The organism is Haloarcula sp. KBTZ06, from assembly GCF_048595605.1.
Classification (GTDB): Archaea; Halobacteriota; Halobacteria; order Halobacteriales; family Haloarculaceae; genus Haloarcula; species Haloarcula hispanica.
Genome location: NZ_CP184340.1, coordinates 57,672 through 115,342 on the forward strand (window position 1 = coordinate 57,672; position 57,671 = coordinate 115,342).

General features: G+C 57.0%; 39 protein-coding genes, 3 rRNA genes and 15 pseudogenes. 32 read left to right on the plus strand and 25 right to left on the minus strand.

Annotated elements, in window-relative coordinates; genetic code table 11:
- The first annotated feature begins 1,005 nt into the window (after window positions 1-1,005).
- Window positions 1,006-2,105 (plus strand): annotated as a pseudogene (locus ACNO8S_RS18700) (SOSS complex subunit B family protein).
- Here ACNO8S_RS18700 and ACNO8S_RS18705 read toward each other — a convergent pair.
- Entirely contained in the window at window positions 2,102-2,239 is a 138-nt protein-coding gene (locus ACNO8S_RS18705; RefSeq protein WP_420183100.1) for a hypothetical protein, read from the minus strand. The pseudogene ACNO8S_RS18700 and the gene ACNO8S_RS18705 overlap by 4 nt on opposite strands.
- 192 nt (window positions 2,240-2,431) lie before the next feature.
- A complete protein-coding gene (locus ACNO8S_RS18710; RefSeq protein ID WP_255355532.1) occupies window positions 2,432-2,557 on the minus strand; it encodes a hypothetical protein in 126 nt (41 codons plus the stop codon).
- A gap of 140 nt (window positions 2,558-2,697) precedes the next feature.
- On the opposite strand from ACNO8S_RS18710, the gene ACNO8S_RS18715 reads away from it, so the two are divergent.
- Window positions 2,698-3,297, plus strand: coding sequence for a DUF7437 domain-containing protein (locus ACNO8S_RS18715; RefSeq protein ID WP_420183101.1), 600 nt, complete (start codon window positions 2,698-2,700; stop codon window positions 3,295-3,297).
- Window positions 3,294-3,803 (plus strand): hypothetical protein, encoded by a 510-nt coding sequence (locus tag ACNO8S_RS18720; RefSeq protein WP_050036649.1) that lies wholly within the window; start codon window positions 3,294-3,296, stop codon window positions 3,801-3,803. The genes ACNO8S_RS18715 and ACNO8S_RS18720 overlap by 4 nt, the downstream gene beginning before the upstream one ends.
- 164 nt (window positions 3,804-3,967) lie before the next feature.
- Here ACNO8S_RS18720 and ACNO8S_RS18725 read toward each other — a convergent pair.
- From ACNO8S_RS18725 to ACNO8S_RS18770, 10 genes and pseudogenes are all read right to left on the minus strand, one after another.
- Window positions 3,968-4,791: pseudogene (locus ACNO8S_RS18725) on the minus strand (IS5 family transposase).
- Window positions 4,792-5,599: 808 nt separating this feature from the next.
- Window positions 5,600-6,104, minus strand: a pseudogene (locus ACNO8S_RS18730) (twitching motility protein PilT).
- Window positions 6,101-6,238 (minus strand): annotated as a pseudogene (locus tag ACNO8S_RS18735) (UPF0175 family protein); the annotation flags it as partial. The pseudogenes ACNO8S_RS18735 and ACNO8S_RS18730, both read right to left, overlap by 4 nt.
- A gap of 283 nt (window positions 6,239-6,521) precedes the next feature.
- Window positions 6,522-7,028, minus strand: coding sequence for a twitching motility protein PilT (locus ACNO8S_RS18740; RefSeq protein WP_014030575.1), 507 nt, complete (start codon window positions 7,026-7,028; stop codon window positions 6,522-6,524).
- Window positions 7,025-7,351 carry a UPF0175 family protein gene (locus ACNO8S_RS18745; RefSeq protein ID WP_014030574.1) on the minus strand — a complete coding sequence of 109 codons (327 nt, stop codon included), beginning with the start codon at window positions 7,349-7,351 and terminating at the stop codon, window positions 7,025-7,027. The genes ACNO8S_RS18740 and ACNO8S_RS18745 overlap by 4 nt, the downstream gene beginning before the upstream one ends.
- A 408-nt stretch (window positions 7,352-7,759) precedes the next feature.
- Complete coding sequence (locus tag ACNO8S_RS18750; RefSeq protein WP_014030573.1) at window positions 7,760-8,344, minus strand: DUF7437 domain-containing protein; 585 nt, start codon at window positions 8,342-8,344, stop codon at window positions 7,760-7,762.
- 207 nt (window positions 8,345-8,551) lie between these two features.
- Window positions 8,552-8,674, minus strand: a 5S ribosomal RNA gene (gene rrf / locus ACNO8S_RS18755).
- Window positions 8,675-8,807: 133 nt separating this feature from the next.
- Window positions 8,808-11,737: ribosomal RNA gene (locus ACNO8S_RS18760) — 23S ribosomal RNA — on the minus strand.
- Window positions 11,738-12,106: 369 nt separating this feature from the next.
- Window positions 12,107-13,578 (minus strand): 16S ribosomal RNA (locus ACNO8S_RS18765).
- The 16S, 23S and 5S rRNA genes sit together here, the layout of an rRNA operon.
- Window positions 13,579-14,331: 753 nt before the next feature.
- Window positions 14,332-14,553 (minus strand): annotated as a pseudogene (locus tag ACNO8S_RS18770) (cell division control protein Cdc6); the annotation flags it as partial.
- Here ACNO8S_RS18770 and ACNO8S_RS18775 point away from each other — a divergent pair.
- A pseudogene (locus ACNO8S_RS18775) lies at window positions 14,551-14,646 on the plus strand (IS1595 family transposase); the annotation flags it as partial. The pseudogenes ACNO8S_RS18770 and ACNO8S_RS18775 sit on opposite strands and share 3 nt — an antisense overlap.
- Before the next feature lie 190 nt (window positions 14,647-14,836).
- On the opposite strand, the gene ACNO8S_RS18780 reads toward ACNO8S_RS18775, so the two are convergent.
- From ACNO8S_RS18780 to ACNO8S_RS18790, 3 genes are all read right to left on the minus strand, one after another.
- On the minus strand, window positions 14,837-15,067 hold the full coding sequence (locus ACNO8S_RS18780; RefSeq protein ID WP_014030570.1) for a hypothetical protein: 231 nt from the start codon (window positions 15,065-15,067) through the stop codon (window positions 14,837-14,839).
- A 184-nt stretch (window positions 15,068-15,251) separates the two neighbouring features.
- Window positions 15,252-15,542 carry an ArsR/SmtB family transcription factor gene (locus ACNO8S_RS18785; RefSeq protein ID WP_008308706.1) on the minus strand — a complete coding sequence of 97 codons (291 nt, stop codon included), beginning with the start codon at window positions 15,540-15,542 and terminating at the stop codon, window positions 15,252-15,254.
- A 67-nt stretch (window positions 15,543-15,609) separates the two neighbouring features.
- The gene (locus ACNO8S_RS18790) at window positions 15,610-15,918 is read right to left on the minus strand and encodes a hypothetical protein (protein ID WP_225306838.1); all 309 of its coding nucleotides are present in this window, start codon (window positions 15,916-15,918) and stop codon (window positions 15,610-15,612) included.
- 1,774 nt (window positions 15,919-17,692) lie between these two features.
- Here ACNO8S_RS18790 and ACNO8S_RS18795 point away from each other — a divergent pair.
- The 3 genes and pseudogenes from ACNO8S_RS18795 to ACNO8S_RS18805 all read left to right on the plus strand — a co-directional run.
- A pseudogene (locus ACNO8S_RS18795) lies at window positions 17,693-17,857 on the plus strand (FAD:protein FMN transferase); the annotation flags it as partial.
- 452 nt (window positions 17,858-18,309) lie between these two features.
- Entirely contained in the window at window positions 18,310-18,738 is a 429-nt protein-coding gene (locus ACNO8S_RS18800) for a universal stress protein (RefSeq protein ID WP_050036494.1), read from the plus strand.
- A 124-nt stretch (window positions 18,739-18,862) separates the two neighbouring features.
- Window positions 18,863-21,043, plus strand: coding sequence for a heavy metal translocating P-type ATPase (locus ACNO8S_RS18805; RefSeq protein ID WP_420183102.1), 2,181 nt, complete (start codon window positions 18,863-18,865; stop codon window positions 21,041-21,043).
- A 157-nt stretch (window positions 21,044-21,200) separates the two neighbouring features.
- Here ACNO8S_RS18805 and ACNO8S_RS18810 read toward each other — a convergent pair whose 3' ends face one another.
- Window positions 21,201-22,481: a Cdc6/Cdc18 family protein gene (locus tag ACNO8S_RS18810; RefSeq protein ID WP_151104275.1), complete on the minus strand. Its 1,281-nt coding sequence runs from the start codon at window positions 22,479-22,481 to the stop codon at window positions 21,201-21,203.
- Window positions 22,482-23,449: 968 nt separating this feature from the next.
- Between ACNO8S_RS18810 and ACNO8S_RS18815 the strand changes: the two genes are divergently transcribed.
- The 9 genes from ACNO8S_RS18815 (at window position 23,450) to ACNO8S_RS18855 (ending at window position 33,451) form a co-directional block, all read left to right on the plus strand.
- Window positions 23,450-23,602, plus strand: a complete 153-nt coding sequence (locus ACNO8S_RS18815) for a hypothetical protein (RefSeq protein WP_154020777.1) — start codon at window positions 23,450-23,452, stop codon at window positions 23,600-23,602.
- A gap of 57 nt (window positions 23,603-23,659) precedes the next feature.
- Window positions 23,660-24,484 (plus strand): hypothetical protein, encoded by an 825-nt coding sequence (locus tag ACNO8S_RS18820; RefSeq protein ID WP_420183103.1) that lies wholly within the window; start codon window positions 23,660-23,662, stop codon window positions 24,482-24,484.
- 663 nt (window positions 24,485-25,147) lie between these two features.
- Complete coding sequence (locus ACNO8S_RS18825) at window positions 25,148-26,458, plus strand: ABC transporter substrate-binding protein (RefSeq protein WP_225308230.1); 1,311 nt, start codon at window positions 25,148-25,150, stop codon at window positions 26,456-26,458.
- Window positions 26,459-26,623: 165 nt separating this feature from the next.
- A complete protein-coding gene (locus ACNO8S_RS18830; protein ID WP_420183104.1) occupies window positions 26,624-28,156 on the plus strand; it encodes an ABC transporter substrate-binding protein in 1,533 nt (510 codons plus the stop codon).
- Complete coding sequence (gene nikB, locus ACNO8S_RS18835) at window positions 28,153-29,103, plus strand: nickel ABC transporter permease (RefSeq protein ID WP_129754838.1); 951 nt, start codon at window positions 28,153-28,155, stop codon at window positions 29,101-29,103. The genes ACNO8S_RS18830 and nikB overlap by 4 nt, the downstream gene beginning before the upstream one ends.
- A complete protein-coding gene (nikC, locus tag ACNO8S_RS18840) occupies window positions 29,100-29,993 on the plus strand; it encodes a nickel transporter permease (RefSeq protein WP_129754837.1) in 894 nt (297 codons plus the stop codon). The genes nikB and nikC overlap by 4 nt, the downstream gene beginning before the upstream one ends.
- A gap of 2 nt (window positions 29,994-29,995) precedes the next feature.
- Window positions 29,996-31,087 carry an ABC transporter ATP-binding protein gene (locus ACNO8S_RS18845; RefSeq protein ID WP_050036499.1) on the plus strand — a complete coding sequence of 364 codons (1,092 nt, stop codon included), beginning with the start codon at window positions 29,996-29,998 and terminating at the stop codon, window positions 31,085-31,087.
- The gene (locus tag ACNO8S_RS18850) at window positions 31,074-32,147 is read left to right on the plus strand and encodes an oligopeptide/dipeptide ABC transporter ATP-binding protein (protein ID WP_191907528.1); all 1,074 of its coding nucleotides are present in this window, start codon (window positions 31,074-31,076) and stop codon (window positions 32,145-32,147) included. Before ACNO8S_RS18845 ends, ACNO8S_RS18850 begins: the two co-directional genes overlap by 14 nt.
- 284 nt (window positions 32,148-32,431) lie before the next feature.
- Window positions 32,432-33,451, plus strand: coding sequence for a hypothetical protein (locus ACNO8S_RS18855; protein WP_420183105.1), 1,020 nt, complete (start codon window positions 32,432-32,434; stop codon window positions 33,449-33,451).
- Here the strand turns inward: ACNO8S_RS18855 and ACNO8S_RS18860 are convergent, their stop codons facing one another.
- Complete coding sequence (locus ACNO8S_RS18860; RefSeq protein WP_050036502.1) at window positions 33,452-33,943, minus strand: DUF3368 domain-containing protein; 492 nt, start codon at window positions 33,941-33,943, stop codon at window positions 33,452-33,454.
- On the minus strand, window positions 33,933-34,178 hold the full coding sequence (locus ACNO8S_RS18865; RefSeq protein ID WP_050036503.1) for a UPF0175 family protein: 246 nt from the start codon (window positions 34,176-34,178) through the stop codon (window positions 33,933-33,935). Before ACNO8S_RS18865 ends, ACNO8S_RS18860 begins: the two co-directional genes overlap by 11 nt.
- Window positions 34,179-34,379: 201 nt before the next feature.
- Between ACNO8S_RS18865 and ACNO8S_RS18870 the strand changes: the two genes are divergently transcribed.
- Window positions 34,380-34,616, plus strand: coding sequence for a hypothetical protein (locus ACNO8S_RS18870; RefSeq protein ID WP_014030986.1), 237 nt, complete (start codon window positions 34,380-34,382; stop codon window positions 34,614-34,616).
- A gap of 66 nt (window positions 34,617-34,682) precedes the next feature.
- Here ACNO8S_RS18870 and ACNO8S_RS18875 read toward each other — a convergent pair whose 3' ends face one another.
- Window positions 34,683-35,165 (minus strand): hypothetical protein, encoded by a 483-nt coding sequence (locus ACNO8S_RS18875; protein ID WP_014030985.1) that lies wholly within the window; start codon window positions 35,163-35,165, stop codon window positions 34,683-34,685.
- Window positions 35,166-35,220: 55 nt separating this feature from the next.
- Between ACNO8S_RS18875 and ACNO8S_RS18880 the strand changes: the two are divergent.
- Window positions 35,221-36,125, plus strand: a pseudogene (locus ACNO8S_RS18880) (HAD-IC family P-type ATPase); the annotation flags it as partial.
- Window positions 36,126-36,192: 67 nt separating this feature from the next.
- Here ACNO8S_RS18880 and ACNO8S_RS18885 read toward each other — a convergent pair.
- Window positions 36,193-36,390 (minus strand): annotated as a pseudogene (locus ACNO8S_RS18885) (helix-turn-helix transcriptional regulator); the annotation flags it as partial.
- A 41-nt stretch (window positions 36,391-36,431) separates the two neighbouring features.
- Here ACNO8S_RS18885 and ACNO8S_RS18890 point away from each other — a divergent pair.
- The 5 genes from ACNO8S_RS18890 to ACNO8S_RS18910 all read left to right on the plus strand — a co-directional run bounded on the left by ACNO8S_RS18890 (window position 36,432) and on the right by ACNO8S_RS18910 (window position 42,574).
- Window positions 36,432-36,953 (plus strand): Lrp/AsnC family transcriptional regulator, encoded by a 522-nt coding sequence (locus tag ACNO8S_RS18890; RefSeq protein WP_023842947.1) that lies wholly within the window; start codon window positions 36,432-36,434, stop codon window positions 36,951-36,953.
- Window positions 36,954-37,215: 262 nt separating this feature from the next.
- Entirely contained in the window at window positions 37,216-38,034 is an 819-nt protein-coding gene (locus ACNO8S_RS18895) for a TrmB family transcriptional regulator (protein ID WP_420183106.1), read from the plus strand.
- Window positions 38,035-38,950: 916 nt separating this feature from the next.
- Window positions 38,951-40,417, plus strand: a complete 1,467-nt coding sequence (locus tag ACNO8S_RS18900; protein WP_014030981.1) for a HEAT repeat domain-containing protein — start codon at window positions 38,951-38,953, stop codon at window positions 40,415-40,417.
- Window positions 40,418-41,000: 583 nt separating this feature from the next.
- On the plus strand, window positions 41,001-41,930 hold the full coding sequence (locus ACNO8S_RS18905; protein ID WP_014030980.1) for a CBS domain-containing protein: 930 nt from the start codon (window positions 41,001-41,003) through the stop codon (window positions 41,928-41,930).
- A 176-nt stretch (window positions 41,931-42,106) separates the two neighbouring features.
- Window positions 42,107-42,574: a pyridoxamine 5'-phosphate oxidase family protein gene (locus tag ACNO8S_RS18910; protein ID WP_014030979.1), complete on the plus strand. Its 468-nt coding sequence runs from the start codon at window positions 42,107-42,109 to the stop codon at window positions 42,572-42,574.
- 155 nt (window positions 42,575-42,729) lie between these two features.
- Here ACNO8S_RS18910 and ACNO8S_RS18915 read toward each other — a convergent pair whose 3' ends face one another.
- Window positions 42,730-45,474: a cation-translocating P-type ATPase gene (locus tag ACNO8S_RS18915; RefSeq protein ID WP_129756365.1), complete on the minus strand. Its 2,745-nt coding sequence runs from the start codon at window positions 45,472-45,474 to the stop codon at window positions 42,730-42,732.
- Window positions 45,475-45,631: 157 nt separating this feature from the next.
- Between ACNO8S_RS18915 and ACNO8S_RS18920 the strand changes: the two are divergent.
- A pseudogene (locus ACNO8S_RS18920) lies at window positions 45,632-45,727 on the plus strand (hypothetical protein); the annotation flags it as partial.
- 478 nt (window positions 45,728-46,205) lie between these two features.
- Here ACNO8S_RS18920 and ACNO8S_RS18925 read toward each other — a convergent pair.
- Window positions 46,206-46,673, minus strand: a pseudogene (locus ACNO8S_RS18925) (hypothetical protein); the annotation flags it as partial.
- A gap of 111 nt (window positions 46,674-46,784) precedes the next feature.
- Between ACNO8S_RS18925 and ACNO8S_RS18930 the strand changes: the two are divergent.
- Both ACNO8S_RS18930 and ACNO8S_RS18935 read left to right on the plus strand, forming a co-directional pair.
- Window positions 46,785-47,315, plus strand: a pseudogene (locus ACNO8S_RS18930) (hypothetical protein).
- Between the two features lie 156 nt (window positions 47,316-47,471).
- A pseudogene (locus ACNO8S_RS18935) lies at window positions 47,472-48,151 on the plus strand (IS6 family transposase).
- Window positions 48,152-48,246: 95 nt separating this feature from the next.
- Here the strand turns inward: ACNO8S_RS18935 and ACNO8S_RS18940 are convergent.
- Window positions 48,247-48,432, minus strand: a pseudogene (locus tag ACNO8S_RS18940) (hypothetical protein); the annotation flags it as partial.
- A 171-nt stretch (window positions 48,433-48,603) separates the two neighbouring features.
- On the opposite strand from ACNO8S_RS18940, the gene ACNO8S_RS18945 reads away from it, so the two are divergent.
- Window positions 48,604-49,431, plus strand: a complete 828-nt coding sequence (locus ACNO8S_RS18945; protein WP_050038214.1) for a sulfite exporter TauE/SafE family protein — start codon at window positions 48,604-48,606, stop codon at window positions 49,429-49,431.
- A gap of 1 nt (window position 49,432) precedes the next feature.
- Window positions 49,433-51,868: a heavy metal translocating P-type ATPase gene (locus ACNO8S_RS18950; RefSeq protein WP_014030973.1), complete on the plus strand. Its 2,436-nt coding sequence runs from the start codon at window positions 49,433-49,435 to the stop codon at window positions 51,866-51,868.
- A 129-nt stretch (window positions 51,869-51,997) separates the two neighbouring features.
- On the opposite strand, the gene ACNO8S_RS18955 is transcribed toward ACNO8S_RS18950, so the two are convergent.
- Together ACNO8S_RS18955 and ACNO8S_RS18960 are read right to left on the minus strand one after the other, a co-directional pair.
- Window positions 51,998-52,996, minus strand: coding sequence for a cytochrome d ubiquinol oxidase subunit II (locus ACNO8S_RS18955; protein ID WP_023842943.1), 999 nt, complete (start codon window positions 52,994-52,996; stop codon window positions 51,998-52,000).
- On the minus strand, window positions 52,989-54,437 hold the full coding sequence (locus tag ACNO8S_RS18960; RefSeq protein ID WP_050036509.1) for a cytochrome ubiquinol oxidase subunit I: 1,449 nt from the start codon (window positions 54,435-54,437) through the stop codon (window positions 52,989-52,991). The genes ACNO8S_RS18955 and ACNO8S_RS18960 overlap by 8 nt, the downstream gene beginning before the upstream one ends.
- Before the next feature lie 381 nt (window positions 54,438-54,818).
- Between ACNO8S_RS18960 and ACNO8S_RS18965 the strand changes: the two are divergent.
- The 4 genes and pseudogenes from ACNO8S_RS18965 to ACNO8S_RS18980 form a co-directional block, all read left to right on the plus strand.
- Window positions 54,819-55,013 (plus strand): annotated as a pseudogene (locus ACNO8S_RS18965) (IS6 family transposase); the annotation flags it as partial.
- 103 nt (window positions 55,014-55,116) lie between these two features.
- On the plus strand, window positions 55,117-55,959 hold the full coding sequence (locus ACNO8S_RS18970; RefSeq protein ID WP_151148286.1) for a phosphoenolpyruvate hydrolase family protein: 843 nt from the start codon (window positions 55,117-55,119) through the stop codon (window positions 55,957-55,959).
- Complete coding sequence (locus ACNO8S_RS18975; RefSeq protein WP_014030968.1) at window positions 55,952-56,377, plus strand: cupin domain-containing protein; 426 nt, start codon at window positions 55,952-55,954, stop codon at window positions 56,375-56,377. The genes ACNO8S_RS18970 and ACNO8S_RS18975 overlap by 8 nt, the downstream gene beginning before the upstream one ends.
- A 2-nt stretch (window positions 56,378-56,379) precedes the next feature.
- Window positions 56,380-57,606: a Tm-1-like ATP-binding domain-containing protein gene (locus tag ACNO8S_RS18980; protein ID WP_151148288.1), complete on the plus strand. Its 1,227-nt coding sequence runs from the start codon at window positions 56,380-56,382 to the stop codon at window positions 57,604-57,606.
- The last annotated feature ends 65 nt before the right edge of the window (window positions 57,607-57,671 follow it).

Below are 57,671 nucleotides of genomic sequence, written 5' to 3' on the forward strand. Positions count from 1 at the left end.
GGGACACGACTGCACTCGCGCTGGCAGTCGGTCCCTCTCAGCGTGGGACTGACGGCCGGGCAGATACAGGTGGTTGGCTGGTGTGTCGTCTGACCGCCGGGCAGCCGCCGCTGGGCGGCACGCTCGCTCTTGGCGGAGCCGGTGCGTGGACCGATGGCCGGCGGAGAGGGTAGGAGTGGCGTGTGTCTCGTGTGTGGCCGGCAGGGGATTCTGGTGTTGCTGGCCCTGGAGTCGAGTCCTGTGGCACTCGTGACGGTGTCGAGGGAGGCGGCGGTTCGGATGGCAGGACTCGTGGGACTGCTGGCGGGACTACTGACACTGACTGCGACGGGACTGCTGGCTTCGACGGTACTACTCCGAGCGACATCGCGACGGCGGACTCGGTGTCGGACCAGCACATCTTGAAAGCCCCACGCCGCTGGCGGTCGCTCAGCGACATATCCTCACTCCGTTCGGATAGGGGCCGCTGACGCGACCACGGCAAGCGCCAGCGGCGTGCCCCTTTCAGTCCCACCCGACTGCTACGGCACAGCACAGCTGAATCGAACGCACGCGTCGGAGTCGCGCGCGATCCGGCTGAGGAACCCGCGCGGCCAAGCGAGTGCCGGATGGGTGAAAGCCCGGCAGCGCAACGAAGTGAGCAGCCCGGAACACAGCGACTGCAAGGAGCGTCCTCGTTCCGGCGAGGGAGCGCCGGCCGCGCGGGATGCTGGCTCACCGCAACCGCACACGATGGGGCCGCCTGCCGGGGTGTCAACCACCTACGGTTTTATATACTATTCTCCCTCGAAACGCGAAACACAAGACGCCACTTAGAAACCACTCAGACGCCCGAAGATTGCACTTGAAACAATCCAAATGGTCCGTTACCTTTAAGTATTCGGCACCCATGCCATTAAGTACGGAAAGACACGACGCACGCGGCGCTGGCAGGGCAGTTTCACGCCGCAGAAATCGGGTGTTAGAGCACCCGACAAGTGTCTTTCCGTTGGAACACGAAAGACAATGTACGCTAGCAATTCCAGCGGTAAGAAAGCATCGGCAAGCAACAAGACGGTTTCCCTTTCGGCCCACGTCGAGGGTGGCCCCGAACAGCTTCTAGAGGCGGTCGCAGAGACGGAGAACGGCGACGAACTCGATTTCAGGATGAATCGGGGTAGCGATAGCCGTGGCAACTTCTACGCTCGGCAGGAGGAGGCATACGACTGGACGCGCTCGACCGAGGTTGGTCCGGACCGGCGGTTTGGCGAAACGCTGGAACAGCAGGAGGAACGTCACGGACGCGAAGCCGAGCAAGCCCGCCACTCCGAGGTCGCACGCGCTCACGTCGACGGTGCCGACCGCGAGGCGTCGGCTCGCCAGCTCACCGACGCGGAAACCGAACGCGCTGACGGGTTCCGTTCCCCGGCTGACCCTCGGCAGTGGATGGACCGCGACACGCTGGCGCGAGTCAACCAGCAAGCCGCCGACTCGCGGCCCTTGTGTCCGGGCAGATGGGCGACTGTAACAGCCTGTACGACGCTTCCTTTACCGTCTTGGACGAGGCCCAGAACGAACTGCAAGTCCCCACGCCCATCGCCGAGGTGAGTCCCTACGGTTACGAGTGTACGGTCGAGGGCGAAGTGACCCACATCATCGCGGAGCCAGACGCGCGGAACCAGTACCAAGTCCTCTACATCGAGGACGACGAGGGAACGAGCGCGAAGGTCACGGTCTGGGGCAAGTCCATGCACGGCGGCGAGATGGTTCGCACGCTCCGCGAGGGCGACAGAGTTCGGATTTCCGGGGGCAAGCCCGACGACTACAACGGTATCAAGACGGTGGCGGTCACGAGCGACACGCTCATGTGTGTCATCGAGCGCGGCGACGGTCCCGCGCCTACCGGACACGGGGGCGGTTCGTTCGGTTCGTCCGGCGATAGTCGAACGGCGGCGTCATGGGAAGCCGAGTCAGACACCCATCAGTGGGCCAACGAGCGGGATTCTGACCGCGCGGTCGCCGTGACGCTCGGGAAGGCCCGCTGTCCCGAGTCCGGGTGTTCGGACCTGTTCGACACTGAGCATGGAGCCGCCACCCATCAGGGCATGGTCCACTCCGCAGACTAACGCCCGGTAGCGAGGGCGTCACCCATCGAGCGGGGGGCTTCCTCGGGCGGTGCGACGGTGCTCGCGCACGCAGCCTCGCCGCCGTCTCCGGCACAGCGGACGGCGGCGAGACAACCGCGCGCACGGACTGGCACGCCACCGCATCAGCGCGTCAACGTGGGTCAGTCTGGTGGCGGCTGTGAGAGAGCTGGTGTCCTGGTGTGTGCGTGAGCGTGGGCCAGCCGGCCCGGGAGGAACTAAGGGTGGGTGGCTGGTGGGTCGCGACAGCGCGCGACGCCACCGACAGACTCCCGCTGGTCGTCTGTCAAGCCCTCGTTCGCTCCCGCTCACGAGGACGACGGGGCGCTGCGCTCGGCGCTATCGCGCGCCTCGCGGCGGTCCATCGTGCCTGCGGTAGCGGGCGCGATCCCGGCCTGCAGCTGGAAGCAGAGACTGGAATCGTTTTTACTCATAGTTGGTCGACCGTCGATCAAGAGAGTCCCAGTGGACCAGCTACTGGATGCACTACCTCAAAGAGAAGCTTATCGCGATACCGTGATAGTGACCAGAACACTCTTTACTGTTTCTCTGTAAACTGTAATTAACGTACACTATGTCACGCACCTCAGACCAAACCGACGGCGACATTGTCCGCGACTTCCTCTCGGTCGCGGATCTCCTCGAAGAGCCTCAACTGGCACAGCTGTACGCATACCTCGCTCGCAAAGACGAGGCGACTGTCCAAGACGTAATGCACGAACTCAGCCTCGCGCAGGGAACTGCCTACAGCTACGTTAACCGGCTCGTTGACGCCGACGTCGTTGAGGTCACTCACGACGAGCAGCCCCGTCGATATGCAGCCCGCGAGATCAATCTGACTGTGACAACAGTCGCGGGCGACCGCGAGTACACGATCACGCCAGCGCTCATTGACGCGGTCGGTCGCCGTGAGTCCAACGATGACATCGACACCTACATCGACCGCCACAGCGTCGCCGGCCTCGCAACGGCGCTCACCTACGCGGTCGCCCGCGAACGTGGGGAAACGACCCACCGGCTGATGGCTGAGGATCTCGATGTCTCGCCGCTAGCTGCGGAGATGATCCTGCAGGCGCTCCGGCCCGTCGTCCACGAGCACTACGACATCGAAGCGTCGGGCGCGTCGCTTGACGAGTTGGACAGCGACGACAGCGACGCGGCTGATGACATGTGAGCAGCCTCCATATCGTCGACACCGGCCTGTTCGTCGCGATGGGGCAGCTGTCGAACAGGCGGTACAAGGCCGTCCGTCGATTTGCCCGCCAGAACGACATCACCTTCGTCCTTCCAGAGCGAGTGTACGAGGAGCTAACAGTCGACGACTCCGACGTTGAAGCGCCACCTGTCGATGCTGCGATCAACGAGGAGTGGGCTGATGTCGCAGCGCCACTTGATTTTTCCAAACCCATCGTCTCGAGGGCGATGGATGGCGTCCAGAGATACATTGCGAGCGCCGATGACCGACCCGCAGACGAGGTCGAGCGAGCCGACGCCGCGCTTGCGGCCCTAGCTGCTCAGCATCTCAGTTCGGGGACAGTACGCCAAGTGTACATCTATACAACCGATATCGCCGCCGGCGAAGGGGCTGAAACTGTGCTCACCAGTGAGGGATACGGTGACTCGGTGACGTTCGTGAACGGCTTCCGGTTCCTCGAAGATTTACTCCCGGGCGATAGCTAGTCGATTCTCAATACTCTGTCGAGATCTCCCTACTTTATCTTCGACATTTTGTATTCCAATTGCGGTACGATTGTTTCCACGGAAGCGATTCAGGATCTATTCGCCTAGCTCATCCGTTTTTGTCTTAACTGCCGTGGTGAATCGCCATACGGCGTTGGATTTCCCTAGCTCACAGCACGGTTGATGTTGTAGACGGCACACGTCAGGGTGATTTCACGAAGCACACGGTACCAGCTTCGCGCACGCACGGCGTCACCGAGCGTGCGCTTGATCACCGAGAAAACGGTCTCAGACAACACTCTCTGGCCGTAGAGAGTCCCATCGATCACGCGCATAACGCGCGGATCGATGGGACGGAACTCCCGATACTTGATCAGCGGTCTTACGTCCTCTTCCCGGAGTTTATCACGTAACCGTTGCCAGTCGTAGCCTTTGTCTGCGGCGAAGCTGTGCAACTCGCCTGCGTTGCGACGGGCGAGTTGCCAGCCGATCTGCGTGTCGTGACGTTTCTCAGTTGTACAGTGAACATCGAGAATAGCTTGTGACTCAGAATCGACGAGTGCGGTGGTTTTGAGCGTTTGAACACGATAATTCGTCTGTCGTCAGTAGTGTTTGCTGGCGTTTTCGCGGTCGAAAAACGTCGCATCAATCGCTGCATGACCAGATAGCTCGTGGAGCTGCGCCGACAGGCGCAGCATCACTCGCCAGACCGCCGTCTTGATCCTGTTAAACACCTTCACTAGCGTCAAGTGATCAGGGGGATCGGCCTTCTGAAGGCCGATCTCCGCCAGTATTTGTGGCATCTCGCTCAGAAGAGCAAGCGCTTCGCGATAGACTTCTCTAAGTAAATCCGCAGACAATGCAGCGAAACGACGGCGTAGTCGGCGAATCCGCCGCCACCCTGTGGGGCGGCGGATTCGCCTCGACCACCAACAGCACTTTTAGCCAACGTCACTACCTTTCCAGTGTAGCGGGATATTTTAGACATGAAGCATCCGCCGTTCCCGCTTCAACTCTCTAGTTGTGACGGACCAAGTCGTTGCAGTCTTGCAATTCACCAGAGCTAATGGAAGTAATACAGATATTCAGACGGAACAACGAGCCTGAACTGCTTCGAATCACGTCTCACGCACCACTTCCTGTTGGTCTCGAAACCCAGATCAACACACAGTTCCGGACGACGCTCTATATACGCGAGGAGTATGGTTTCGTAATCTCATCGCGACATGCCTTCAGAACGATTGCCCGAAAGAGCGTCTGTATCTCGTAGCAGATCGACCCTCTGTAGCAGTTCTGACCTTCAAATCTGAAATGGGCCAACGCGAGCGCACAGAGAAACATGGGTCACTGTGTTATGAGCGTCATGTTTGAACTACGTTTCCAAGACAGTCCGGATATCTGATTACAACCCGTCGAGTGAGAACGGTCGTACCAGGGCGTCGAATCGCACACTGGCCAGTCTTGATGAGGAGTCTATGGGACAGTTCGAAAGACCGCTTGTTTAGGGGTCGCTCTTGGCGGCATTCGTCAGTGCTGGAGAGACAGCTACTGCGCTTGGAGTGTCTTGTAGAAGGTCCGGTGATCGACGATACTGATACGAATTACCGGACTCACAAAACCCAACCACAAGTCAGGTTGGTGCGTCTGTCTGGGTCGGGGCGCGTAAGCCGCCCAACCTCATCCCGCTCGCTTGCCGAGCAGGGAGTGCTAGCGCACGGCTGAGGGAACCAACAAAAGCCTCGGGCTACCGCGCCCGAGGCTGTTTACTCAGGCGTTTTGAACTCCGAACAAGCCCGTCATCGATACTCCGAGATCGTTCGATACGGGACGTAGTAGTCGATCTCATCGATCCACTTCGACAGCCACTCGTCAGCAGTGGCTTCGTCAATCCTCCCAGCATCGATTGTAGCCAACAGAACGCCAACCGACCCCCACAACGGTCACGCCCTGGTCTTTCGCAAACGACCGGGCATCTCCGTCGTCTGTCAGCAGTCAACCGTCGTGTGCGTCGGCGAGAGCGAACGCCTGTGCTCCCCAGGATCGAGATGCCCCCAACAACGGCTTCTCTGTTTGCGACAGTATCCGAAATCGCCGCAACTGGGATTTCGTCATCAAGCGTATCGAGTGCTTCCTGAAGATATGGGTGTTAGCAACGCCGTGTTCAAGCTCCTCACGAACGACTGGTACCGTACAGATTCCAGAAAGGTCAGCAACTATCCACAGCTGATCGATGTACGCAAAATTCGAGAGGACAGTCGTGTTCAAGACGCTCGGGTTCGCTGGGAGATCGTTACCTGTCATTTAGCACGGGGCTCCTCATCAGACGAGTCCTCATCATCAAATTCGAGTTCGCGTGCTGCCTCTACCTCGTAGGCTGCGTCGTCTTCGTTAACGAGCCCGAGGCGAAGTTCAACACCGTGCTCACGGAGGATGTTGCATCGGTTGTTTTTGCGACGCCGCCCTTTTGATTCGAAATGGCAATCCGTGTCGGCGGTAGATCATCTGGAATATTGGTACTATCTGGATTATCTAGATTATCTATGTCATGTGGCATATCTTTACTCACCAGATTATCCAGATAATCTGGATGTTCTAACTTAATTCTTCGTCAGACACATCGCAGACATCGAGTCGATATGAGTATCGAAATATGAGAGATGTCGATAGCGACTACCCCTCAGCTGCCCCCAAGATCAGGGCTTCACGCCGATACTGGCGCTAGTCGTCAAGGAACGCATCGAAATCCCGAGCAGGTGAGTGGAACCCAGCCTCATCAATCCAGCGTTTAAGGTGCGTGTCTGCAGTCGTTGCTGTAATTCGATCATCCTCAACAGAACGGGCAAGCAGCCCAATCGAACCAGTTAGTTCGATGCCCCGTTGATTCGCAGTCGCACATGCATCACCATCATCAGTGACGATCGTTCCATCAGTGTCGTCTGCAACTGCCAGTGCTTGAGCCTCACCCGGATCAAGCATTTCCAAGAGGGACTGCTCGATTTGGTGCGCCTCCGCTGATGCCTCAATGACGGGAATTTCTTCTTCAAGCGCAGTTACTGCACGTTCGAGATAGCGATGGGTTTCAACACCTTCAGTGAGTTCCATCTGGACAGCAGGAACCGTGACGAGTCGTAGCAGGTCCGCTATGAGTTCGATATGATCCACCTGCGCGAAGTTCGAGAGAACAGTTGTATTGAGAACCGTCGCATTAGCAGGCACACCTGTCATTCGAGATTCCGAGCCACGTCTATTTCATCGCGTGCGGCATCCATATCCTCCGGTCCAAATCGAAGTTCAACACCCTCCTCACGCAGGATGTCTCGCATCTCGAAGCGGTTAAACCCAGCAAGCCGAGCAGCAGTCCCAAGCGTAATTCGTTCCTCTTCATACAATGAGACAGCAGCCGCAACCCGTGCATTCTCGTGTTCTTCGAAGTATTCACGGAGTACATGGCGGATCGCGTCGCTCTTATTTTCGAAGATGCCCGCTTTGACCGCCCCCTCCATGAGGTCCGTTAGATCATCCGGAATGGTGGCAGTGGTTCGAGACATGGCTTACTAGATCCTAACTCTGCATACATTATATGAATTGCGACGAAGTTCCGCTGAGTTGTTAGGGTGCCTGTCGGCAGGTGAAATAGTGTCGTCGCAGTCGAGCCCCACATAGGTACTCCCAGCGAAGACGTAGTTGACAACGCTTGCAGCGCCGTTGATTCCTGATACCTACCGGTTGTCGGTTGGTTCCGGCGCAACACTTCGCGTAATGCCACGCAACGTGATCACTGTAGGCAGTTCCTTGATCTAGCATCCCCGATACCACCGTCCAAACGGAAACACCCGACGCAGTCCCCGAGCAACATTACTATCCTGCTGACGACCACAGGCGATGAAAAATCCGGTATCTGCGACCCACGCTACCGACCCCTGAAGTGGGTCGAATGGCGTACTGATAGTGGCTCGTTAGTCCTCCGCTGATGGTAGTTGGTCACGAGCGTTCCGAATATCCTCGAAGTATGGATCAACGGCTTCCATGTGTTGAACCACATCCTGAAGCGCATGCAAGACCGCAATAGCGAGGGCCTGCTGTAGATCAAGCTCTCGAGCTGCGACTCGTTCAGACATCTCGTCGTTGGTATAGGGAATGGCATACGTAAGCGCAGCCGCGAGTTTGCCGAGCCCATATCTCTCCAAGAGGAGGTTGAGGTCTTGGTCGTGTGGTGAGCGACCGACAGCCTCGATGAGAGTGGGAGTGACGGTATACTCGTCACCGTCCAAATCTGCAGTGAGCGTAATCGGGACAGTAGAGTACGTGTGCGTCTTCTGCGCTTCATCTCGGGTCACGACACCGAGGTCGACGAGCGTCCCCATATCCGAGTACGCTGTCGTGCGGGGGATCTCTAACACAGCGACGATATCGTCGATAATCACTTCACCCTCACGAAGGACGAACGTGTAGAGCCGGGCCAAGCGTGGCTCTTCCAGCAGTTGTGCAATCGACAGCAGACCATTGATAGCCCGTTCTGGGTCCCCGGCGGCTTTCGACATACAATTCATAATTCATGTATTGAGTAATAACGGGTAGGACGATGCCAACCAGTGAGCCAGTCACTGATAGTTGGATAATTACCAGCGTGCCACAGACGACTCACAGAGTGCGAAAGCTATCTGTTCACTGAGTGGGTCAGTTGCTTAGAAATACGGAAGGCCCACCGGGGAGAGATGTCTCTCCTGAGTGGGCTATGTAAGTATGAATGGTGGCGGCGAACCGCGTTTCCCAGAGGCTCGCGCACTCCAGTACTCCCCGGAACGCTGGTGGGCTTATCTTCCGTGTTCGGGATGGGTACGGGAGGCAACCCCACCGCTGTGGCCGCCTAACGTCGAGTCACGGAATCGAACCGCGATAGTACCAGTCTCGATTAACTCCACCGTGTGATTACGTGCGATCCAGTTTGCGCCTGGACTCGTTCAGCGACGAGATAATTCGTCGGTGAATGAGTCACAGTGCGTATGAATGATGGCTTTGGTCTGTTAGTGCTCGTGGGCTTAACGTCTCGTTACCTCGACGCGCACACCCCGAGTCTATCGACCGCGTCTTCTACGCGGGACCTCTGCGGTGTCTCTTTTCCAAGTGGGTTTCGAGCTTAGATGCGTTCAGCTCTTACCCCGTGTGGCGTGGCTACCCGGCACGTGCTCTCTCGAACAACCGGTACACCAGTGGCCACCAACCGTAGTTCCTCTCGTACTATACGGTCGTTCTTGTCAGACACCATAACACACCCAGTAGATAGCAGCCGACCTGTCTCACGACGGTCTAAACCCAGCTCACGACCTCCTTTAATAGGCGAACAACCTCACCCTTGCCCGCTTCTGCACGGGCAGGATGGAGGGAACCGACATCGAGGTAGCAAGCCACTCGGTCGATATGTGCTCTTGCGAGTGACGACTCTGTTATCCCTAGGGTAGCTTTTCTGTCATCAATTGCCCGCATCAAGCAGGCTAATTGGTTCGCTAGACCACGCTTTCGCGTCAGCGTTCCTCGTTGGGAAGAACACTGTCAAGCTATCTTTTGCTCTTGCACTCTTCGCCGGGTCTCTGTCCCGGCTGAGATAGCCATAGGGCGCGCTCGATATCTTTTCGAGCGCGTACCGCCCCAGTCAAACTGCCCGGCTATCGGTGTCCTCCTCCCGGAGTGAGAGTCGCAGTCACCGACGGGTAGTATTTCACTGTTGACTCGGTGGCCTGCTAGCGCAGGTACCTGTGTAACGTCTCCTACCTATGCTGCACATCGGCGACCACGTCTCAGCGACAGCCTGCAGTAAAGCTCCATAGGGTCTTCGCTTCCCCCTGGGTGTCTCCAGACTCCGCACTGGAATGTACAGTTCACCGGGCCCAACGTTGGGACAGTGAAGCTCTGGTTAATCCATTCATGCAAGCCGCTACTGATGCGGCAAGGTACTACGCTACCTTAAGAGGGTCATAGTTACCCCCGCCGTTGACAGGTCCTTCGTCCTCTTGTACGAGGTGTTCAGATACCTGCACTGGGCAGGATTCAGTGACTGTACGAGTCCTTGCGGATTTGCAGTCACCTGTGTTGTTACTAGACAGTCCGAGCTTCCGAGTCACTGCGACCTGCTCCGTTCCGGAGCAGGCATCCCTTCTTCCGAAGGTACGGGACTAACTTGCCGAATTCCCTAACGTTGGTTGCTCCCGACAGGCCTTGGCTTTCGCCGCCATGGACACCTGTGTCGGTTCTCGGTACGGACATCATGCTCGTCTTTTCATGGGCCCCAGGTTGAATCACGTTTCCCTATACCGCCGTTCGTCCGCTTCCTGCCATTACGGCTTCCACGGAGTTGGACGGTTCGACCGGGCGAATGCCCGGCGTGATCGACCCCAGGGCGTCAACTTTCACTGCATGATGGCACGGGAATATTAACCCGTTTCCCATTTCGTCTCAGTCGAGTTGCGGTGAGACTTAGGACCGGCTAACCCTCAGCTGATCAGCAGTGCTGAGGAACCCTTATCCATTAGGCCGTCGGGGTTCTCACCCGACTATCGCTGCTACTATGGCCAGGATTTTCGTCACTAATCGGTCCACAGGAGCTCTCGCCCCTGCTTCCACCCAATTAGAGCGCCAATCTACTCGATCACCCTGTAACGGGTGCGGACAGGTCTCGGTGGTGGATTTGAGTCCCGATCATTTTGGGCGCCTCAAACCTCGGCCGGTAAGCTGTTACGCTTTTCTTAGAGGGTAGCTGCTTCTAAGCTCACCTCCCGGCTGTCTAGGGCTCGAGACCACCTTCAGAGGATTACACTTAATCCACACTTGGGGACCTTAACCTATCTCTGGGTTGTTCCCCTCCTGGTACACAGGCTTACCCCGCGCACCGGAATCCCCGCGTCAAACAGCGTCTGTAGGTTTGGAGTTTGACAGGTGTGCCGACTCCTCTCGGAGGCGGACACACCAATCGGTCGCTCTACCCCACAGACTACCTCGGCGGAGGTCATGCTTCGACATGTTTCGATTGGAACCAGCTGTTGCCGGACTCGATGGGCCTTTCACCCCTACACATAGATCACGAGAGGGTATTGTAGGACACCAACTCTAACAGACTTCCACGTGCCTTTCGGCACGCTTCATCTTGTCCATGCGTAGATCGTCCGGATTCGGGTCGTGTCCACATGGCTCCCCGCGCTTGAACACGGCGGCCCTCGGGCAAAGCCCTGCGGCCATGTCGGTTTCCCTGTGCCTCCCCGGATACTCCGGTTAGACTTGCCATACAGACACACTCCCTGGCTCGTTTTTCAAAACGTACGACAGAACATCGGCTTCCCGTGAGTCTTACTGGAGACTCGCGTCTCGGTCATTCGTCATGGGACCTTGTATGCCCTGTCGCTCGATCGCCAACTGATTTCATGCTCTATTTCGCCTCCCTTCTGAGGGTACTTTGCAGCGTTCGTTCACACTACTTGTTCACTATCGGTCTCAGGTTGTGTTTAGCCTTCGCAGTCGATGCCTGCGTTATTCGCGAGGGATATCCAACCCCCGCTACTCTGGCACTACCGCACAGCGTACTGGTCTCGAGTACGGGGTTGTCACCCTGTATCACGCTCTGTTCCAAGAGACTTCGTCGAGACGGTCGGCTGATGAGAGGTAGCCCGGACACCACATTGCCCGTGAGGGCTTCGGTTTGGGCTGTATCGCGTTCACTCGCGGTTACTAACGACATCACGTTGCGTTTTCTTTTCCTCCCGATACTGAGATGTTTCAGTTCTCGGGGTTCCTCATTGCGCGAAGCAATTGTTAGAGAGATTCTCATTCGGAAATCTGTGGTTCTTCGCCTCCGTGCGGCTCCCCACAGCTTATCGCAGCTTGGCACGTCCTTCATCAGCGCCTGAGCCGAGCAATCCACCAGCTGGCATAGTAGCCAACGTCGTTGTGACTCGTTCAACTGAACGAGTCCAGTGGACGCCTGGATCGCACGTACACACGGTTTCATATTCGCCCCCAAGGTGGAGATGGTGGGCGAATCGACCCTTCCCAGGCGCGGTTTCACCCGACCTGGTGCATCTGTCGTCGTATCACAGTCGAACGCCGTCCCACACTTAAGGGGACGGATTTCGAAGCGATACGGAGTACGGACCCGTCGGGAGTTGCACCCGACATCCCCGTGAGGGGATATCCGCCTCGGATAGGTCTTGTGAGCCCAGCGGGCCCATGCAGTAGTCGGCGCTTGCCGACTCGCGGTGACTTGTGGTCACCAGTCAATGTAGGTGGGTCAGGGCAAGGCCCTGATCCCGGTCAGTAGGAGGTGATCCAGCCGCAGATTCCTCTACGGCTACCTTGTTACGACTTAAGCCCCCTTGCGGAGCCCAGATTCGACCGTCGCATGACGGCCTCATCCGGACCCCACTCGGGTGCTTTGACGGGCGGTGTGTGCAAGGAGCAGGGACGTATTCACCGCGCGCTTCTGACACGCGATTACTACCGAATCCAGCTTCATGCGGGCGGGTTTCAGCCCGCAATCCGAACTACGACTCCGTTTGGAGATTAGCTTCGCCTCTCGGCGTCGCATCCCACTGTCAGAGCCATTGTAGCCCGCGTGTTGCCCGGTCCATTCGGGGCATACTGACCTACCGTTGCCCGTTCCTTCCTCCGCTTTAGCAGCGGCAGTCCTCCTAGTGTACCCAACTACCTCAAGGGTATTGCTGGCAACTAGAAGTGCGGGTCTCGCTCGTTGCCTGACTTAACAGGACGCCTCACGGTACGAGCTGACGGCGGCCATGCACCTCCTCTCAGTAGCGTCGAGTAAAGTCGTCAACCTGACTGTCATTACTACTGTCGGGACCGGTGAGATTTCCGGCGTTGAGTCCAATTAAACCGCAGGCTCCTCCGGTTGTGGTGCTCCCCCGCCAATTCCTTTAAGTTTCATCCTTGCGGACGTACTTCCCAGGCGGCTCGCTTATCGTCTTCACTACGGCACATCACGTGCTCATGGCGCGTGACATACCTAGCGAGCATTGTTTACAGCCAGGACTACCCGGGTATCTAATCCGGTTCGAGACCCTGGCTTTCGTCCCTCACTGTCGGGTCCGGTCTCTCAACGTGGTTTCCCCATTGGTGGTCCGTCCAGGATTACAGGATTTCACTCCTACCCCGGACGTACCCGTTGAGTCTCTCGGCCCCAAGCTGTGTAGTTTCCACCGGACGCCGACCAGTTGAGCTGGTCGATTTCCCAATGGACTTACACAGCAAGCTACGGACGCTTTAGGCCCAATAATATCGGCCATCACTTGGACTGCCGGTATTACCGCGGCGGCTGGCACCGGTCTTGCCCAGTCCTTGTTCCTGAACCACCTTACGGTTCAGAAAAGCGAGGGCTATATGCCCTCACACTCGGAGTCCCCCTATCGCACTGTCGTGCAGTGTAAAGGTTTCGCGCCTGCTGCGCCCCGTAGGGCCCGGTATCTTGTCTCAGATACCGTCTCCAGGCTCTTGCTCTCACAACCTGTACCGATTATCGGCATGGTGGGCCGTTACCCCACCATCTACCTAATCGGCCGCAGCCACATCCTACAGCGCCGGAACATTTCTAACTCTCTGCACTCCAGCATGAGAGTTATATCCGCTATTGGCCTCAGTTTCCCGAGGTTATTGCGGTCTGTAGGGTAGTTTGGCCACGTGTTACTGAGCTATATGCTACGAGTCTGAACTCGTGCAACTAGCATGGCTAAATCGGACTCCGATAGCAATGGCCTCCGGCAGGATCAACCGGAATGTGCTGATATACATCAGCGGCGGAAGTGGTTGCACTCCGTCGGAAGCTAACACACTGGTTCCTACGCCAGTGTTGACTACTGCATGGGTCCGTGGGCTCACATCAGATTCCATCTTAACGGCGGACCGCAGGGGTGGAATCCTCATACACGAACACAAAGCCTCAGTGGCCTCGCGTTCTAAGCGAGTGACCCAGGCCACCACGACGGTGGCGTTGGGGTGTCGTTCCGAGAGCGCTGCCCGGCGCGACCTTCGCATTACATCCGATGGGAGGGGAGTATATAAATGGACGGTCTCGAATCCACCGTGTTTAGGCACCACACAGAACATGTGTCGCATACACACTAGAGAAATAGCCACATTGTCTAATCCAATACAACAATCATGTCATTCAAGTAGTATATTGAGCACATAGCTGGCGACGATGAGAAATCCTCGCGAGATCGGGTTACGCTGGCTCATGAAGATGTTGCGTTTTACGACCCGAACTACTACCAGATACAACTCATTCGAACTGCTGAGAGCGTTCTCTCATCACTTGGATTTGACCGGACGGACATCCAGCCACATTACAGAAACTCGAGATACGACCCTGAGCGAGTGGTCATAGTCCAAGAGAGAGCTACCAGTCCTGCAATACACCGTTAGTTCATGTGAAGACATACCGAAACACACCACTGTTTCCGGAGCTACACACCACCATTTCCGAAGCTATTGGTGAAAGCGTGATTCAGTAATTCGAAAGATTTGCTTGCAGCATATTCATATCCGATAGATGGTCACGGACACGCCGTTCGCTGACGCTATCGGCGTCGAGCCGGTCGCAAATTTTGATGTACCGGTCGTAGAGGTCACGAGAACGGATAGGAACTTCGTCAAGCGCTTGGTGATATGCAAGCGCACACAAGACAGCGTGTCCCTGTGTCGTGAGTTCTTGCATACCCTCGTAGAGCTGGTTCTTTTCGAGTTCATCCTCACACCCTGTCTCAGAGTGTTACTGCTTCGAAAATGCGTCCGCCGAAAACCCGGCGACGAAGCGCTCAAAATCATCCTTGAAACAGCGCTATGACGCCACCAACAATCGCTTACCCAAGAGCATTATTTATTTGAAACAACCCGACGTCCGAGCAGTCGTCCGCCATACCGCTGCCCGAACTGCAGAGGCGACCGGTGACACCGACTTCGAGAGAGTCCGTCTAATCGGTGAACGAAATCAGTCTATGAAATCCTTCTCATAGATCTGAAAAATTGATGCGAACTCAGGTCTGGCTCTGATAGAGAAGAACTAAAATGGCAAGTCCGATAAAGAAGTCCGGGAGAAACACGAACGCGCCGATGTTTGGGCGAGGTCGGAAGCCGAAGACATTGTGTACTACTGGATTTGACGTACCCGCGTATAGGAGCAGCGCGAGGCTTAGCACAAGCAGGCTTGCTGTGTACTTGTTCGGAAGGTCGCGATAAAGCTGCATGTAGATGGCTGCGAGTGCCACCAGTAACACGAGGTTTAGGGTTGTAAAGAAAACCTCCATCCGAATGAGCAGTTCAACTTGGGAGGACAGCGCCCTCGACGGAGGGCCATGGGATGGAACTGATGTGAAGAGTGCGACTAAGAGTGCGATACCACTCGCGGCAGTCGCACTCGCTACTGTCGTTCCAAGTGGACTCTTGATCCAGTTACGAATCATCATCAACTCCGGCCTGTTCCGCCACGTCTTCCATGATGTCGAGGTTGTTCATCATTCGGTCTGAGAGAAAGTACATCTGCCCGTAATTGTCGCCCTCCGTGGTCACGATATTGCTCTCTTCGAGGACTTCGAGGTGGTGCTGCACTGTTTTGTAGTTCAAATCTAGGTCATTCGACAATTGGTTGGTGTTTCGTGGCTGGTCGTTGAGTGCGCGGAGGATACGAAGCCGATTGCGGCCTCCACGAGACCCACCAATGAGCCACCAGAGCAACTGCCGCATCTATTGAGTATTCATTTGGTCGGTGCAAATACATTCTGTCTCGGTCCGAACGATACTATACCCCGAATTAGTCACTGATCCAGGAGACAATTCGATCAGCGATTTCACCGTTATTGTCGTCTTGCATCATGAGATGTGTATTTCCGGATATCCCTTCATCCGGAAGGCTAAGTAGCGTCGATGCGGGACTTGTCTCTCCTGCGAACTCTGCAGTTGTCTGGGTCGCTTCCTTGCGACCAGTCTGTCCGCGCTCGTCGACATAATCGCCATACACACCCATAAACGGTGCATCACCACCCATCTCCGCTACAGTTTGCGGGTCAGTCGGCGCACCGACCGGCTCAACTGCGATGATCCGTTCAACGAGGTCTGGCACAGCTTGTGCAACCGTGAATCCGGAACTACCGCCCGCTGAGTGAACGAGCAGCACTGCCGGACCAACACGATCGAGAAGCGCCTCTAGGGCGGCAGTCTCTTGGGATGGTGTGAACCGGCTCCCACCGCCACCTCCAGTAGTCGACCCAGTCTGGGTTCCAGCTGTGGTCTCAGTGGAATCCGCAGGTGTGGAGTTCTGGTCGCTGCCACGTCCACCCGTCTGGCTTCCACTTTGTCTACCTCCACCTCCGCCACCAGTGCTAACGTATGCGGGGAATGACGCAACGAGTTGGTCGACCGACTCGACCGGGTATCGAACGTCCTCGTATGGGTCACCGGCTTCAGGTCCGAACCCCCACGTCGGCCAGGCTCGATCGATAGACCACCGGGAGAGTGACGCAGAGTCAGAGTTCTGGAGGGCAGCAGTGTCTAAGCCACCTGAATCGACGTTTCGAGGCGGGTTAAATACATACACTGGATGGCCAGCTTCGGCAAAGTACTCCACCCAGCCGCGTCGACCGTCAGGTGTCGTCCGGTAAATGTACGGTGACAACCCAAGGCCGGGCACCATTACGACGGGTGACTTGTCGGTGGCTGTTTCGGGCTGTGTATATACGACTTCAGCACGTCCGTCGATGACCGTACTACTGCTTGTGTTTGCGTTGCCGACGTAGAAATTACCGAACGTCGGAGAGTCGTCATTCTGTTGTTCAGATTGCGGAGAGGCCTCAGAAGCGGACTGTGTATTGGTGTTCGGTCCGCTGTTGTCGGTTGTGCTATTGCACCCTGCGATAGTCGCAGCAAGTGCGACCCCAGTTGCGCGAAGAAACGCTTTCCGAGAGATACCCGATGACATACAGATCGTACTGGCCGGGGATCTGACTTAGTCGATTGCCGAAATCGGCCACAGGTTAGGCACAAATTCATTCCAGTTCATGCAGAACGCCCGATATTGACAGATGATAGTACGTTGAGGTAACTACTGTGTCGCTCAGAGCATATACATTGAGAGCACCGGTCTCAACTTCTGGCTCAGTTGTGATGTTGAGACTACAGCGAGTTTAGCAGGGCTGTGAAGCGTGAATTTGACCGATTCGGTCAGCGGAAACTGCCCAAATGGCTCTCCAAGCGGCCATTCTTGTCACACACCCATCCATATGGACAAATTTTCTAGACTTCCAGCAGCGTAGCCACTCAGACGGCGCGCTAACCCGAACAGAGTACCTCACTACCCGATCCCGGTTTCCTTCTTCAGTAGCGTCAGCGTGTTGTCCGCTGTAATCACCGGTGAGTGCTCATACTCGCCAGTCAATCCGGCTTGGACGAGGAGATCGATAGCGCGCCAGATCCAGTACGCTTCATTCCGTACGCAGGGCAAACAGGGGATTGCCAGTAGTGCCAGTTGCTCGATAACGAAGTCACATACATACTCAGAATCCACCTCGCGCTCTGAATCGATTCGATAGCCGTGCGAAAATTCGATGGTTGGACGCGAACGCCTTACTAAGCCTGTCTCAACCCTCTATCTGCAATGGCAGAATGCAACGACCGCCACGCCGAAGATAGCGGTTCTAAACAGAGGGGTAGCTAATTATGCGCGTTCCTATCCCGAAGAACAAACTCGTCGCATTCACTCCCGTCGGTGCGCTCCTCACAGCTGGTGTCGCTGGGGAAGAGTGACTGAGACGACGGGTCCGCTCGCATCGGTCTATGAACGGTTCGGGAACACCTACCGCGAGTTCGAGTGTTGTGACACGACGTTTCGGATTCAGGCGATGGGCGTTCGGGCCGAGGCTGGGGCAACTGCGGCCCGAAAAACGGCTGAATCACTCGAAGCCCAGCTGAACACCTTCGATGCGGCGAGTGCCGTCAACCAGCTCAACCGTGAAGGAGAAGTCAGGAACGAACACGTTGTCCGAATCGTTCGCCGTGGAATCGAATACAACGACCGAACCGGCGGGGTGTTCGATATTCACCAGGGCCGCGTCGAAAAAGGCCTCAAAACGTTTTTGCGTGGTGACAGTGAGACACTACCAACAGAGTTTGATACCGGAACTGACGATTCGCATGCGACGATCACGTTCTCGGCGCCACGCGAGGAGGCTGAGGACGCTGAGGCCCCCAGCGAGGACGAAGATACCGAGACTGACGTACTGTTCAAGGAGTTGCGCGAGTGGCATGCTTCAGGCGATGGACGCTTCGAGTGTGAACTACTCGGAGGTCGATACAACCAAATCGAGGGAGCAGGTTGTCAAAACGATTGGCGTTCAACCGTCGAATCCGAACGAGTGATGCTCCCCAACCCGATTCATCTGAACGCTCCAAGACGAATCGTCGTCGCACAACCCACTGAGCAGTACATTCATTTCAATTCAGCATCAAATAGTTTCTCATGCCTGTCAACGTTCTCATCGCCTTCGACGGCTCCCCGCTTTCAGAGCGGGCGCTCACATACGCTATCGAGACCTTCCCGGACGCGCCCATCACCTCGATTTACGTTATCAATCCTCTCGACTCCGTTATCGATGTGGAGGCTGGCGGCTTACCAGTTGCCGAGGACTGGTACGACAATGCCAAAGAACGAGCAACCAGAATCCACGCGACGGCCACGGACCTCGCGGCGGAACGTGATACCGAACTCGTTACCGTCACGGAAGTCGGAAAACCGGCACGAGCAATCCTCGAATACGCTGACGACCACGATGTCAATCAGATCGTCATGGGCAGCCACGGCCGCTCAGGAATCGACCGTGCACTTCTCGGGAGCGTTGCCGAGACAGTTACCCGCCGAGCGCGAATCCCGGTAACGATCATCAGCTGAAGCATTCGGACCGGGGGGCAGACGAGAATCCACCGTGTGAAACACCCGCTTCGTACGCAGTCAGACAGAAACACAATGACAGACCGACAATACAAAACCATAGTACAGTACATAGGGAGATCGCGTGACCGTTACTGAGTCGCCTCCGCTATCGACCTGTACCATCCAGATCGAACGACGAGGCGGTCGCGGCGAAGGGGGTGCGCGCGCTCTCGAACGCTACCTTGGAGACACACCCGGTGTCCACGATGTCGACGTCTCGTTCCGAACGGGGAACGTTCGAATCACCTACGACGAGAGCGTCACCTCGGGGGTGCAACTTCGAGAAGCGGTCTGCGACCGCAACGTCTCGATCGAGAACGAGCGCGACACGGCCCCCGACGAGGTGACCACACGCTCGGAACTCAGGCAGGAGGCCGTATTTGTCGGTCTAACCTTGCTCGGGATGGTAACCGGCCTCGCGACAGGATGGCTTAATGGCCCGCCACTCCTCATGTGGGGCGGCTACGGCGTCGCGTACGTCTTCGGCGGGTGGTACGGACTCAAAGGGGCCATCGAGACGCTCCGCCACCGTGCGGTCGACATCGACCTGTTGATGATCGTCGCCGCGCTCGGGGCGCTCTCGATCGGAGCACCCTTCGAGGGTGCGATGCTTCTCTTCCTGTTCTCGCTGTCGAACACGCTCCAACACTACGCAATCGGCCGCTCGCGGCGGGCGATCAAGTCGCTCGTCGAGATGCGACCGGACGAAGCGCAGGTCCTTCGTGACGGTGAGGAGGTCACAGTACCCATCGATGACGTCGATGTCGGTGACGTGTTCGTCGTCCGCCCCGGTGACAAGATTGCACTCGACGGCGTCGTCACGTCCGGCGAGGGAACGGTCGACCAGGCCTCGCTCACCGGCGAATCCGTCCCGGTACCGAAGGAACCCGACGACGAGGTGTTCGGCGGCACGATCAACGAGAGCGGGAGCCTTGAAATCGAAGTCACTCGGCAGGCCCACGAATCGGCGATCAGCCGCCTTATCACCATGGTCGAAGAAGCCCAGAGCGAGAAAGCCCCGACACAGCGGCTCATCGACCAGCTCGAACAACCGTACGTCCTCGGGGTGTTCGGGCTCACAATCGCAGCTATCGCAATTCCACTCGCGCTCGGAAGTGAGTTCACGGGGACGTTCTACCGCGCGATGACGCTCATGGTCGCCGCCTCGCCGTGTGCGGTCATCATCTCGACGCCCGCGGCAGTCCTCTCAGCAATCGCCTCCGGTGGCAGGCAGGGCGTGCTGTTCAAGGGAGGCGAACACGTCGAGACAGCAGCGAATATCGACGCAGTCGCCTTCGACAAGACCGGCACACTCACACAGGGCGACACGCAGTTGACCGACGTATTCGTCCGTGATAGTGCGGGGGACGAGACACTAACCGAGGACTCGCTTCTCTCGCTCGCGGCCGCAGTGCAGGCCCGCTCGGAGCATCATCTCGCTCGTGCGACCGTGGCGGCGGCAGACGAACGATCACTCGACACACCCGACGCCGCACGGTTTCAGTCGGTAGCCGGGAAGGGGGTTCGAGCTGACGTCGGCGAGGAAACCATCCATATCGGGAACCGAAGCTACTTCCAGACAGTTCTCGGAGACGAATCAGTCGACGGTCTCAAACCCGGCCTCAGCCGGCTCGAAACCTTAGAGGAAGAGGGAAAAACGAGCGTCCTCGTTGCCCGAGAGAGTCACGTCGACATCAGCGTCTTGGGGTGGCTTGCGTTCACCGATACCGTTCGCCCTGACGCGGCCGAGATGATCGACAAGCTCCGATCGCTCGGCGTGGAGCATATCGTCATGCTGACGGGCGATAACGAGCGCGTCGCACAGCGCATTGCCGACGAGGTCGGCATCGACGAAGTCCAGGCGGAACTGCTACCGGAAGAGAAAGTGGCGACTATCGAAGAGCTGGTCGAACAACACGAGAACGTAGCGATGGTCGGTGACGGTGTTAACGATGCCCCAGCCCTCGCCACAGCGACCCTCGGCATCGCGATGGGGGGTGCAGGGACTGATGTCGCGCTCGATACTGCTGATGTGGTACTGATGGGCGATGATCTCAGCAAGATTCCCTACGTACTCGGCCTCGGCCGCAGGACTCGCCGAACACTCACCATCAATCTCGCCATCGCCTTCGGCGCGATTGCACTCATGGTCGGTACGATCCTCCTCCGTGGAATCCCGCTCCCGCTTGCCGTAGTCGGACACGAGGGGTCAACGGTTCTCGTCTCGCTAAACGGCCTTCGGTTGCTCGGCTTTCGTGGATGAGAAATTGGCCGGTGGGCAAGAGACAGTCATCAACACAGAGGGCGAGTGAACAATCGAAAACGCCTGCATTCGATGGACATTATTACTTCAAAAGGAGTCTTAACCAACAGCCAATTGTAGCCGATCTTGTTGTTGGTTAATCCGGATCACGACAGAATCAGAACGAGTCTAGCGTCGTCGATGTCTCATCTGTAGCAAACAACTCCGCTAACCGCTCGTCCTCTTGAAGTACTTCCTGTGCCAAATCCGCGCGAATCGAAAATTCGTACTCATAGTATGAGCCGCCTTTGGGGCCCTTATTCTGTTCGTCTACGTCTAGGAACCCTTTCAACGTCAACTGTGACAACCGGTCATGAATCGTTCTGTCAGTCCGCACATCCGCATCGATACGCTTTGCAGCCATTACATACCGCTCGTAAATTCGGTTACGCTTGGACGGCGTTTCATCCTCCCGCTCCAACAGTAATAGGGAGTAGAGAGTCAGTTTGCTCTGTGTTGGCAAGCGAGTTAATTCGTCGCGAACTTTATCGCGCTCAACAATCTCGTCTGCCTGTCGCACATGCGCTTCGGTGATGACATCGGACTCCTTATCTCGTGCCAGATCTCCAGCCTTATACAATCGCTTCAGCGCCTGTCGGGCACTTCCAGAGTCTTGTGCGGCAAACGCTGCACACAACGGAATCACATCGCCCGCCAAAATGTCAGACTGTAACTCATAACTGCCATCATCAAGTCGCTGAGCCGAAGTATCGTGAAACGCCTCACCAGCACGCTGTTTCAAGATGTTCCCGAGTTCGTTCGCATCATACGGTGGAAAATGGATCTCTTCGTCAGCGAGACTGTCCTTCACACGCGCTGAGAGGTTATCGCGGAACGTGAAGTCATTCGAGATACCGATTACCCCAACCAGTGTATCTTCAACGTTCTCGTTATCGTTCGCCCGTGGAAGCTTATACAGGATGTCGTCATCATTCCCAATGGCATCAATTTCATCAAGTACGATCAAGCAATGTGTTGCATCGAGTGCTTCCAGCTCATCGAACAACATATTGTAGATCATTCCGCTCGGATACCCGGTCGGTTTGATTTGCTCGGTTGCCGGACGAAATTGATTAATGAGGTTTGCAGCCACCTGGTAACTGCTGTTCAGCGATTTGCAATTTAGCTCAATTACTTGAACGTCGACACCGTCGATATTTTGCTGATCCTCGATCAGTCGTTCAACGACCATCCTCGAAGATAGTGTCTTTCCGACTCCAGTCTGGCCATATAAAAATAGGTTTTTCGGCGGCGCACCGTTAATCACAGGTTTGAGCGCACTCTGGTACTGCTCAAGTTCTGTGTCGCGCTCAATAAGACGGTCAGGTTGATATCCGTCCCGTAGGACCGATTCGTCTCGGAAGATAGTGGAGTCAGGAGAGAACGGTTCGAGTCCCATCGTATACCCGATAGATACAATCTATGTGAAATAAAACCACCGCTTCATGGGACTCATTTGTTTCACGAGAGGCCCCCACTGCTTCATGAGACATATGCGTCGGTTTTCACACGAGCTGGGACGTTTTGCACCAACCCCCGCCCCCCAGATTTCACGAGAGTATCGTTGGAGAGGAGGGGAAGAGAGGGCAAAATGAAACTCTGAATGAGAAGAAGATTTAATATAAGTGGGTCAAAACAGTATCCGTAATACGTTAGGTTCAGTTTAATTCTCTAGTGGAAACTCAGCAAGAAGCGTCAGACATTATTTCTTCCCTCCCCTCCCCTATAGCAACTCTCATGAAATATGGGGGGAGGGGGAGATATCTACCTGTCTCTTCTATTCAGCAAGGCAGAAAGGAGACCTCAACTTCTCATGGTCAGTTATCGTCGTCAACAAACAATATCCATCGCTAGTAGGTTATATCCATAGGAGTCTACGGTCGCGCTGCTCTGTATTTGATTCCCTGAGAGACCATCAATCCCTCTCCACTCACTGTCTAGACTCCGTGCTTTCTCTGAGTTACTACACAATTGATGACTTGCTCTGCTCAACTACACCCCACATTTCATGAGTTAAGAGCTGCTATTCTTAAACTCTCGTGAAATGTGGGGGGTGGGCAACAAAATGCCGGTTCACTGGCCGATATTAACTCTCGTGAAAACCGGGGGGTCCCACTTCTCTACGGCCGATACAGCAAGACACTATCAAAGTTGAACTACGCCGCCTGCGTAGCGTGTTTGCGTTGGAAATCTCATCTGGAGACTTTCCTGAAAAGAGACAGATCAAAGATAACATCGCAGCTGAAATTATTCAGGTCACACACCCTGTACCACATGAGAGATCTGTTTATCTAACCGAACTCAGGCATCTTGTTTGTTCTAATACATCATGTAGGCGATTGAGCTATTGCCCACAATGTTCGTTTTGTGCAGCCCTCGCAGCCGGCGGCTCCACACGATGTCCAAGCCTTCGTCGACGATATGCTCTCAGACGGCGAGGTTCGACCAGAATACGACGCGATGACTGACTGGGAAGCCCTGGAAGCGAACCACGGCGACACCGCCGACCAGTACCTCTAGATCGGACTTCGACCCAGCGCGATTTTGTGCTGCCTCGGTGGCTGGAGGCTTTCCAGTATGTTGCCGACAGCCGAACCACCGTTCGACCCGATCTTCGTCGATGAACCGCTGCTTATCCCAAACTATGAAGAAACGATCATCAGCACAGTCGGCTTGCCATTCTACGCCGACGTCACTCGCCCCGATGAAGTACCCGCTGACGAGCACGAGCGAACCATCGACCTTGCGGAACGTATCTTACGCGCCAGCGGCGTCCGAATTGGCTTCGGGCACCACGAAGAAGTCCGGACCTCGATGGAGGCGTGGGCTCCAAATGCTGACGAGGAATGCGATGCTGACTCCGGCTACTGGCGCTCTCATGTCCTCTTGATGTCTCCCCAAGAGATGAACTTCGGACAGCTGGACGGCGAACCCGAGGTGAGGTACAAGAAGGCCAAGACCGTGCTTGCGTTGGCCAGAGAGTGTATCGACAGCGACGTCCTTCAGGAGATCGAGCGGTCCCAAGCCGAGGATATCAAACAAGCGTGGTACGACGCCGCAGAAGCCGAACTGAGCCAGCGTGAGATCGAGCAGTTCGCCGAGGACCCACCGGAAGCGCTCGATGGGTGGACGAGACTTGACGCCGACCACGACGCTGTCAAGGTCGCATACGTCGCTGACAACCATGGGACGCCATCGGTCGCGGCCGTCTTTGAGGGTGCTGACAGCGAGTTGGAGGCGCGTGAGTTCACGCTGGAGGAGTGGCAAGAGAACGACGGCAATCCCCATGCAGCAAGGCCAAACCGGTACTGTGTCACGACTGACGGTGACGGGGCCTACGCCCAACTTCGGTCGCATCTGCTGACCTTCGAGGTCGAGCCGATGGAGCGACTCGAAGTGTAGATCATTCCTGCGCTGAACATGGTCACATCCCAGGTTCACCACACCGTGTTTCGAGTGTAAACACTACTGCTATCAGGTGGTTTTTCACCGGAAACGGTGGTGTGTATGCACGCGTGAGCAGTAGTCATTTGATGATGGCAGTCGCTGATATCCTCAATGCAAGGGTGTAACCGATGCTTGGGGGTGGTTCATTCTTAGAGGGACTCTGAAATTCTTCTCTGAAACATTACTGTCCTGAATGCTTTGGGGTAGGAAAATACTCTGTGCGGTATTATACAACTTCATCTTAGTTAACTAAACCACAATTGATTTACTGACTTCCCCTTCGTATCTATCATATGATGTCGAGATTTATACAATATTTCCCGGAAAGCAGCCGCATGGAATCAGATTCTTCTGTCTGTGTTGGTCCTGCCCTCATGCCGCTCAGCAGCAAGGTGAGTGCCAATGCCTAAACACTGTTCGAGACGGGAACTGCTGGGCGGCGCTGTGGCTGGAGCTGCTGGCCTGGTTGCAGGCTGTAGTAGCTCAAAGGCTGATTCGAAGGACTCATTTACTGTTGCGTTGGCACGGGACCCAACGCGGCAAAAATGGGACCTCTACAACGGTATCACACCGTATTATACGCATGTGTTTGAACCGCTCGTTGACACTACAGCAGAGATGGAAACCGCGCCGCTGCTTGCCACAGAATGGGAGGCCGTCGACGAGACGACGTGGGAGTTTTCCCTACGCAATGGTGTCACATTCCACAACGGAGACCCGCTGACAGCCGACGAGGTTGTCCGCTCCTTTGACCGTGTTTTTGAGCAGTGGTCGTGGGTCCCGGGCTGGATTGGTGTCACGTCTGATGGCGTCACGGCAGTAGATGACACCACTGTTCGGTTCGAGACAACGGACCCCTTCCCCGCGTTTCCTGGCACAATCTCACACCAGTATTTCGGCATTCAACACCCTGATGAAAACGAGACGCCGACTGGGACAGGCCCGTTTGAGGTCGATGAAGTCACGGCAGGACAGTCAATCACGCTTACGCCGTTTGCTGATTATCGAGACGGGACAGCTACCCCCACAGAACTCACTTTTGAGTGGATCAAGGATCCCAACACGCGCGTGCTGTCTCTTGAAAAAGGTTCAGTCGATATCGCACAACAAATCCCGAAAAGCCGGGCTACGGCGCTTGTCGAGGCTTCGGAGACAGGGATCGACACCTATCTCACACCTGAGGCTGGGCTCGTCGCAGTCAATCTGTATCGGTCGCCGACCGATGACGAGCAACTTCGAAAGGCACTCAACTGGGCTGTCGACCAGAGCCAGATCGTCGAGAATGTTCTCAACGATATTGGCAAGCCAGCATATGGACCGATTTCGTCTACTATTCCATGGTCAATTCACGATGAACTCCCGACCTACGGGCCAGACCTAGATCGGGCACGGGACCTCGTTGAGGCGTCCAGATACGACGGCGAAACGCTATCGGTTCTGATCAATAGCAAAAATGCCGACGATAGAACGATCGCACAGACGCTTTCCGGTTGGTTCAAAGAGATAGGCGTCACAAGCGAGATTCGACAGGTCGATCCGGCATCGTTCAACGATAGGTTCACCGCGGGCGAAGCGAACCTGACGCTCGTCGGTTTCGGATCGAATAGCGCTGCCTGTGACTATCTTATTCGGGCAATGTTCCACTCCGAAGGCAGTGACAATCGGAAACGCTACAAGCAAGACGGCACCGGCATCTACAATCCTGGTCCAGAAGTCGACCGCCTCATCGAGCAGGGATATCGGGCAGAAAATCTGGAAGCGAAACGGGACTACTACGGTGAAGTCCAGCGGCGCGTGGTCGATACCGGGGCGGTCATCCCACTGTATTACAACGAGTCCGTCTTCGGCCGGCGGGCGGATGTCTCCGGTATCGACGGCCACCCGGTAGACAACATGATCGAATGGTCTGGTCTCACGCGGGAACAATGAGCAGGGATGGCGTGAGCGTAGGGTTCCTGCGTTCCCGGTCTGGTACGGGATGGATTCGCCATCTGGGTCCGATATGCCAACCGCCACCAGCCAGTGATTCTACGGTAATAGGCCAGATGGTATCGACGAGAAATCGAATGAGATGGATACAGTGTGTGATATCGTATGTATAAATTCACGCGACGACAGACATTGTTTGCAGCTGCAGCCGGTATATCGGGCCTCAGTGGGTATTGGCTACAAAACGACGATAGCGTAGGCAAGGACACGTTCAGGGTTGGCTCACCCTGGACGCCGGATGCGATAGATCCCGTGACAAACGGCTGGCTCTGGCGACGCCTCAATGTGCTTGAGCCACTGCTTACCATCGATTACGACGCGACTGTGTCACCGGGCTTGGCCACTGACTGGCACATGGTAAACGACAGGACGTGGGAGTACACACTCCGTGAAGGAGTCACATTTCACGACGGGACTGAGGTGACCGCAGAAACTGTGCTCCCATCGCTCACACGAGCATTCGAATCAAGTTCGATGGCTGCAGTCCCGGTCGAATCAGTCGAAGCCGCTGCTGACCGGACGATTATAATTCAAACTGCAGTTCCGTTTTCACCGCTGCCAGCACACTGTACCCGTGGGATTACCTGCCCTGTTTCACCGTCTGCAATCGCCAACGATGGGTCAATCACTGAGCCGATCGGTACTGGTCCGTTTCAATTCGAAGACTGGGAGCCAGGCTCGACAATCACAACGACCGCTACCCCGGACTACCACGGGTCGACCGCACACATCGAGACACTAATCTACGAAGGGATCACTGACGACCAGACTCGGCGGCTAAAGCTCGAAAGCGGGGAACTGGATATGGCACGTATTCTTCCGAACAAGGCAGCGGATACACTTGCATCCAGTCCCGATCTCACTGCTCACACGTACAAGATTCCGCGAGCCCGATACCTTGTGTTCGACCTCGACTCTGCACCGTTTGCGGACAAAAAAGTCCGTCGCGCGGTGATGTATGCTATCGACCGGGACCACATCGTTGATTCGTTGCTGAATGGGCTGGGGTCGAAAGCGGTCGGTCCGTTCCCAGCGGATGTAACGGAGTGGGCCGCAGAGCTCGAACCGTACGAATACTCACCTGATAAGGCACGGAGTCTGCTCGCTGAAGCAGGATGGGAACCGGATGGGGGCACCCGTACCCGTGACGGTGACACACTCTCGGTGTCGATCTGGACGTATAATACCCGTCCACTACTGCCCACGATTGCCGAAGTGATACAGACACAGCTTCAGGCGGTTGGCTTCGATGTCGATATTTCAGTCATGGAGTCCTCGACAATCAAAGAGCAAGCAACAAACGGGGAGTTCGATACCGTTCTGTGGTCGAGTTCAGTGCTATGGTATCCCGACCCGGACCGACTGTCTGACCTCGTTCATTCGGAGACGGAGACGATGTTCAGTGGCTACGAGAACGAAGCGGTCGATCAGCACCTCGAAGCAGCTAGGCGGACAGCCGACCGTGACGAGCGGTTCGAGCGATACGCAGCGGTCCAGCGGCGTATGCAACGTGACCTCCCGCTCGGCTGGCTCACCTACTACGCAAACGTCATCGGGACTCGTGCCGACGTCGGGGGATACCAGCCCCATCCCATCGAATCCTGTTATCATCTGGAGGAGGTCACACAGCAGCGATGATCGGGGCGGAACTCTGCAAACGACTGCTGACGATGGCAATCGTTCTGCTGGGCGTGTCGCTGCTCACGTACGGGCTGGTCTTCGTCACACCGGGGGATCCGGCGCGAACGATTCTGACCCAACAGATGGGTGGACAGGCCCCATCTCAGGATGCAGTCGATCAGTTTCGAGCTGAAAATGGGCTTGACGACCCATTCATAGTCCAGTATGCCCGCTGGATGGGGAACGCACTGCAAGGCGACCTCGGTCAATCGTACTACAGCGACCGGTCTGTCTCTGATATGATTGTCCAACGGTTGCCGAATACAATCGCACTCGCTGTTGCATCGATGCTCGTCGCGCTTGTAATAGCTCTCCCAGCCGGAATTGCCAGCGCGAGTAATCCGGGGAGCCGGACTGACTACGCCGCACAGATCGGCTCGCTAATAGGGGTCTCAATGCCGAACTTCTGGCTTGGCTACCTGCTTATTATCGTCTGTGCGCTCCGTCTCAACCTCTTTCCGGTGGCCGGCGCGGCTGGACCGAAACATCTGGTTCTCCCCTCACTGACGCTTGGCTCTGGAATGGCTGCGGTTATCGCGCGACTGGTTCGAACAGCGATGCTTGATGTTCTGGATGACGCGTACATCCAAGCCGCCAGATCGAAAGGGTTGCGCGAACGGATTCTCGTCTATAAACACGCGCTCCGGAACGCGCTTGTGCCCGTCGTGACGATTATAGGTTTGCAGTTGAGTTACGTCCTTAACGGCGCAGTTGTTATCGAAGTAGTGTTTCAACGGCCGGGCTTGGGGACGTTACTCGTTGATTCAATCTTTGCTCGTGACTACCCGGTCGTACAGGGCGTAACACTGCTAATCGGCGTCATCTTTGTCTTGGTGAACTTTGCAGTCGACCTGACGTATAGCCGACTTGACCCACGAATCGACCTCGGAGGTGAGCACACATGAGCGACCGAACAGCCGACAGAAGAAAGCAGCAAGAAGCCACCAAGCAACCGAGGGGAACTGACGGACTCGCAACGGACCGCCTCGGACAATTCGGAATCGGAGTTGTGCTCACGTTGCTCGTCCTTGCGGCACTTGGACCAGTTGTTTCGCCCTACGATCCAGTCGAACAGGACCTTTCGAACAGGCTTGAATCTCCGTCACTGTCTCATCCGTTCGGGACCGACCAGCTGGGTAGAGACGTACTGACAAGACTCCTTCATGGTGCGCGATTCTCGCTCGGTATCGCCGTCGCTGTAACCACTGTACGACTTATTATGGGGACGGCAGTCGGCCTCCTCGCCGGCTACGCCGGTGGCTGGATTGATGAGACGCTGATGCGACTTGTCGATACACTGCTTGCGTTCCCTGGAATCGTCCTCGCACTTGTCATCGCCGGGATTCTGGGGCCGAGTCTGGTGAACGTGATGCTTGCACTGGCGGTCGTTGGTTGGGCATCGTACGCACGGTTAGTTCGGAGTAGCGTACTCTCGCTTCGAGAGCGTGAGTTTGTAAGCGCCGCACGATTGCTCGGCCGGTCACGAACGCACATCGCAACTCGCCACCTACTCCCGCACGCCGTTGCACCAGTTGTCGTTCTGGCAACGCTTGACATCGGCAGCGTCATTCTCGGCACAGCGGGACTTTCATTCCTTGGGCTGGGCGCACAGCCACCCACACCTGAATGGGGGACAATGCTTGCATCCGGACGCAGCTATCTCAGACAGGCGTGGTGGCTTGTCAACGCTCCGGGCCTCTGTATCATGCTCACCGTGCTCGGCTTCAATCTTCTCGGAGACAGCCTTCGAGATATGCTTTCACCTACGCAGACAGCCCAGATGGAGGAACTGTAGCAATGAGTGAACCACTGCTTCGCGTCGAGAACTTACAGACTCGTTTCGACACTGATCACGGGACTGTCGACGCGGTCAACGGGGTGTCGTTCACCGTCGACCGGGGCGAAATTGTCGGTATACTCGGCGAAAGTGGGAGCGGCAAGTCCGTTACTGCCAGATCAATTTGCCGACTTGAAGACCCGGGAAACATCGTTGGCGGATCCATTACCTTTGCTGAAAGAGAGCTAACAACTGCCACTGAAGCGACACTGCGTCGACTACGTGGAAATAAGCTCTCGATGGTCTTTCAGGACCCGACGGAAAGCTTGAACCCTGTGTTTTCGGTCGGCGAGCAGATCGCAGAATCGGTTCGGATACACGAATCGAGCGGGACACAACGTCTGCTAGATTTCCTCGGTGTGCCACCGTTCCGAGATCGGTCAGCGTGGGAGAACGCACGGGAGCGCGCTATCGAGTTGCTGGACCAAGTAGGCATCCCGAACCCGGAAGCAAATGTGTCGTCATTTCCACACGAGTTTTCTGGTGGTCTCCGGCAACGAGCAGTCCTCGCCATTGCACTGGCAAGTGAACCCGCGTTGCTGGTTGCCGACGAGCCAACAACAGCACTTGACACGACCACACAGGCAGATATTCTCAGTCGATTGCGCTCGCTACGTGACGAACAGAACATCGGCATACTGCTTATCTCCCATGATATCGGTGTGATTGCACAGACATGTGACCGTGTCGTGGTACTCTATGACGGACAGGTAATGGAGGCCGGTCCCGTTGAGCGAATACTGACCGCACCGGAACATCCGTACACGAGAGCACTCCTTTCGTGTTCGGTCCGAAACAGCGACGCTGACAAGCAAGTCCAGTCCGCCATGGCACGTCCACGAGACCCCAGCAGCAGCCACGAGGGCTGTCCGTTTGCCGACCGCTGCCAGTATGTGACCGAAACGTGTCGCTCGGGGCCGATTCCGACGACTGAGGCCGCGTCGGACCACCGACTCGCCTGCGTCGAAGCACCGTTCTCTGAAGCCAAGTTCGTGTCCGAACAGCAGGAGATTCCGGCAGCTAACGGAGGACAACAGAATGACACAGCGTAACCAAACTCCAGATGATGTGCAGTCTGGTACTCCTGTGGTCGAAGTACAAAACGTCTCGAAAGCGTTCTCATCGACACGATCCGTCCTCGGTCGGTTGCGTAGCAGCGACTCACCGGCGAAAGCGGTCTGTGATGTATCCTTAGCCGTCCAACGTGGCGAAACGCTGGGACTTGTTGGTGAGAGTGGCTGCGGGAAATCAACACTCGCGAAACTCATCACCGGGCAGCTCACCCCGGACGATGGGCAAGTTCGTCTCGATGGAACGCGCGTCGGTGACCTCTCAGAGCGTTCCACCGCGCAACGGCGGCGAGTCGGCGTCGTGTTTCAACACGCCCGGGGAAGCTTTGACCCCCGGTGGCCCATCGGTCGGTCAATTGCTGAAGCCAGTAGCGACGCCACCTCGGCTTCCCTACATGACACCGGCCCAGACGAGGTCGCTGAGCTGTTGTGCAGTGTTGATCTTGCGCCAGAAATCGCTGACCGGTATCCCCGGGAACTCTCCGGCGGCCAAATACAGCGCGTCGCTCTCGCCCGAGCTATTGCACACGACCCCGATATAATCGTACTCGATGAACCAGTCTCCGGACTCGACATGGCCACACAGGCGAGAGTTCTTTCGCTTCTCGCAGACATACAACAGCAGTTCGGTGTCGGCTACGTGTTTATTTCCCATGACCTCAATGTCGTCAGGTTCCTCGCTGATAGGGTCGCAGTAATGTATGCTGGCGAGCTCGTCGAAGTCGGGCAAGCAGGCGACCTGTTCCAGTCCCCGAACCATCCCTATACTGAAGCGTTAATCCGTGCGATCCCGAGTGATGACCCACGAGATCCCACGCCAGTGCCGCTTCAGGGTGCTCCTCCTGACCCAGCAGATAGACCGGAAGGCTGCCCATTCCATCCACGTTGTCCGGCCGTGACACAATCCTGTCAGGAACACCATCCATCACTCGAAGAGGTTCGAGAGACACACGTTCGGTGTCTTCATGCTCCGGAAGCGACAGGCGAAACAGACATAAATGAGTCCCACACTGAAGATGGCTCTGAGATGAGTAGATTCTGAGCCCATGAAAACCGATTATTCTACTCAAAGTCAACGTTTTTGTGGGTGCTTTCACCAGTCATCACTGACTTCACTCTCGTCACAGAAGATGTCCTCATCAAGATAATCAACGAGTTACCGGGCAGGTCATGCTCACAACCTCTTCCGTGTCGTCTGTATAAATATTGCCGCCGATCAGCGTGATGACGCCACACAGTGACGGACAGCACAGGGACGGATAGCCAACTCGTCCAGTTTCGCTCTCTGTCGGTTTGTGCTTCCCTCGGGGCCGGGGTTTAAATGCGATGACGACCGCAACCAAGCGTGTGACTGACCGGAATCCTGAGTACGACCCCGCGGATATCCCCGGTGCCGCGAGTTCCGATCCTGAAACGAGAGGAAACGGACAGGAACGAGTCCTCGACTCCACTGGATATCCCGACCGTACAGAGGATGATGCTCGCACCTGTCGGACCTGTGGACAGGCCATTCCACGGGATGAACGCCAGTGTCCGTTCTGTGCTCAAACCGGCATCTCAGAGACTTCGTTCGACGATCAGGATAGCAGCCCACTTGGGGAGTGGACGTTCGGGCGGGTAGTACTCGCGCTCGTCGAAGCGAACACTGACTTCCATGCACGAGCGCTCGGCGCTGCGGCCTTCTCCGTGTCTGATAGTATCGCGAGCGGTGAGGACGTCTCTCATGGAACCGTGAAGTGTCGAGCAGCCTTCGGAACTGAGCCAGCCGCCACTCTCACGAAAGGCTGGCCCGACCTGCCGACCGAAACCACGATCGGCGAGGAATCCGGACAGGCGCTCTTGGAGACAGCCGACGAGCAGACCAACTGGGACGGGGATGGGGACGACGTCCAGCCACGAGTCTATCTCGAGGACGGGTCGCCGGTCACCGACCGCTCGGAGTTCCAGCAGCTCACGGATGAGTTCCGGGAGGACGACGGCACGTACTGGCTTGTGCCCGGCGTTGTGAAGCGCCATCAGGCAAGAGCCGAACCGGAGATAGTCGGAATCGGGTTCTACTGTCGCCAGTGTGGCGCCGTGACGGGACACGAATCGTACGGACTCGATGGCTTCGAGTGCCACCCACACCTTGACCGCATGATCTGGACCTGCAGGGAGTGTGGGCAGCACCGACACGAACCCGACCAAGAGGATGACACGGAGGACGTCACGGACTACGAGCATCTTCCCGACGGCGTCTCTCCCGAAGACATCCACGGCGACGAGCCAGACTTCCAGGAGCAGGAATTTCAGGACCAGATCAGTGCCTATCGCAAGCGGATTGGCTCCTTTCCGTGGGAGCGGTAACTATTCCGTTGCTTCAGAAAGAATTTTTGAGTACAGCTCATCAGAGATCCAGAAGCCAGCGTCACGAAGGGCGTCAAGTTCGTGTTTTAATTCAATGTCTCCAGCATTGGCTCCGCGGAGTAGTATCCCGATGACTCCCGTTACCGTCAGGCTGTGTCTCCGAGCGACCTGTCGACCGTCTTTTTCATCCAAAAGGATGAGGTCAGCATCGTGCTCGATGGCATGACAAATAGCAGCTGTTTCCCCGAGATCCAGCTCGTGGAAGATTTCAGTGAAGAGGTGCGACTGTTCGACCTCGGTGATCGTCAGGAACTCATCGTCACGCAACGAGCGAAGCGCGTCTACACCTGCCTCTCCATCAGTGAGTTCGTCCCACACCTGACGCGGAATGGTGATGCTCGAAAACTGCGATTTGAGAAGGGTGAGTTGGTCGATAAGTGCAAGATTCAGCAGCGGTGACGTGTCCGAGACTACAAGCTCGTTATTCGGCATAGTCGAGGTCTTCGGCAAGTTCAGTGTCGGTGTAATGGCGTGGGATTTCGCGGTCTCCGAGTAATGTCTGGAACTCTCGGTGAGACAGTTCTGCCAATGCACGCGCTTTCCCGAACGAAAGGACATCACGCGCGTAAAGCGAGACAGCCAATTCTTGTTTCATTGCCTGCGGCCGCTCTCCCTCAGGAATCTGGAGCGCCTCATACACCTCTTCATCAATTTCGATAGTAGCCATACTCGTCTGTTGGATAACCCGATTATTGAGTGTTTGGCTGCGCTATCCGAATGTGACGTCGTGTAGTCTCACCTGTGTGGTCGAAAACCTCTGTTTTCGTAGATGGGAGTGCAATTTGGTACGATACGATTCGTGTTCGACGTGCATGACCGACCGGTGAACGGCTGAGGTTTTGTGTCTCCCCCGAAGCCGGAGGAGATCATGAGTACCACAGCACCTTCCTTCGAGGAGTATGACTTCGACCGCGGTGACCACGTCAGAACTGACTGGACCGACGGAGACGGCCCACTCGATGCAGTCGTCGGAACCGGTGCAGAAATTTCGTGTTCCGGCGGCAACGTGATCGTCGCTGTCGAGGCTGACGACGACCAGTATCCCGAGCGCTCGATCTACGGCGGGACCCACGATTGCGCTCCCGAGTGGGTCGAATTGCTGTGAGTGACTCCCCCCTCTCGTGAGAGCAATACCTCCGCTCGCTCGCTGAGAGTGGGGCCTCCACCTCGATTACGGTGGATTACTCGCAGCATTCAGCGGGTCGTAGGAGTCTGCATGATAGGCAACACGCCAGAGTTTGAGAACAGCACGAGTGACGAGTGCTTCGACAGACTGCTTGATGCAGGACTCTTCGATATCGTCTGGATCGGAAGTGGCGTCAGGGGGCGGATGATAGTATTCAAGACCTGGAACGGAGATGTAATCACCGCCATGTGGATGACTGTCCCAGCGGAAATTCACACCGTCAGTGTCCGTATAGTGAAATTTGTAGTCCGCTCGAGTCGTCCACTGAACATCAATTCGGGCGGAGTCAGCACTACGGCGGCCGTCACCGAGTGGGACTTCCAGAACCGTCGGGTTGAGATAGCCGTCTAGCGTTGGCGCTGCGAGCGGCTCTTCTCTCTCGATGATGTCACGAACCGTGAGGAGCGCTGATCGGTCGATCGATCCTCGTAAGGAGTGGAGTTTGTCTGTTCCGTTTCTCTCCACCATCTGCTAGGCGAGAATACTATCGTCAGTTGATCGTGAGTCCCCGTCGACAAACTGTTTGGCATTCGCAATCGAGAGTGATTCCGAACACATGATTGCACGAGCCATCCGCGAGGCAGCTGACGAGCGTGATCTTAGCGCACCTGACGCGACCGACTTCGAGGCGATCAAAGGCGAGGGGTTCGCGCGAGCGTCGAAGGAAACGAGGTGTACGTCGGCGGGCCGAACTTGTTGACTCAACTCGATAGCGATGTCTCCGATCACCTCCAGTGTTTCGCTGATGAGGCCGGCGAGAACGCACAGACAGTGGTGTATCTCGTTCGCGAAGGAGAGTTGATCGCTGCCTTCGCGATGGCCGACGTGATCCGCGAGGAAAGCTACGCTGTCGTCGACGCACTCCACGATCTGGGCATCGAGGTGGCGATGCTGACCGGCGACTCCCAGGACGTCGCCGGAGCGGTCGCCGATGAACTGGGCATCGATACGGTGTTCGCAGAAGTCCTCCCCGAGGACAAGGACGAGAAAGTCCAAGAACTCCAAGACCAGGGCAAGCTTGTGGGGATGGTCGTCGACGGCGTCAACGACGCGTCGGCGCTGACGCGAGCGGACGTCGGCATTGCGATCGGGAGCGGTACCGACGTTGCGGTCCAGTCGGCCGACGTCATCCTCGTCCAGAACAACCCGATGGACGTGGTGCGACTCGTGAAGCTAAGCAAGGCGAGCTACCGGAAGATGCAGGAGAACATCGTCTGGGCGGCCGGCTACAACGTCTTCGCTATTCCGCTTGCAGCAGGCGTATTGGCACCGATCGGAACTCTGCTGTCCCCCGCTGTAGGTGCGCTTCTGCTGTCTTTGAGTACAGTAATCGTCGCGATCAACGCACAGCTACTCCGCCGCGTGGACCTGTCCATTCCCGAGCTTCCAAGCGGGACACCAGCTACGGAGGCACAGCCCGCGGACTGAGGCCCTTTTGGCTACTACAGGAGGGATTCCTTCGGGATGACCATCGCTTCCGACAGACCGGTGGGTGCTACGCAGGAACCGATTCTTTGCTCTCCAAATACTGGCTTTCCCACTCCTGTCGTGCCTCTATTTCACGCTTACCACGCTGTGTGACTGTGTATACGCTCGTCCGCTTGTCGAGTTCACCCTTCTCGAGCAGTCCTTTGTTGACGAGATCGTCGTGATTCGGATAGAGACGGCCGTGGTTGCTCTCTTGCTTGTGATGGCCCATGCGGACTTTTCAGTCGCCCCGTCCAAGGACATCGCATGGACGACTCCCCACTCGACGACGTGGACCGGAGCATCTTGCACCAACTTCAGCTCAATGCCCGCCAGACCGATACGGAGATCGGTGAGAGGGTGGATGTGACCTCCACGACGGTCCGAAATCGCCTCGACAAGCTCGAAGGGAAGGGCGTAATCCGGGGCTACCACCCCGAGATCAACTACGAGGAAGCGGGCTACCCCCTCCACGTCATGTTCGTCTGTACAGTCAATCCGAATAAGCTTGACTCGTTGGCCGATCAGATCCTCGATATTCGCGGTGTGGTAACCACCCGCGAGTTGCTTGGGGGCGAACGGAATGTCCACGTCGAGGTCGTCGCCGGCACGGTTAGGGAAATCGAAGAGATCCGCAACGAACTGGCGGACGTGGGCATGACAATCACCAGCTCCGAGATCATCTCCGAGACACAAGTCCAGTCATGGGACCACTTCTATCCACAGTCGGGGCCCGGCGCGCGGCAGGATGACGGCACCGACGACGGGTCGGTCACCGATCAAGGATAACCGGGAGACCGATTGAAATTTTCAAATATCTCCGCGTCTACCGGCACTGAAATCACATTCTAATTTCAAAATATCCACCGATAGCCAGTTTGAGTTGGAATTTCCAAATGTGACAACTGTGTGGGTAACCGACTTTATTCGTGTCGGCGTCCTTACTACGGTATGTCCGAATCGACCGAAACGGTGACCAATCCCGTCACTATATTGATAGGTTCTGTCGTTGGTACCTCTCTCAGTCAGTCAAACTTGACAGGACCACCTAATGACAGCTGAACAACTCAAAGCCGAGACGGTAACTCTGCTCCAGGACCTCGGGCTAAAGGAGTACGAGGCGCGGAGTTTCTTGACATTGACCCAACTCTCGACGGGGACGGCCAAGCAAATCAGTGAGGCTTCGGAGGTTCCGCGGACCCGGGTGTACGACGCTGTCCGAGTGCTGGAGTCAAAGGGGCTGGTCGAAGTGCAGCACTCCAGCCCTCAACAGTTTCGCTCGGTCAGCATCGAAGAGGCGACCGCGATCCTGCGTCAACAGTACGACACGCGGATCGACAGCCTCCAGTCACACCTCGAAGCGCTCGACCCCCAGCCGGAGGGCGAGAACAACGACCGAATGCAGGAGGTATGGGCGCTGTCCGGCCACGATGGCATCGAGTCCCGGACACACACGCTGCTTGAGGACGCCAACTCGGAGATCGTCCTGCTGGTCGTCGAGGAGGAACTTCTGACGGAGGCGCTGTACGACCGACTCCACGATGCAGTCGACCGCGGCGTCGACGTGATCATCGGTGGCCAGACGGACGCAATCATTGCCAAACTCGGTACCGAGCTGCCATCCGTGAAGGTGTTCGAAACCGAATTGGACTGGCTCCTGGGTCCCACGAGTAACGACGAGATTGCCATCAGCCGCCTGCTGTTGGTCGACCGCACGACGTTGCTGGTCAGTTCCTTCTACCCGGACGCCGACCCCGACGAATCACACGAACAGGCGGTCTTCGCCAACGGCCTGGAGAACGGTATCGTCGTCCTCCTTCGCCGGATAATCTCCTCGGGTCGGCTCCCCGTGGTGAACCCGGTGAGGTAGCCAGTCAGCGCTGCTCTGGCCAGACTGCGCGAACAGAGTGAGTATTACAGACACTGTACTGAGGGATTGCATTGTCAACGCCTTGGAAAAATCACATGCTGTACTCGCATCCTGTATTCAACACGGCCGGTGAAACCTATCACCGGCAGAGACTTTCAAAAGTCCGTTGCTGAGTAGAAATCATTCCTTCTGAATCCCCGTCGAGCAATTTCTGAAACTACAGCATTATCACGGGATTTCTCGGGATGCCTTCTACGCGCTCAAATCGGTACGACACGGCTCATCTGCTATTTGAGGGTGTCATTTCGGCTTGCAGATCGCGGTTTTCGTCCAAAGAGAGAGGCGATATGCTGTGTGCGAAGGCCGCCGGTTCTCTTCGGCTGAGGGGATGTCACAGGGAGAGTGGACTCGCGAACCGATCAGTTTTAGTGTATGAGATGGACGGGTGCGTTTCGGTGTGTCTGTTTCCCCCGCGAGATGGTGGCGGGGCGCATCACATGCCCCCGATTGACAATGGCTTCGGAACAACGCAGCGAAACACGAGCAGCGCATCAAGCGGACAGAACTCCTGACGGTGAGCCGACGATCTCGACCGATCGACCGGGATCACACGCCGGTCGTCACCCTCGTGGAGTGTACTCTCGGCGAGCTCACGCACGAGGCCGTGGGCGCCGTCAACTCGCACAAGACCGAGATAATCACCGAGTACAGACAGTCGCCTTCTTCTCGAATGTCCCGAACCGCTCGTCCTCGTAGGTTTCGGGGTTTTAGGCGTGTGCGGCTTCGACCGACTCGTCATCCATTTCGTTTTGGTACGGTAGCTGTGAATATAATCACACTGGTCGTAGGTGGTATCGGGTCGTCGTGTGGAATCCAGAGATCTATTACCGTGAGTGGCCTGTTTCAATCAAGAAGCATGGGGAACGATTTTCGCGAGACCACTGGAACGACGGAGAGAGTGACGGAATTGGTCGCCGCTTTCGAGGACGGGCGGGCGGGCGATGCCGAATTCGAGGCGTTGCGGGAGTTGCTCGCGACCGAAGACGCCAGGGACCGAGACGTCGCCATGTCTGGCATTCGTTCGGTCGGCATCGTCGACGAGGAACGAACCGAGGCGGCCGTCGACGTGTTGCTGGGGCACTGTTTCGACCAGCCCAGGCGAGTCCGCGAACCCGCCGCCGAGAGCCTCTCGGACGTCGGTCGCGAGCAGAACCCGGCAGTGCTCCGCCCCGCCGTCGACACCCTTCGGGAGCGGCTCCACGACGCCCACGAGTCGACCCGGAGAGAGGCACTGTTCGCCCTCAGGGAACTGTGCAAGCACCACGCCGAACTGTTCGTGCCGCTCGTCGACGATCTCCGGGTCCGTCTCGACGACGGCGAGGCGTGGGTCCGGGAACACACACTGGCCGTTCTGGGGGAGATCGCCGCAGAGCGACCCGAAGCTATCACCCCGCCGTTCGACGATTTCGAGGCGTGCCTGGACGACGACGTCCCGAAAGTACGGTCCAAAGCGGTCCTGCGGCTCGGCTCTCTCGCGGAAACGCATCCGGATGCGGACCGTCCTTCCATCGATGACTTCCGGGCGTGTCTGGGCGACGACAGCTGGACGGTCCGTTCCAGCGCGGCCAGTGCGCTCGCTTCGCTCGCGGAGACGCGCCCGGATGCGGTTCGACCCGTCATCGACGGCATCCTCGCATTGCTGTCGCCACCCGCTGCGTTCGTCGGACCCGGTCCCAGGGGTGAACAGACATCCATCACACTGGCGCTCGGGCGGCTGGGTGTGACCTTCCCACGCGAGGCACCCCGTATCGCCTCGACACTCCAGAGCATCTTCGACGAAGAAGGTGCTGGAAACACCACGTTCGAACCCATATACGAATCGATCACCCGTGAGCTAGAGACGATTGCACAAGCCCACCCGGAGGCGGTCGTGCCCGCCATCGATGACCTTACCGCCAGCCTCGACGCGTCGAGGATCGAACGCCGTCGTTCTGCGGCCAGGGCACTCACGGCGGTCGGACGGACCCACCCCGACGAGGTTCGCCCCGCCGTCGAGAACTTAGAGGCCCGTCTCGAAGACGAGGATCCGTGGGTGCGTATGGAGGCGACCGAGGCACTGCTGGCGCTGGACGTGGTGGACTCCGAAACGGAATCGGCGGCTGAGGAGATCTGCGCGCTCTTTCTCGCCGCCGCGGACTCCCAGGAGGCGATCGACCGGTTCGTCGCCGCAGAGCCTACCGTGGGGGCGCTGGTGGTCACCGAACTACGATCCCGTGTCGGCGACATGGATTCGGTCGACGAGAAGCCCTCCGTGGCAGCGGCATTCCGGACGATCAGTACCATCGACGACGCCTATCGCTATCTGAGTCCTATCTCGATCTGAGCTTCGGTCTTCGTCACTGCACTGGCTCACTCGGATATCGCATTGCGGGCTGCCGTCTCGTGGATGTCGTCCACTTTCCAAGACTTAATCCTCTATTCAGTCAGATTGGTATCTTTATCTTGTATTTGCAACCCTTTAGTTCATAAAATTGAGATTGTATTTCCAAACTCGGGTTTTTATTGTTAATATCTCTCGTTTTCACTCTAACTTATGCACTCTAGTTCCATTACCGATGATGTCGATAAGGCACATTATAACCTCCCAAAGGTCGTCACCACGGGCGACAGATTGGTGCCCTCGTTGGTTTCGAGAAGAACAAATTGAAGCTCTTGGATACCAGAATCCAGCACGAAGAATAACACTGATCAATTAAATCTTTAAACAAAGCACCAGTATTCAATCTGAAGGGCGTTATTTTGTATATAATACATGCGTAATTATAACTATTTGATCTCGGTTAGATACACCTTTTATTCCATTTCTTTACTTTTCTATTCCTTTTAGTAATAACATACGTACAGCTGTTATCGGTTGGTATCTCTTCGTCAGATAACCTCTTGTCACGTCGAACCGACGTGCAACCATGGCGTTCCCAATTCGCGTCAACGACGTGATGAGCAGTCCGGTCGAGACGGCGTCGCCTGAAACAACTGCCAGTACTGCCGCCGGCCGGTGTCACGCGGGCTCAATCGGGTCACTAGTCGTCGTCGAGGACGGAGAGGTCCTCGGCATCGTCACCAGCGACGACTTCGTGCGACTCCTCAGCGAGGAGTCGAGCCCGGAAGAGCGCTCGCTTTCGGAGTTTATGTCAACCCACGTTGTTTCGGTCGATGCGAGCGCCACCCTCGGCGCCGCGGTCGAAACAATGTTTGAGCATGATATCGCCCGGTTGGTCGTCTTCGATGGAGACGAGCTAGTTGGGCTGGTCAGCACTGACGATATCGTCCGTCACGTCCCGCAAATCCTCCAGCGGCGGGAAATCGAAGGCCACGAACAACAGACTGCCAACTACTACCGACATCAGGAGACTGCTTACGAAAAAAACGACTGGGACGTTGAGGGTACGGGACTCGACGACCACCACGTCAACGTCGGTGACAGAGTCGAGTTTTCGAAGACGATCAGCGAACAAGACGTGAGGACCTTCGCTGCCGCCAGTGGCGACACAAACCGGCTTCATCTCGACGAGGAGTACGCCAGCCAGACGCGGTTCGGCCGGCGAATCGTCCACGGGACGCTTGTCGGTGGATTGATCAGTGCTGCGTTGGCTCGTTTCCCCGGTGTAACTATATACATCTCACAGGACCTCTCGTTCCTAAAACCGGCCGACATCGATGTTCGCCTTACCGCAGTCTGTGAGGTTGTCGAGGACCTCGGCAGGAACAAATACCAGCTCACGACGGACGTGCTCAACGAGGACGGCGAACCGATAATTGAGGGCCAGGCCGCCGTCCTGATCGACGAGACGCCGGAGACAGGTCAGGTCACCGTCGAGGCCCTCGCCAGCGGGTGACCGAGCAGTTATAGTAACAATTAAACGATTTACACACTGATCGCACTGCTGCCATGCGATCAAGTGTGCATTGATTTCCAATGGCTACTATAGCAGACGCCTCCATCTGTTGTCTATCGGGAAACTATGAGACAGCACACGGAATTATGTCACTCGATAGCATACTCTGATATGGAATGACTATCGACGAACTCACCGACTTCGGGTTGCACAAGATGACCGACGAGGAGGTAGAGGGGTTTCTCTCTAGCCAGAGTATGGGAACGCTGGGACTCCCAACAGACGTCGAACCCTACCTGATTCCGATGACCTACGGGTATAATGGGGGGGGGCGTCTCTACTTCTACTTCATCGGAGACAACGGAAGTCGGAAAATGGAGTTGGCCAACCAGGCAGAGTCGGCGGCATTCCTCGTGTACAGTGCGGAGACAGCGTTTAACTGGGAGAGCGTCGGACTCATCGGGACGATTCAGAAACTCCCGGAAGACAGACGTGGTGAACTCGACGAGACGACGACGCCAACGTGGCGCCCGGAACTGTTCGAGACCGCGAGTGACTCGCTTGAAACACAGATATACGAGTTCCAGATCGAGGAATGGACCGGCGTTCGACACACTGGTCTCCCGCCGGGATTTTATAACTGAATGCGTCCCCTCCTCGGAATGAATCGGGCTGCTCGGAGATAACGTCCTCCCTGGCGTGAACGCTGGGATGCTGTCGCTTAATTAAGCGAGAATTCACAGGAGAAAGCCCGCTTCGTGGCGGAGAGCGCGACTGAGGGTCTGCCAGATTTCCCGCTCTACGCCTCCTTCTCGCGAGTTTGCGAAGAGGTCTGTGACGCTCTCTCCGAGCGCTTAGGGTACCGCATCTTCCAGCTCAGTTTGTGCAGCTCGATAGCGACGGCGATGGTCAGGGCAATCCCACCGAGAACGAGCCACTGTTCCAGACTGACAGGTGCGGTTCCAAGGACTGCCTGAGCGGGCGGAAAGTACATCGCTCCGAGGTGGATCAAGAACGCAGTAATCGTCCCGGTAAGCAAGATGGGGCTCTGCAACGGTGATAGACGGAACAGAGAGGCCGTCTCGGAGCGGGCATTGCCGATATTGACCATTTGGAACAGGACGACCAGCAGGAGCAGGTGATTGCGGACAGCCGCCTCCGAAAGCCCCTGCTCCAGTAACCAAATGAACGTCCCGAACCCGATCACACCGATCACCATCGCGGCGACGAGTGTCCGTTCGATCATGATTTGATTGAAGATTCGCTCGTCAGGAGAGCGTGGTGGCCGATTCAACACGTCTCCTTCCTTGGGTTCGAATGCCAGGGCGACGTCCTGAATCCCGTTCGTGACGAGGTTCAACCAGAGAATCTGGACGGGCACCAGCGGGAGTGGTAGTCCGGCCGCTAAGCTCAACAGGACGAGTGTAACTTCTCCAGCGCCGGTGGAGATGAGCAGGAAAATGATCTTGCGGATGTTGTCGAACGCGATCCGGCCCTGTTCGATGCCCGCGACTATCGTCGCAAAGTTGTCGTCGCTGATCACGAGTTCGGCCGCATCCCGGGCCACGTCGGTCCCCATCTGTCCCATAGCGATACCGATATTCGCCTGCCGAAGCGCCGGTGCGTCGTTGACACCGTCACCCGTGACGGCGACGTAGTGTCCCATACCCCGGGCAGCTTCGACGATTCTGAGTTTTTGATCGGGCGAGACGCGTGCAAACACCCGCGTCGTTTCTATGATTTCCACAAGCTGTTCTTGGGAGGCGTCCATGAGCTCGGTTCCGGTGGTGACCTCCTCCGGAGACTCGGCCAGTCCGAGGGCACGGGCGATAGCAAGGGCCGTCTCTCGATGATCTCCCGTAATCATTGTGACAGTGATGCCAGCCTGCTGTGCTGACGTAATCGCCTCCTCGACACCGGATCGGAGCGGGTCGATCATCCCGATAAACCCGAGAAACGTCAACCCGGTCGGTTCTGACGGGGGCTGGCCGAGATCCTCGGTAGTCTCCAGCGTTCCTTCGGCGACGGCAAGCACGCGATATCCCTCGTGAGCCATCTCGGTCGCCTGCTGTTGCAGTTCTTGCCGCGAAAAGTCGCCCTCACTTGCATCCGAACACATCTCCAGAACGCGCTCGGGCGCACCCTTGACGAATACCTGTTCCTGGTCACGGGTTTCATGAAATGTCGCCGCATAGCGCTGTTCGGGTTCGAAAGGGATCTCGTCAATCTGTGGGTTCGCGTCGAGCGCCGCCTCGCGGGACCACCCCAGCTTGTGACCGAACGCGAGAAGCGCGATGTCGGTCGGGTCACCGCGCCACGTCCACTCGTCGTCGCGTCGGGACAGGTGCCCTTCGTTACAGAGCACAGATGCGCGGGCGAGACGAGACAACTCGTTTGCGAGATGAGGCTCCGGAGGGTGCCCGTCTCTGAGGACACTCCCTTCCGGGGCATACCCCTCGCCGGTCACCTCAAACGTCCTTCCATCGGGGAGTTGAGCCTGTTTGACCGTCAATTCGTTTGCAGTCAGCGTTCCCGTCTTATCCGACGCAATCATCGTACAACTTCCCAGTCCTTCCACAGCCACTAGACGACGGACGATGACGCCTACCTTTGCCATTCTCCGGCTGGCGACGCCTAGCGCGACAGTGATTCCCACGGGGAGCCCTTCAGGGATCGCCGACACGGCTAACGCAACGGCGAACAGGAACATTTCGACGGCGTCGTACTGCTGGACGAAGATTCCGAGGAGGGCGGTGATTGCCGCGGCGGCGAGTACGACGAGGCCGACAATGCGGGTAAATCGCTCCATACGCGTCACGAGGGGAGGCTGTCCGCCCTCAACGGCCGTGACGTCCTCGGCCAATCGGCCGACAACCGTATCGGCACCGGTTTCGACGACGACACCGCGCCCCCGCCCACGGTTGACCACCGTTCCCGCGTAGGCCATATTGCGCCGATCTCCGAGTGAGGCCCGGTCGTCGCCTGCCCACTCTTCGTCTTTCAGGACGGGGGCTGATTCGCCGGTGAGTGGCGACTCGTCGATCTCTAGACCATGTGTAGAAACGAGTCGAATGTCCGCAGGAACACGGTACCCAGATTCTAGAAGCACGATATCACCAGGGACGACCTCTTCTCCATCGATGTCGCGTGTCTCACCATCTCGAATGACCGTCGCCCGGGTCCTGATGAGTTGCTGCAGTGCCTGACTGCTGCGTTCTGCACGCCATTCTTGGATACCGCCGACGAGCGCGTTGATCAACAGCACCAGGGCGATGAATCCAGCGTCAGTCTCCTCACCGATGGCAAACGAGACAATTGCCGCGGTGGCGAGAATGTAGATAAGTGGGTTTTTGAACTGACGGAGGAAGATTTGCCACACGGTGACCGGCTTTGTCTTCGGCAGGCGATTTGAGCCGTGTTCAGAGCGCCGGCTTTCAGCGTCCTCGGTTGAGAGACCATCTGAATCGGCGTCAAGGGCGTCGTATATCTGACTTAGCCCCCGTGAATACCAGGATTCGGTGTTCGTCGAAGCGGAGACAACCATTAGTTACGGGGTGTACACCGGGGGACGACTTAGTGGTCAGTGTCGAGTACAGAAGCAGGGTGTCGTTTAACCAGAGGGGCGATTCAGGGCGGGATCCGTGTTGAGAACGATAGGCTGCTACATCTGGTACCACAGGCGATTCGTCACGTTCGTCGCCGTGGGCGTCTACGAGGAGCTCCTATTTCGGGGATATCTCATCACCAACATCACAGAGGAACGTACGTGGTTCGAGCGGGTTCGGGGTACGGCTGCGGTCGGACTTGCCACGCTGTTTACGTCGGTCGTCTTCGGGGTGGCACATGCCGGGAACCCGAACGCAACGCTGGCAAGAAGCGTTCCCCCTCGTGGAAACGAAAGAAGACGACATTATCAAACCGCTCATCAACTTCGAATAGTCCGTTGCCTCGTTTCTGACGTACTCTGAGGAAATACTATCTTTTTCCATAACGAAATAGAGTGAGGGCACCGTCGGGCAAGTATAAGTCTTTCAGGAGTGATAACTCAATAACGATGCCCGATCCGCCGACTATAGTAACAATTGAAACGATGTACACACTGATCGCACTGCCGTCGTGCGATCAGGTGTGCATTGATTTTCAATGGCTACTATAGCATGTTGGTAGTGTTCGGGCTGATAACCGTCCTGTGGTGCTGTTCGTAACCGAGCCGATACCACCGACATCACCGCAATCGGGATCGTGGCTGCACCTGTCACGTTCAGTGGAGATATGAATCTGTTCGTATTCGCAGCGACCAGCGCGTTCGGTCGCGTACCACACGGACACACCTGAGGGTTACTAACCAGTGCAGTTGCTCAAAGCTATCAGCAATCTTCCGGAAAGAGCGGCGGTGATCGTTCCGATAAAGTGCTGCTTGGGAGAGTACGCTCACCGCGAACTACCACTCATTTGGGGCATTCAGGGTGTGTCGCAACGGTTTCTGTCCCACAAGAGTTGCACTGGTAGCAGTGGCGGTTGTCCTGGGTGACTTCTGGGGGCTCCAGATCAGGGATCACCTTGACGAATCGGTGAGCATCAGCCCCCGACTGTTGCTTACTGGACGATGTATTCGGGTTCTCGTATTTCCAAAGACGTGTTTCTATTTCTTTATCCGCTCGTATTTCTGGTTAAATTGGTCTTGTAATTGCCGATATTCTTGTACTTTTGCTTGCTTTCCTTCTCAAATCTTTCGATTTGCAGCTCAAACTGAAGCAACCGAGAGTACAAGCCGATTCGTGAGCGATACAAGTGGCGCTTTCTCTGTCCTGTGGACACTGCTCGCGAGCAGTCAACACTTGCACGGAGGTCTCAGTGACCGAAATCCAGCCCAAGGCAACGGCTGAGTACTGTCGGTTCTGTGGAGACAGGACAGCCGATATCTCCGGCGAGGCGTACACGTATGTCCGGTTGCCCGACGAAGTGGGGCGAGAAGACGGCGTGTTCTGGTTCACGATTTGCCGGGAGTGTACGCTTCAGGACCGCGACAACGTCGAGCAGGCCGCTTCGCTCTTCCACGAGGCAGATCGAGACCATCTCGTCACCTGCGATGTCTGCGGGGCTGTTGGCTGCCAGTCTGCCAGTACTCGCCAGCCAGCAGCGGAGACGTATCGGCTCGCGAGCGTTATTTCTTAGTCGGTCACAATCAACGGCTTCGACGGGGCAACGCACTCTTGTAGTGAGTGCAGTCCTATCATCACGCTCGACTGTGTGAAACGCCCTGACCGGACATACGACGATGAAGTGCCGCGTCTCGTCGAGCCCCCTTTTGATGCAGTTGCGAAGACAGCAGGCGCTGCTCCGGCAGACAGTACACAGGTCGAGATCGGCGGGTGGATTGGGTAGCCGGCGGTAGTTCCACGAAACTGGTGGGTCTGCTCCGCTAATGAGCAGTACAGGGGAGCTACGAATCGTTTGATAGAGAAATCCAAATAACACCCCCAAAGGCACTGTCTAGTTGAGCGAGTTTGAGAAGCGAGGAGGTCGTAGCGAGAAGTGTCCATGCAACTCGCAGACCTCCTCAGAGGAACGTTAGATGAGGACAGCCAAGACGTTTGGGAGAATGAGCGCACCCCGCACCCGTCCGCCGGTTTGGGGTGCGTCTCCATACTGCGGGGCTGTCGATCAGGAAGACGGTCGCTATCTGGGACTTGCTGGGTGTCGATCGCTCTCACGGGGCGGTCTGGAATTGGGTGCATACACTGGCTGAAGCACAGAGCGACCCGCCGACGGCGGAGCCGTCGCGGGTCGCGGTCGATGAGAAACAAATCGAGATCGATGGGGAGAAAAAGTGGTTGTACGCCGCTGTCGACACTGAACCAAAGTTACTTCTCGAAGTTGACGTGTTCAGCCGCTGCGGGACTGACCCCGCGGCGGCGTTCCTGCACCGGCTCACTCAGAAACACGATGTTGCCGAGACAGAGTTTCTCGTTGATGCTGGCGGCTATCTGACTGCCCTCTCGCGTCACGATTTGAGCGGTCGGCTCGACTATCGAATCCGGAACCACTTCGAAAAGTGGTTCCAGACTGTGACCGTGCGAATCGACCGCTTTCACTCCTTCTGGAGGGACAGTCAATCCAGCGCGAAACAGTGGCTACGACGCTTCAGACACCACTACAACCACGAACGACCCAACCAAGAACTCGACGGACGAACGCCAGCTGAGGTCGTCCAGAACTAGACAGTGCCCTTCTGGGTAGTTCGCATCCAGATTGAACAGTTATTCCAGCCAAGATTCCCTTGAATCTCATTTCGTATGCATTGAGACTGCAAGTCTCAACTACTGACAAACTTCCGTGGTTGAGACGGTCCGTTGCGTGACGACTCACCTGCTTGGGCGTCGATATACTCCTCGATGAACTCGCTGGACACGTCGCCCGCAATTGAGGCGAGGTGCGAGCGCGTCCACAGCGACGGCAATCCGAAGTCGAACTCATCACGGAGGTGGCGGGAGGAGTGGCCAAGTTGTCGGCTTCATCCCACGACTGAAGTCGTGGGTTTTCGCCTCACAATCACTGTAATTCCACGTTCTTGGATGTAGTTCTTAACGATCGAAGCCACGGCCTGAACCGAAACCCACTACACACGACGATTGGTACACCCTAATCTATGCTGGCCTTGCCAGCCTTGGATATGATATCAGCAGTTCTAGTACAGCTGAGTGAGATCAGCATCACAAGTGGCTACGGACTGGTCGTGTTTTTCATGATTGGCCTTTTCGGAGGTGCACACTGTCTTGGAATGTGCGGCCCGCTCGTTGCAACCTATGCCGAGCGTATGGAAACCCAGGACCGGTGGGCGAGCGCACTCACACTCTATGAGGTGCGTCAGCACACACTGTTCAACCTCGGCCGGACGGTGAGCTACGCCATCATCGGATGCGTCTTCGGAGCTGCCGGCGCGCTACTGTACGGAACCATCGGGCTCGCTGGATTTCTCCGGCCAGCTCAGGGTGTCGTCGGAATCTGCATTGGCGTAGCAATTATCGTTATGGGACTCACCCGGTTAGCCGGCTACCAACAAGGAGCCGTTGAAGGAGTTGTTGCCGGTACTGGGTTCGGCTCACTATTCGCGCGAACCTACACAGTCATTTCAAGACGGGTCGACCGCTGGGTCAACGGTATCGGCATTATCGGCCTCGGCGCGCTTCATGGGTTGTTGCCGTGTATGCTTCTCTATCCGGCATTCCTGTACGCGTTTGCCCAGGGCTCACCCGTATATGGCCTCCTCTCGCTCGGTGCGCTCGGGGTCGGGACGATCCCCAGTGTGTTTCTCTACGGAACGGTTATCCAATCAGTGAGCACCCGCCAGCGGCAGGTAGTCCATTACGGACTCGGTGTATTGTTCGTTGGGCTCGGATACATACTGGTAGCGATGGGACTTATGCGGTTTGGCGTCATGCTTCCGTTACCAGATATCCCGTACTATCAACCGATCGCCGAATCGGAGGCGGTTGCGTAATATGTCCACCTGTACACTCTGTGACCTCCCCGTCAAAGACCCGATTACCAACGATGACATTGACGGCGAGTTCTGCTGTCGAGGCTGTTTAGAGGTCGCACAGTTAGTTGACGACGGTGAGGATGTCGACCTTTCGATTGCGGCCGTCCGTGACCGTGTCGAGGCCGAGGAGACCAGGCCCGATGGCCCCGAGGGTGCCGAAACAGCCTACCTCTCGATTGACGGGATGCACTGTCAGACTTGCGAGGGATTCATTGAACTCCTTGCCGAAGAGGAGGAAGGCGTTCACGAGGCGCGTGCGAGTTACGCGACTGAAATGGCACAGGTGGTGTACGATCCTGACTGCATCGATCGAAACGCGATCGCTGCGGCACTCAGTCGACTGGGCTACCAAGCTCACGGTCCTGACGAAGAGAACGACTCACTACGTTCACGCGTCGAGTTCGGCAAATACCGTGCGGTGCTCGCGGCAGTTCTGATGATGCCTGTGTTGGTTCTCTACGTCCTGTTCATATACCCAGTGTATCTCGGCATCTATCCCGAGAGTTTCCTCTATGGGAGCACTGTCGAGGCGATGGTGTTCTGGCCACTAATTGTCTGGAGCACACTCATACTCGTCGGACTTGGATACCCGGTCTTCCGTGGGGCCTACGTGAGCCTGAGAGTCGGTCGCCCGAACATGGACGTGTTGATAGCTATCGCGGTACTTGCAGCGTATCTCTACTCGCTGGCAACCTACCTCACGGGCGGGCGTGACCCGTACTTCGACGTCGCAGTGATGGTGCTCGCGATCGTCACTATCGGCAATCATCTGGAGTCACAGGTCAAACACGCTGCACTCGGTAACCGTGCCGACCTCACGGATTCACGCGTCGATGAGGCCCGCCGACTCGACGACGACAGTGAGACCAGTGAAACCATCGAAATTGCGAAGTGTGAGCCTGGCGACCGGCTGTTAGTCAAACCCGGCGAGCGGATCCCGGTCGACGGCCAGATCGTCGACGGGACTGCCGCGATTGATGAGGCACTTATCACGGGTGAATCTCTCCCGCAACGAAAATCGGTCGGGGACAGTGTCCTCGGCGGGTCGATCCTTACTGACAATGCGATTATCGTTGAAGTTGGTCCCGAAAAAACTAGCACGATGGATCGCCTCGTCGAACTCCTCTGGAACGTCAAGAGTTCTGCCACGGGTGTGCAACATATTGTCAACCGCTTTGCGGTACTGTTCGTTCCATTCGTACTCGGACTTGCCGCGCTGACCGCCACCGGCTGGTTCGTCCTTGGTAACGACCCGAACACAGCTATAATGGCCGGGGTCGCCGTGCTAGTAGTCTCGTGCCCATGCTCGCTCGGCATCGCTACTCCGCTCGCTCTCGCAGCGGCCACCCGCGATGCCACCGACAATCGCATGCTCATTCTCAACGAGACAGTGCTTGAACGGATCGACGACTCTTCGGTCGTCGTATTCGACAAGACTGGGACGCTCACCACTGGGGAGATGGAGCTTGTGGACGTCGTTGGCGACGATCCCGACGAAGTGCTCGCGATGGCGGCCGCCGTCGAACGTCGGTCAAGCCACCCAATCGCCGCTGCCATTGACGAGGCTGCCCCGCCGACCACGCGATCGGTGTCGAGTTTCGAGAGCGCCGACCGTACCGTGTCAGCACTTGTCGACGATACTCGCGTCGTTTTGGGCCACCCGGGCTCATTCGATACTGACGAGTGGACAATCCCCACGGAAATCGAGGCAGCTGTCACGGACGCTTACGAGTCGGGTACTCATCCAACGGCGGTTGCTTGGGAGGGGGCCGTCAAAGGAGTCGTTACAGTCCAAGATACGCCCCGTGAGAGTTGGGAACGCGTGGTTTCCGAGACCGCGGCCGCGGATCGGGATATCGTCGTGCTGACTGGCGACGACGAGCGGATGACTGAGACGTTTGCAAACCATCCCGCAGTTGATCACGTCTTCGCAGGCGTGCGCCCCGAGTCGAAGGAAGTGATCGTCCAGGGACTCCGCGAGCGCGGGACGACGACAATGATCGGCGACGGAACGAACGACGCGCCCGCACTCGCTAGCGCCGACCTCGGGATCGCAGTCTCGAGCGGCACCGATCTGGCGATCGAGGCGGCCGATGCGGTAGTGCTTGACGACCGTCTCGACGCCGTTCCAGAGGTCTTCGAGTTGGCGAGTGAAACTCGAGGCCGGATCAAACAGAACCTCGTCTGGGCGGCCGGCTACAACGCGATTGCACTCCCATTGGCGATAACCGGTGTGATCACACCGTTGATCGCCGCCGTTATGATGGCGATCAGTAGCCTCATTGTCGTCTTTAACTCGAAACGTCGACTCCTTCCGGCGGACGGAGATTATTTGGCTGAGCCCGACTCTGGCGAACGCACCGAACAACTCGACGCTCCAGTCCAGTCGGACTGAGCGCTCGAACGCCAGGTATTGCCCCTGACACTCCGGCTGAAACTATTGCCGAATCTAGAAGCGGCGTGAGGTCAGAAGCAAGCCCAGAGGAGACTCACCTTGCTTACTGTAGCGGCGGTCTCGGCTTGGTCAAGGACCATAGGATTCGTCGACAACGGGTCCGCTGAAGACGCCATAGAGGAACTTGAAATACCAGAGCACGAGCAGTAGCACCGGCAGCCCCATCACGGTGACAAGGTTGAGCGCGAGTGGTGAGACGACGGCCTCTCGGACGGTCAGTCCGGTCGCAGGGTAGATAACTGGGTACAGCAGAAGCGCAACGAGGAGGCTCAACAGCGCGGGAAGAGTTAGCGCACTCACGAGCCATCGCCGATACTGCTCGCGGCGAGCGAAGCCTATCCCAGCCAGGCCTGAGAGGGCAGAGAGAGCGACTACCACAGCAATCGGGACAGAGAGAACGGCGTCAGCTGTGCCGCCGGCGTCTGTCACGACGACAGTCGTCAGAAGGATGGCGACACCACCGAGATATGATACCGTTCCGGCGATACCGTACCTGCGCAGGTCGGCGGCAAGGGAGGAGCCAGTCTTGGCCGAGATGAAAGCCGCGCCCGTGACGACTGATACCGTGGTCAGTCCGACACCTGTCAAGAGCGCCGGCACCGACAGCGTCGGAACATCGAAGATCCAGCGCCCGGCGAGGACGCCAAACAGCAGTGGTGCGAGCGTGCTGCCCCCGACGAAAGAAGCGTCACACATCCGTTGCCACCGATCGTCCTCGCATTGCTCGCGCAGTTCCGGTGCTATGCCCCGGAACAACAGCGCGAGAACAAACCCGATAACGAGCAGATAGTTGTCAGCGAGCAACCGAGAGTACACGCTCGGGAACGCGGCTAACAACATTGTTCCGAAGGCGACCAGCCACACCTCGTTGGCGTCCCAGACCGGCCCAAACACCGACAGGAGTGTCTCCCTGTCGTCTTCGTCGCTCCGAGTGGCGTACAGCATACCGATGCCGAAGTCGAATCCGTCGAGAACCACGTACATTGCCAGCGCGAACATGACGACGCCAAACCACACCTCTGGGAGCGCGTCAAGGAGGTAGCGATCCACGGAGAGCAACTCAGTCATCGCCACCCACCCACGGAATGCGTCCGTGTCCGGTTTCCTGCGACGGGGCAAGAACGCCGAGGTCCTGCAGTTCCTCTCTCACGAGCCACCGTAAGACGAGGAGAGCCGCGGCAATTAGCCCAACATACACGATGAGAAACACTGCCAGCGTCGCCATCGCTTCCCCGGCGGTCAGCGACTGCGAGACTGCATCACTGGTCTTCAATTCGCCCTGAATGACCCACGGCTGCCGACCGATCTCTGTGACGTACCAACCGGTGAGCAAGGCGGCGTACCCCAGTGGCGTCGCGGCCATCATCGCCTTCAGGAATCGGTCGCTGTCGGCGAGTTTGTCTCTGTATGTGAGGGACCCTCCCCACATTGCGAGACCGATGAAAAGGAAGCCGAGTCCGACCATAAACCGGAACGACCAGAACACCAGCGCCACCGGGGGGTTGTGTTCGTACTCGTTCAACCCGAGTACCTCAGCGTCAGGGTCACCGCCGGTGGCGAGGTAGGAACCGAGGCCAGGTAGACTGACGGTGTAGAGGTTTTCCGCGTGTGGGTCGGTCAGCGCACTGAGATCTTTCGGAAACGCGAGTAGGTGAAGGTCGGCCTGTCCAGTCTCGTAGTGGGCCTCCATAGCGGCGAACTTCTGGGGCTGGGTGTCCGCGACGTGGCGACCGTAGGCATCACCGTGAACGGCCTGCAGTGGTGCTGTAACCAGCAATAACAGGACCGCGATCTTTAGAGAGGCTTGCCAGGCCGTCGAGTCGTGGGTCTTCCAGACCAAGTACGCCGAGACACCACCGACCAGCAATGCGACAGAGATGACGGAGGCGTTGACCATGTGGACGTACATCCACGGGAGTCGCGGCGTGAGAAAGGCAGCTACCGGGTCGGTCAGCCTGGCGACCCGCATTCCGTTCTGGGTTATCATATCATAGCCTTGAGGTGTCTGCATCCAGGCGTTGACCACTAGAATCCAGAACGCCGACAGCCATGCACCGATCCCGACCAGCACCGACGAGAGGACATACGTTCGGTCGCTCACCCGCTCACGTCCGAAAAGCAAGATGCCGAGGAAGACGGCTTCGAGGAAAAACGCTATCTTCGCCTCAAAGGCCAGCGGACCACCGATCAATTCGCCAGCGATTGTCGCAAACCGCGGGAAGTTTGTCCCAAACTGGAAGCTCATGGGGATGCCTGTTACCGTACCCATCACGAAGCCGACTGCGAAGACCGTCACCCAGAAAGAGCGCAACCGACTGAACCGTTCATCGTCGGTCCAGACGTCTTTCCAGGTGAAATAGATGATGAACGGTGCCAGCCCGACCGAGAGCGCGGCAAAGAGGATGTGAACAGTAATCGTCCAGCCAAATTGTGCACGACTCGCGAGTTCTGGGGAGAGGAAAATCAGCCATTCCGCGTTGACAGCACTGTACGTTTCGAGTGGGAGCACACCATGATCTATCCTCTCGACAGTAATACCGGACTAGCATGGTTTTCACTTTCGAGTACCGTACTACAGTGTTTGATGTTATCGGAGTCGTAGTTCTTTAGCAGTCGGAACCGCGGGTTAGTGGCACACATCGAAATATCGCCGGTAACAGGATTGAAACTATAGTAGCCATTGAAAATCAATACACACCTGATCGCACGACGGCAGTGCGATCAGGTGTGTAACTCGTTTCAATCGTTACTATAGCTGTACTGATCGATCAACTACTGTCGCGCCTCCACTTCCGTAGCGAAATAGCTGTCTGTGATATTTTTATGGACAGCGGAGTCCGTCGTGTTTAGTTGAGCGTGAAAAGTGATGCAGACTGATTTCTTGGTACCTATGCCAGAAATCAGCCGCCTCAGTGGGCATAGAGACTGGATTGAGTTGGGTTTTGAGGAACGCGAGCGGACACCCGAGTCGGCGATGGCGTTGGGCATTCAATCGCACGTTGTGGCATTGTCACTGTCGAATACCATCGAAGTACTCGAAGATCTGGGTGTCCAACGCAGTCGCAGAGCCATCCACGATTGGGTTTGACGATGGTTTCTATGCCCAGAAGTAATATTATGTGTCGTGGTAACTCCTCGTAATCATCAAAAAATTAATTACTATATTATGAAATGGTTCTATCTGACGTATGGAATTCACACGGCAGGAGTCCCTTGATCGACTTCAGGAAACAGTATCGGGCGGCGATCCGATCATCGGCGCAGGTGCAGGGACCGGTATCTCGGCGAAGTTCGCCGAGCGCGGTGGCGTCGATCTACTGATCATCTACAATTCCGGTCGCTATCGGATGAACGGTCGGGGGTCGCTGGCTGGCCTCCTTCCTTACGGTGACGCCAACGAGATCGTCGTCGAGATGGGCCACGAAGTGCTTCCAGTCGTCAAGGACACGCCAGTTCTCGCCGGCGTCAACGGGACCGACCCGTTCCGACAGATGGATGTGTTCATCGAGAGCCTGAAACGACGTGGGTTCTCGGGCGTCCAGAACTTCCCGACGGTGGGTCTCATCGACGAGGACAGCGGGTTCAGACAGAATCTCGAGGAAACGGGGATGGGCTACGACAAGGAAGTCGACATGATCCAAGAAGCGGCCGAGCAAGGAATGCTCACCTGCCCATACGTCTTCAGCGAGGAGCAGGCTCGCGAGATGACCGAGGCCGGAGCGGACGTGGTCGTCTCACATATGGGACTGACTACATCTGGGGATATTGGTGCCGAGACGGCACTAGATCTCGATGCCGCAGCCGAGCGCGTTCAAGCTCATCACGACGCCGCAAAAGAGGTAAACCAGGACGTACTGGTGATCTGTCACGGCGGCCCGATCGCATGGCCCGACGATGCCCAGTACGTACTGGAACACACCGAGGGTGTCGTCGGATTCTTCGGTGCGTCGAGCATTGAACGCCTCCCAACTGAGGAGGCAATCGAAGCACAGGCCCGCGAATTCAAGGAGATTAGTCTCGAAGATGACTGATAGCGAATACTTCATCACTCCTGATGACGTCGAAAGTCAGCTCTTCGATTGGGGCGTCCTGAAGTGGCTGAGCACGCCTGACGTGACGGGTGGCGAGCGCTTCAGCGCTGGCGTCGTCAAACTCGAACCCGGAAAGGGCCATGAGCGCCACTCGCACCCTGACAGCGACGAGATCCTCTTCGTCATCCAGGGCGAGGGTGAACAAGAGGTCGCCGATCAGACACGCGATATCTCGGCCGGCGAGATGGTGTTCGTTCCTGAAGGCGTCGAACACGGAACCGTCAACACCAGCTGGGAACCGTTGTTACTGCTCGCGGTCTACGCACCACCGGGTCCTGAAGAGGTACTCCGGGATCTTCCTGAGTGTGAGATCGTCCCGCCGGGCGAACTGCCGACACCCGAGAACGTGGAGGAGTGAGTATGGCCGTCACAATCGTTGGGACCCTCGATACGAAAGGCGAAGAGATAGGTTTCGCTCGAGATGTCCTTCGCGCGCAAGGCGTTGACGTACACATCATCGACACGGGCGTGGTGGACGACCCGGAAATCGATCCGGACACTGCTGCAAGTGCGGTCGCCGAAGCGGGCGGCACCACGCTGGGGCACCTCCGGGACGATGCCGACCGCGGTGAGGCGATCGAAGCGATGGGCAAGGGCGCAGCGGCGATCGTCCAGCAGCTACACGATGCTGGCGACCTCGACGGTGTGCTCGGACTCGGCGGCTCGGGCAACACCTCGATCGCGACCACGGCGATGCGGGCGCTGCCGGTTGGTGTCCCGAAAGTGATGGTCTCGACGATGGCCTCCGGCGACATTGAACCGTATGTCGGTGCCACTGACGTGATGATGTTGTATTCGGTTGCTGATATTGAGGGACTCAACCAACTCTCCCGGAAGGTGATTGCTAATGCTGCCCTCGCGATGGTCGGGATGGTCACGAACCAGCCAGACATCGAAGTTGAAGACCGCCCCACTATCGGGATCTCGATGTTCGGTGTCACCACACAGTGCGTCCAGACGGCTCGGGAGTATCTCGAAGAACGAGGCTACGAGACGATCATCTTCCATGCGACTGGGACCGGTGGGAAGGCGATGGAGGACCTCGTGAGACAAGGCGTCATCGACGGTGTGTTGGACGTGACGACGACGGAGTGGGCCGACGAGCTTGTAGGGGGTGTGCTGGCTGCTGGCCCCGACAGGCTGGACGCCGCCGCGGAGACGGGCACGCCACAGGTCGTCTCGACGGGCGCGCTGGACATGGTCAACTTCGGGCCACGAGACTCCGTCCCAGAGGAGTTCGAGGGGCGGGACTTCCACATCCACAACCCACAGGTAACGCTGATGCGGACAACGGCCGAGGAGAACGCTGAGCTGGGCGAGGTCATCGCGAAGAAGCTCTCGGCAGCGAACGGACCAACTGCCCTATACATTCCACTTGGAGGTGTTTCGATGCTCGACGTCGAGGGAGAGGATTTCCATGATCCCGACGCCGACACAGCCCTGTTCGAGGCACTCAAAACAAATCTGGCTGAATCGGTCGAATTGGTCGAGATGGAGACCGACATCAATGACGAAACGTTCGCCCGGGCACTGGCCGAACAGCTTGACGCGTATATGCGGGCGGTAGATCTCGCTCCGGAGGGGTGATTACTGCTTCGTAGGAATCTCCGACACCGGACTGGTACGCCTGCTCCCAGCGTTGGTCACCGTCG

Coding starts and splice junctions, on each gene's coding strand:
- ACNO8S_RS18710 (WP_255355532.1), bottom strand. CDS start 2,557: ATGAGTAAAAACGATTCCAGTCTCTGCTTCCAGCTGCAGGCCGGGATC.
- ACNO8S_RS18715 (WP_420183101.1), top strand. CDS start 2,698: ATGTCACGCACCTCAGACCAAACCGACGGCGACATTGTCCGCGACTTC.
- ACNO8S_RS18740 (WP_014030575.1), bottom strand. CDS start 7,028: ATGACAGGTGTGCCTGCTAATGCGACGGTTCTCAATACAACTGTTCTC.
- ACNO8S_RS18745 (WP_014030574.1), bottom strand. CDS start 7,351: ATGTCTCGAACCACTGCCACCATTCCGGATGATCTAACGGACCTCATG.
- ACNO8S_RS18750 (WP_014030573.1), bottom strand. CDS start 8,344: ATGTCGAAAGCCGCCGGGGACCCAGAACGGGCTATCAATGGTCTGCTG.
- ACNO8S_RS18785 (WP_008308706.1), bottom strand. CDS start 15,542: ATGCGGCAGTTGCTCTGGTGGCTCATTGGTGGGTCTCGTGGAGGCCGC.
- ACNO8S_RS18800 (WP_050036494.1), top strand. CDS start 18,310: ATGCCTGTCAACGTTCTCATCGCCTTCGACGGCTCCCCGCTTTCAGAG.
- ACNO8S_RS18810 (WP_151104275.1), bottom strand. CDS start 22,481: ATGGGACTCGAACCGTTCTCTCCTGACTCCACTATCTTCCGAGACGAA.
- ACNO8S_RS18820 (WP_420183103.1), top strand. CDS start 23,660: ATGTTGCCGACAGCCGAACCACCGTTCGACCCGATCTTCGTCGATGAA.
- ACNO8S_RS18825 (WP_225308230.1), top strand. CDS start 25,148: ATGGAAACCGCGCCGCTGCTTGCCACAGAATGGGAGGCCGTCGACGAG.
- ACNO8S_RS18830 (WP_420183104.1), top strand. CDS start 26,624: ATGTATAAATTCACGCGACGACAGACATTGTTTGCAGCTGCAGCCGGT.
- nikB (WP_129754838.1), top strand. CDS start 28,153: ATGATCGGGGCGGAACTCTGCAAACGACTGCTGACGATGGCAATCGTT.
- nikC (WP_129754837.1), top strand. CDS start 29,100: ATGAGCGACCGAACAGCCGACAGAAGAAAGCAGCAAGAAGCCACCAAG.
- ACNO8S_RS18845 (WP_050036499.1), top strand. CDS start 29,996: ATGAGTGAACCACTGCTTCGCGTCGAGAACTTACAGACTCGTTTCGAC.
- ACNO8S_RS18850 (WP_191907528.1), top strand. CDS start 31,074: ATGACACAGCGTAACCAAACTCCAGATGATGTGCAGTCTGGTACTCCT.
- ACNO8S_RS18855 (WP_420183105.1), top strand. CDS start 32,432: ATGACGACCGCAACCAAGCGTGTGACTGACCGGAATCCTGAGTACGAC.
- ACNO8S_RS18860 (WP_050036502.1), bottom strand. CDS start 33,943: ATGCCGAATAACGAGCTTGTAGTCTCGGACACGTCACCGCTGCTGAAT.
- ACNO8S_RS18865 (WP_050036503.1), bottom strand. CDS start 34,178: ATGGCTACTATCGAAATTGATGAAGAGGTGTATGAGGCGCTCCAGATT.
- ACNO8S_RS18870 (WP_014030986.1), top strand. CDS start 34,380: ATGAGTACCACAGCACCTTCCTTCGAGGAGTATGACTTCGACCGCGGT.
- ACNO8S_RS18875 (WP_014030985.1), bottom strand. CDS start 35,165: ATGGTGGAGAGAAACGGAACAGACAAACTCCACTCCTTACGAGGATCG.
- ACNO8S_RS18890 (WP_023842947.1), top strand. CDS start 36,432: ATGGACGACTCCCCACTCGACGACGTGGACCGGAGCATCTTGCACCAA.
- ACNO8S_RS18895 (WP_420183106.1), top strand. CDS start 37,216: ATGACAGCTGAACAACTCAAAGCCGAGACGGTAACTCTGCTCCAGGAC.
- ACNO8S_RS18900 (WP_014030981.1), top strand. CDS start 38,951: ATGGGGAACGATTTTCGCGAGACCACTGGAACGACGGAGAGAGTGACG.
- ACNO8S_RS18905 (WP_014030980.1), top strand. CDS start 41,001: ATGGCGTTCCCAATTCGCGTCAACGACGTGATGAGCAGTCCGGTCGAG.
- ACNO8S_RS18910 (WP_014030979.1), top strand. CDS start 42,107: ATGACTATCGACGAACTCACCGACTTCGGGTTGCACAAGATGACCGAC.
- ACNO8S_RS18915 (WP_129756365.1), bottom strand. CDS start 45,474: ATGGTTGTCTCCGCTTCGACGAACACCGAATCCTGGTATTCACGGGGG.
- ACNO8S_RS18945 (WP_050038214.1), top strand. CDS start 48,604: ATGATATCAGCAGTTCTAGTACAGCTGAGTGAGATCAGCATCACAAGT.
- ACNO8S_RS18950 (WP_014030973.1), top strand. CDS start 49,433: ATGTCCACCTGTACACTCTGTGACCTCCCCGTCAAAGACCCGATTACC.
- ACNO8S_RS18955 (WP_023842943.1), bottom strand. CDS start 52,996: ATGACTGAGTTGCTCTCCGTGGATCGCTACCTCCTTGACGCGCTCCCA.
- ACNO8S_RS18970 (WP_151148286.1), top strand. CDS start 55,117: ATGGAATTCACACGGCAGGAGTCCCTTGATCGACTTCAGGAAACAGTA.
- ACNO8S_RS18975 (WP_014030968.1), top strand. CDS start 55,952: ATGACTGATAGCGAATACTTCATCACTCCTGATGACGTCGAAAGTCAG.
- ACNO8S_RS18980 (WP_151148288.1), top strand. CDS start 56,380: ATGGCCGTCACAATCGTTGGGACCCTCGATACGAAAGGCGAAGAGATA.